Annotated in this window: 60 protein-coding genes (2 of these 60 running past the window's edge); 55 read left to right on the forward strand and 5 right to left on the reverse strand. The window is 28.5% G+C overall.

Features of this window, described 5'->3' with window-relative positions; translation table 11 throughout:
* Both KGF41_RS10045 and KGF41_RS10050 read right to left on the reverse strand, forming a co-directional pair.
* A protein-coding gene (locus KGF41_RS10045; protein ID WP_227434090.1) for a tyrosine-type recombinase/integrase crosses the window boundary here: on the reverse strand, nucleotides 1-309 show its 5' portion. It extends 258 nt beyond the left edge of the window; only the first 309 of its 567 coding nucleotides appear in the window; the start codon lies at nucleotides 307-309; its stop codon lies off the left edge, out of view.
* Between the two features lie 268 nt (nucleotides 310-577).
* A complete protein-coding gene (locus KGF41_RS10050) occupies nucleotides 578-1,837 on the reverse strand; it encodes a nucleoside recognition domain-containing protein (RefSeq protein ID WP_227839900.1) in 1,260 nt (419 codons plus the stop codon).
* A gap of 121 nt (nucleotides 1,838-1,958) precedes the next feature.
* Between KGF41_RS10050 and KGF41_RS10055 the strand changes: the two genes are divergently transcribed.
* The 5 genes from KGF41_RS10055 to KGF41_RS10075 all read left to right on the forward strand — a co-directional run bounded on the left by KGF41_RS10055 (nucleotide 1,959) and on the right by KGF41_RS10075 (nucleotide 7,505).
* Nucleotides 1,959-2,672: a FadR/GntR family transcriptional regulator gene (locus KGF41_RS10055; protein ID WP_227841985.1), complete on the forward strand. Its 714-nt coding sequence runs from the start codon at nucleotides 1,959-1,961 to the stop codon at nucleotides 2,670-2,672.
* 117 nt (nucleotides 2,673-2,789) lie between these two features.
* Entirely contained in the window at nucleotides 2,790-4,064 is a 1,275-nt protein-coding gene (gene larA / locus KGF41_RS10060) for a nickel-dependent lactate racemase (protein WP_227827085.1), read from the forward strand.
* A 16-nt stretch (nucleotides 4,065-4,080) separates the two neighbouring features.
* The gene (locus tag KGF41_RS10065) at nucleotides 4,081-4,869 is read left to right on the forward strand and encodes an electron transfer flavoprotein subunit beta/FixA family protein (RefSeq protein ID WP_227827086.1); all 789 of its coding nucleotides are present in this window, start codon (nucleotides 4,081-4,083) and stop codon (nucleotides 4,867-4,869) included.
* A 13-nt stretch (nucleotides 4,870-4,882) separates the two neighbouring features.
* On the forward strand, nucleotides 4,883-6,103 hold the full coding sequence (locus KGF41_RS10070) for an FAD-binding protein (protein ID WP_227856617.1): 1,221 nt from the start codon (nucleotides 4,883-4,885) through the stop codon (nucleotides 6,101-6,103).
* 10 nt (nucleotides 6,104-6,113) lie between these two features.
* Nucleotides 6,114-7,505, forward strand: a complete 1,392-nt coding sequence (locus tag KGF41_RS10075; protein ID WP_227841984.1) for an FAD-binding oxidoreductase — start codon at nucleotides 6,114-6,116, stop codon at nucleotides 7,503-7,505.
* A gap of 304 nt (nucleotides 7,506-7,809) precedes the next feature.
* Here KGF41_RS10075 and KGF41_RS10080 read toward each other — a convergent pair whose 3' ends face one another.
* Nucleotides 7,810-9,090 carry a nucleotidyltransferase gene (locus KGF41_RS10080; protein WP_227856618.1) on the reverse strand — a complete coding sequence of 427 codons (1,281 nt, stop codon included), beginning with the start codon at nucleotides 9,088-9,090 and terminating at the stop codon, nucleotides 7,810-7,812.
* Between the two features lie 454 nt (nucleotides 9,091-9,544).
* On the opposite strand from KGF41_RS10080, the gene KGF41_RS10085 reads away from it, so the two are divergent.
* The 37 genes from KGF41_RS10085 to KGF41_RS10265 all read left to right on the forward strand — a co-directional run bounded on the left by KGF41_RS10085 (nucleotide 9,545) and on the right by KGF41_RS10265 (nucleotide 44,167).
* Complete coding sequence (locus tag KGF41_RS10085; RefSeq protein WP_227827090.1) at nucleotides 9,545-10,741, forward strand: acetate/propionate family kinase; 1,197 nt, start codon at nucleotides 9,545-9,547, stop codon at nucleotides 10,739-10,741.
* 92 nt (nucleotides 10,742-10,833) lie between these two features.
* Nucleotides 10,834-11,358: a YceD family protein gene (locus tag KGF41_RS10090; RefSeq protein WP_227482193.1), complete on the forward strand. Its 525-nt coding sequence runs from the start codon at nucleotides 10,834-10,836 to the stop codon at nucleotides 11,356-11,358.
* A gap of 24 nt (nucleotides 11,359-11,382) precedes the next feature.
* Nucleotides 11,383-11,559, forward strand: coding sequence for a 50S ribosomal protein L32 (rpmF, locus tag KGF41_RS10095; RefSeq protein WP_003419113.1), 177 nt, complete (start codon nucleotides 11,383-11,385; stop codon nucleotides 11,557-11,559).
* 202 nt (nucleotides 11,560-11,761) lie between these two features.
* Nucleotides 11,762-12,319, forward strand: a complete 558-nt coding sequence (gene fapR / locus KGF41_RS10100) for a transcription factor FapR (RefSeq protein ID WP_227434100.1) — start codon at nucleotides 11,762-11,764, stop codon at nucleotides 12,317-12,319.
* A 10-nt stretch (nucleotides 12,320-12,329) separates the two neighbouring features.
* The gene (plsX, locus tag KGF41_RS10105; RefSeq protein ID WP_227850143.1) at nucleotides 12,330-13,352 is read left to right on the forward strand and encodes a phosphate acyltransferase PlsX; all 1,023 of its coding nucleotides are present in this window, start codon (nucleotides 12,330-12,332) and stop codon (nucleotides 13,350-13,352) included.
* Between the two features lie 25 nt (nucleotides 13,353-13,377).
* Nucleotides 13,378-14,364 (forward strand): beta-ketoacyl-ACP synthase III, encoded by a 987-nt coding sequence (locus KGF41_RS10110; protein ID WP_227827092.1) that lies wholly within the window; start codon nucleotides 13,378-13,380, stop codon nucleotides 14,362-14,364.
* A 108-nt stretch (nucleotides 14,365-14,472) separates the two neighbouring features.
* A complete protein-coding gene (gene fabK, locus KGF41_RS10115; RefSeq protein ID WP_227827093.1) occupies nucleotides 14,473-15,402 on the forward strand; it encodes an enoyl-[acyl-carrier-protein] reductase FabK in 930 nt (309 codons plus the stop codon).
* Nucleotides 15,403-15,417: 15 nt separating this feature from the next.
* Nucleotides 15,418-16,368 (forward strand): ACP S-malonyltransferase, encoded by a 951-nt coding sequence (gene fabD, locus KGF41_RS10120; protein WP_227827094.1) that lies wholly within the window; start codon nucleotides 15,418-15,420, stop codon nucleotides 16,366-16,368.
* Nucleotides 16,368-17,117, forward strand: coding sequence for a 3-oxoacyl-[acyl-carrier-protein] reductase (fabG, locus tag KGF41_RS10125; RefSeq protein ID WP_227827095.1), 750 nt, complete (start codon nucleotides 16,368-16,370; stop codon nucleotides 17,115-17,117). The genes fabD and fabG overlap by 1 nt, the downstream gene beginning before the upstream one ends.
* A 76-nt stretch (nucleotides 17,118-17,193) precedes the next feature.
* Nucleotides 17,194-17,418: an acyl carrier protein gene (gene acpP, locus KGF41_RS10130; protein ID WP_227827096.1), complete on the forward strand. Its 225-nt coding sequence runs from the start codon at nucleotides 17,194-17,196 to the stop codon at nucleotides 17,416-17,418.
* A gap of 28 nt (nucleotides 17,419-17,446) precedes the next feature.
* On the forward strand, nucleotides 17,447-18,685 hold the full coding sequence (gene fabF, locus KGF41_RS10135) for a beta-ketoacyl-ACP synthase II (protein WP_227827097.1): 1,239 nt from the start codon (nucleotides 17,447-17,449) through the stop codon (nucleotides 18,683-18,685).
* 243 nt (nucleotides 18,686-18,928) lie between these two features.
* Complete coding sequence (locus tag KGF41_RS10140) at nucleotides 18,929-20,647, forward strand: diguanylate cyclase (RefSeq protein ID WP_227827098.1); 1,719 nt, start codon at nucleotides 18,929-18,931, stop codon at nucleotides 20,645-20,647.
* A 30-nt stretch (nucleotides 20,648-20,677) separates the two neighbouring features.
* Nucleotides 20,678-22,678 carry a sigma 54-interacting transcriptional regulator gene (locus KGF41_RS10145; RefSeq protein WP_227827099.1) on the forward strand — a complete coding sequence of 667 codons (2,001 nt, stop codon included), beginning with the start codon at nucleotides 20,678-20,680 and terminating at the stop codon, nucleotides 22,676-22,678.
* A 230-nt stretch (nucleotides 22,679-22,908) separates the two neighbouring features.
* On the forward strand, nucleotides 22,909-23,154 hold the full coding sequence (locus KGF41_RS10150) for a TIGR03905 family TSCPD domain-containing protein (protein WP_227827100.1): 246 nt from the start codon (nucleotides 22,909-22,911) through the stop codon (nucleotides 23,152-23,154).
* Between the two features lie 35 nt (nucleotides 23,155-23,189).
* Nucleotides 23,190-23,915 (forward strand): gamma-glutamyl-gamma-aminobutyrate hydrolase family protein, encoded by a 726-nt coding sequence (locus KGF41_RS10155; RefSeq protein ID WP_227827101.1) that lies wholly within the window; start codon nucleotides 23,190-23,192, stop codon nucleotides 23,913-23,915.
* Nucleotides 23,916-23,936: 21 nt separating this feature from the next.
* Nucleotides 23,937-25,250, forward strand: coding sequence for an APC family permease (locus tag KGF41_RS10160; RefSeq protein ID WP_227827102.1), 1,314 nt, complete (start codon nucleotides 23,937-23,939; stop codon nucleotides 25,248-25,250).
* Nucleotides 25,251-25,457: 207 nt separating this feature from the next.
* Nucleotides 25,458-25,997, forward strand: coding sequence for a GNAT family N-acetyltransferase (locus tag KGF41_RS10165; protein WP_227827103.1), 540 nt, complete (start codon nucleotides 25,458-25,460; stop codon nucleotides 25,995-25,997).
* Nucleotides 25,998-26,086: 89 nt separating this feature from the next.
* Nucleotides 26,087-28,072, forward strand: a complete 1,986-nt coding sequence (locus KGF41_RS10170; RefSeq protein ID WP_227827104.1) for a fructose-1,6-bisphosphatase — start codon at nucleotides 26,087-26,089, stop codon at nucleotides 28,070-28,072.
* A 199-nt stretch (nucleotides 28,073-28,271) separates the two neighbouring features.
* Nucleotides 28,272-29,240, forward strand: coding sequence for a stage III sporulation protein AA (gene spoIIIAA, locus KGF41_RS10175; RefSeq protein WP_227827105.1), 969 nt, complete (start codon nucleotides 28,272-28,274; stop codon nucleotides 29,238-29,240).
* A complete protein-coding gene (locus tag KGF41_RS10180; protein WP_227841981.1) occupies nucleotides 29,230-29,751 on the forward strand; it encodes a stage III sporulation protein AB in 522 nt (173 codons plus the stop codon). The genes spoIIIAA and KGF41_RS10180 overlap by 11 nt, the downstream gene beginning before the upstream one ends.
* A 16-nt stretch (nucleotides 29,752-29,767) precedes the next feature.
* Nucleotides 29,768-29,965 carry a stage III sporulation protein AC gene (spoIIIAC, locus tag KGF41_RS10185; RefSeq protein WP_009888937.1) on the forward strand — a complete coding sequence of 66 codons (198 nt, stop codon included), beginning with the start codon at nucleotides 29,768-29,770 and terminating at the stop codon, nucleotides 29,963-29,965.
* Nucleotides 29,966-29,989: 24 nt separating this feature from the next.
* Nucleotides 29,990-30,367 (forward strand): stage III sporulation protein AD, encoded by a 378-nt coding sequence (spoIIIAD, locus tag KGF41_RS10190; protein ID WP_227434329.1) that lies wholly within the window; start codon nucleotides 29,990-29,992, stop codon nucleotides 30,365-30,367.
* A 100-nt stretch (nucleotides 30,368-30,467) separates the two neighbouring features.
* On the forward strand, nucleotides 30,468-31,673 hold the full coding sequence (spoIIIAE, locus tag KGF41_RS10195; RefSeq protein ID WP_227434117.1) for a stage III sporulation protein AE: 1,206 nt from the start codon (nucleotides 30,468-30,470) through the stop codon (nucleotides 31,671-31,673).
* Between the two features lie 59 nt (nucleotides 31,674-31,732).
* Nucleotides 31,733-32,344, forward strand: a complete 612-nt coding sequence (locus KGF41_RS10200; protein ID WP_227827108.1) for a stage III sporulation protein AF — start codon at nucleotides 31,733-31,735, stop codon at nucleotides 32,342-32,344.
* Nucleotides 32,345-32,355: 11 nt separating this feature from the next.
* Nucleotides 32,356-32,910 carry a stage III sporulation protein AG gene (locus tag KGF41_RS10205; RefSeq protein WP_227827109.1) on the forward strand — a complete coding sequence of 185 codons (555 nt, stop codon included), beginning with the start codon at nucleotides 32,356-32,358 and terminating at the stop codon, nucleotides 32,908-32,910.
* 26 nt (nucleotides 32,911-32,936) lie between these two features.
* Nucleotides 32,937-33,626 carry a SpoIIIAH-like family protein gene (locus KGF41_RS10210; protein WP_227827110.1) on the forward strand — a complete coding sequence of 230 codons (690 nt, stop codon included), beginning with the start codon at nucleotides 32,937-32,939 and terminating at the stop codon, nucleotides 33,624-33,626.
* Nucleotides 33,627-33,735: 109 nt separating this feature from the next.
* On the forward strand, nucleotides 33,736-34,098 hold the full coding sequence (locus KGF41_RS10215; protein ID WP_227434121.1) for an Asp23/Gls24 family envelope stress response protein: 363 nt from the start codon (nucleotides 33,736-33,738) through the stop codon (nucleotides 34,096-34,098).
* An 84-nt stretch (nucleotides 34,099-34,182) separates the two neighbouring features.
* Nucleotides 34,183-34,689, forward strand: a complete 507-nt coding sequence (nusB, locus tag KGF41_RS10220; RefSeq protein WP_227827111.1) for a transcription antitermination factor NusB — start codon at nucleotides 34,183-34,185, stop codon at nucleotides 34,687-34,689.
* Nucleotides 34,673-35,785 (forward strand): O-sialoglycoprotein endopeptidase, encoded by a 1,113-nt coding sequence (locus KGF41_RS10225; RefSeq protein ID WP_227827112.1) that lies wholly within the window; start codon nucleotides 34,673-34,675, stop codon nucleotides 35,783-35,785. Before nusB ends, KGF41_RS10225 begins: the two co-directional genes overlap by 17 nt.
* Entirely contained in the window at nucleotides 35,782-36,987 is a 1,206-nt protein-coding gene (xseA, locus tag KGF41_RS10230; protein WP_227854591.1) for an exodeoxyribonuclease VII large subunit, read from the forward strand. The genes KGF41_RS10225 and xseA overlap by 4 nt, the downstream gene beginning before the upstream one ends.
* A 1-nt stretch (nucleotide 36,988) precedes the next feature.
* Nucleotides 36,989-37,204 carry an exodeoxyribonuclease VII small subunit gene (gene xseB, locus KGF41_RS10235; protein WP_227856619.1) on the forward strand — a complete coding sequence of 72 codons (216 nt, stop codon included), beginning with the start codon at nucleotides 36,989-36,991 and terminating at the stop codon, nucleotides 37,202-37,204.
* Between the two features lie 2 nt (nucleotides 37,205-37,206).
* Nucleotides 37,207-38,094 (forward strand): polyprenyl synthetase family protein, encoded by an 888-nt coding sequence (locus tag KGF41_RS10240; RefSeq protein ID WP_227827114.1) that lies wholly within the window; start codon nucleotides 37,207-37,209, stop codon nucleotides 38,092-38,094.
* 29 nt (nucleotides 38,095-38,123) lie between these two features.
* Entirely contained in the window at nucleotides 38,124-38,561 is a 438-nt protein-coding gene (locus KGF41_RS10245; RefSeq protein WP_227827115.1) for a divergent PAP2 family protein, read from the forward strand.
* A gap of 34 nt (nucleotides 38,562-38,595) precedes the next feature.
* Nucleotides 38,596-40,455 carry a 1-deoxy-D-xylulose-5-phosphate synthase gene (dxs, locus tag KGF41_RS10250; protein ID WP_227841979.1) on the forward strand — a complete coding sequence of 620 codons (1,860 nt, stop codon included), beginning with the start codon at nucleotides 38,596-38,598 and terminating at the stop codon, nucleotides 40,453-40,455.
* A gap of 119 nt (nucleotides 40,456-40,574) precedes the next feature.
* Nucleotides 40,575-41,387, forward strand: a complete 813-nt coding sequence (locus KGF41_RS10255) for a TlyA family RNA methyltransferase (protein ID WP_227827117.1) — start codon at nucleotides 40,575-40,577, stop codon at nucleotides 41,385-41,387.
* Between the two features lie 19 nt (nucleotides 41,388-41,406).
* Nucleotides 41,407-43,086, forward strand: coding sequence for a DNA repair protein RecN (gene recN, locus KGF41_RS10260; protein ID WP_227841978.1), 1,680 nt, complete (start codon nucleotides 41,407-41,409; stop codon nucleotides 43,084-43,086).
* A gap of 214 nt (nucleotides 43,087-43,300) precedes the next feature.
* Nucleotides 43,301-44,167, forward strand: coding sequence for a hypothetical protein (locus KGF41_RS10265; protein ID WP_227827119.1), 867 nt, complete (start codon nucleotides 43,301-43,303; stop codon nucleotides 44,165-44,167).
* A 79-nt stretch (nucleotides 44,168-44,246) separates the two neighbouring features.
* On the opposite strand, the gene KGF41_RS10270 is transcribed toward KGF41_RS10265, so the two are convergent.
* Together KGF41_RS10270 and KGF41_RS10275 are read right to left on the reverse strand one after the other, a co-directional pair.
* On the reverse strand, nucleotides 44,247-44,738 hold the full coding sequence (locus KGF41_RS10270) for a GNAT family N-acetyltransferase (RefSeq protein WP_227827120.1): 492 nt from the start codon (nucleotides 44,736-44,738) through the stop codon (nucleotides 44,247-44,249).
* Between the two features lie 60 nt (nucleotides 44,739-44,798).
* Nucleotides 44,799-45,239: a GNAT family N-acetyltransferase gene (locus KGF41_RS10275; RefSeq protein ID WP_227827121.1), complete on the reverse strand. Its 441-nt coding sequence runs from the start codon at nucleotides 45,237-45,239 to the stop codon at nucleotides 44,799-44,801.
* Between the two features lie 160 nt (nucleotides 45,240-45,399).
* Between KGF41_RS10275 and KGF41_RS10280 the strand changes: the two genes are divergently transcribed.
* The 13 genes from KGF41_RS10280 to KGF41_RS10340 form a co-directional block, all read left to right on the forward strand.
* Nucleotides 45,400-46,461, forward strand: coding sequence for a SpoIVB peptidase S55 domain-containing protein (locus KGF41_RS10280; protein WP_227827122.1), 1,062 nt, complete (start codon nucleotides 45,400-45,402; stop codon nucleotides 46,459-46,461).
* 142 nt (nucleotides 46,462-46,603) lie between these two features.
* A complete protein-coding gene (gene spo0A, locus KGF41_RS10285; protein ID WP_227827123.1) occupies nucleotides 46,604-47,428 on the forward strand; it encodes a sporulation transcription factor Spo0A in 825 nt (274 codons plus the stop codon).
* A 408-nt stretch (nucleotides 47,429-47,836) separates the two neighbouring features.
* Nucleotides 47,837-48,958 (forward strand): putative cytokinetic ring protein SteA, encoded by a 1,122-nt coding sequence (gene steA / locus KGF41_RS10290; RefSeq protein ID WP_227827124.1) that lies wholly within the window; start codon nucleotides 47,837-47,839, stop codon nucleotides 48,956-48,958.
* A gap of 17 nt (nucleotides 48,959-48,975) precedes the next feature.
* Nucleotides 48,976-49,851 carry a copper transporter gene (locus tag KGF41_RS10295; protein ID WP_227827125.1) on the forward strand — a complete coding sequence of 292 codons (876 nt, stop codon included), beginning with the start codon at nucleotides 48,976-48,978 and terminating at the stop codon, nucleotides 49,849-49,851.
* A gap of 23 nt (nucleotides 49,852-49,874) precedes the next feature.
* Nucleotides 49,875-50,567: a glycosyltransferase family 2 protein gene (locus KGF41_RS10300; RefSeq protein ID WP_227827126.1), complete on the forward strand. Its 693-nt coding sequence runs from the start codon at nucleotides 49,875-49,877 to the stop codon at nucleotides 50,565-50,567.
* Nucleotides 50,568-50,574: 7 nt separating this feature from the next.
* Complete coding sequence (locus tag KGF41_RS10305) at nucleotides 50,575-51,399, forward strand: glycosyl transferase (protein WP_227827127.1); 825 nt, start codon at nucleotides 50,575-50,577, stop codon at nucleotides 51,397-51,399.
* 4 nt (nucleotides 51,400-51,403) lie between these two features.
* Nucleotides 51,404-52,471, forward strand: a complete 1,068-nt coding sequence (locus KGF41_RS10310; protein WP_227827128.1) for a DUF3866 family protein — start codon at nucleotides 51,404-51,406, stop codon at nucleotides 52,469-52,471.
* A gap of 1 nt (nucleotide 52,472) precedes the next feature.
* Nucleotides 52,473-53,009 (forward strand): NUDIX hydrolase, encoded by a 537-nt coding sequence (locus KGF41_RS10315; RefSeq protein ID WP_227434140.1) that lies wholly within the window; start codon nucleotides 52,473-52,475, stop codon nucleotides 53,007-53,009.
* Between the two features lie 68 nt (nucleotides 53,010-53,077).
* Nucleotides 53,078-53,683, forward strand: coding sequence for a stage II sporulation protein M (locus KGF41_RS10320; RefSeq protein WP_227827129.1), 606 nt, complete (start codon nucleotides 53,078-53,080; stop codon nucleotides 53,681-53,683).
* Between the two features lie 11 nt (nucleotides 53,684-53,694).
* A complete protein-coding gene (locus KGF41_RS10325; protein WP_227827130.1) occupies nucleotides 53,695-54,609 on the forward strand; it encodes a tyrosine-type recombinase/integrase in 915 nt (304 codons plus the stop codon).
* 41 nt (nucleotides 54,610-54,650) lie between these two features.
* The gene (locus KGF41_RS10330; RefSeq protein WP_227827131.1) at nucleotides 54,651-55,823 is read left to right on the forward strand and encodes a phosphopentomutase; all 1,173 of its coding nucleotides are present in this window, start codon (nucleotides 54,651-54,653) and stop codon (nucleotides 55,821-55,823) included.
* Nucleotides 55,824-55,892: 69 nt separating this feature from the next.
* Complete coding sequence (locus KGF41_RS10335; RefSeq protein WP_227827132.1) at nucleotides 55,893-56,705, forward strand: purine-nucleoside phosphorylase; 813 nt, start codon at nucleotides 55,893-55,895, stop codon at nucleotides 56,703-56,705.
* Nucleotides 56,706-56,891: 186 nt separating this feature from the next.
* Nucleotides 56,892-57,671 carry the 5' portion of a pyrimidine-nucleoside phosphorylase gene (locus tag KGF41_RS10340; RefSeq protein ID WP_227856620.1) on the forward strand. 546 nt of this gene lie beyond the right edge of the window, so the window shows 780 of its 1,326 coding nt (coding positions 1-780); it begins with the start codon at nucleotides 56,892-56,894; its stop codon lies off the right edge, out of view.

Here is a 57,671-nt window from a genome sequence, read left to right on the forward strand (position 1 = left end):
TGATTTAAGATTATACTTTCTTGCATGTTCATTTATAGATTCAATTATATTTTTGTTAACAGGTCTATACTGTAGTTTACCCGTTTTTTTTTCGTTTATTTCCAACATATTACCTTTAAAATTACCTATTTTTAATCTTAAAATATCTGATATTCTTAGACCTAAATTAGCTTCTAACATTAGTGCTAATGCAACCTTAGGATTCTTTCTAAATCTTTTTTCAACGCCATTTTCACTATAAATAAAGCCCGTATGTAGTAGTTCCATTATCTTTTTATATTCGTCTATTTCTATAGGTCTTGTTGCCATTTTCAACCACTCCTCTTAGTTTGATTTGATAAGTTTAGGTCGGTATTTATTATATAATATAAATGAAATATTATATATTGGAAAAATATACCAATTAGTTTATATAAGTGTGCTATATGTGATTAAGGAGAATTTTTGAAAAATATTGTTATAAAAAATTATCAAAATTGTGATGAAGTAACTATGATGATAAAGTAATTAAAAAGGTTATTAAGATTATGACAAATATAATTAGAAAATGGAAGCGTTTAGTTAATTTTTATACATTTTATTTTTTTCGAAATAAGTTTTTTATAAAAAAAGTATTTTTATATCTAATCAATTTTCCGCTTGTAGATAAATTTCTCATGTGTTTTTTAGCAACAAATAAAGCTGAAATTAAGTAAATTATTATTATAATTTGAAGAATCGTGTCATAATAGCTAATATAATAGAACCAAATTAGATTATTATATATGATATTATATGTATCAGCAAAGCTAGAAACTAATACAGTAGAGTTTGCAATAGGATAAAGTATAAAAATAAATAAACCTGCTAAAAGTCCATGTGCAAACTTACTTAGTATGTATAATTTTAAGTCTATATCTGTTTTTGATAAAAATGTACAACATTGAGCTAGTATAGATAATCCACTAAATCCTATCAGAAAACTAGCTAAAGATGCTCTGAGGATTTCTGGGGCACTTGTTATACTAGATACCTTATTACAACCAATTGTGATTTCAAATAGACCACTTACAAATGCTTGACAGAGTTCCTTGTTGACACCTAAAAGTGAAAGAGGTAAATATATAACTGATGCTATTAATGAGATTACATTAAATAGTGATAGTATTTTAAACACTACCGAAAAAACAATTACAAATCCACCAACTGTAAGTAATGTATTTACTCCATTAAAGACAGCATTTCCAAATAGAACAAAAAACCCATTACCACTAGAACTTCTAATATTAATTGTGTTTTTTATGTTTGTTTTTAAATCTAATTTTGTCTTTGGAAGATTTTCATTTCCATAATTTCTAAAAAAAAGACCAACCAATATAGTTCCCAAGTAATGACATAAAATCATCAAGTAACCTAAATTTGAATTTTGAAACATACCTGTACCAACTGAGCCTATTATAAATAAAGGTCCTGATGTAGAACAAAAAGATACAAGTCTTTGGGCTTCATACTTAGAAATCTGTTTATTGCTTCTAAATTCAGAAGCTAGACTTGCTCCCACTGGATAACCAGATACTGCTGATATTGCAAAAGCTAAAGCACTTTTTCCTGATACATTAAACACAAGTCTAGTTATGGGATTAATAATAAACCCTATAATATCTACTATTTTTAAATCGACAATTAGGTTTGCACCAATTATAAAAGGGAGTAGTGATGGGACTAGAACATTAGACCATATGGAAAAACCCTCTCTTGCAGATTTTATAGCTTCATTTGGGTATAAGATAATGCCTAAAACTAGAACTCCAACTATGATAGCAGGAGCGAAAAAACCAATAATTTTATTTTTTTTCATAATATCACCTGTAAATTTGAGTTATAAGATATTATATTAAAAGTAACAAAAATATATGAATGTAATGGCTTAAGATATATAATAGATATATATAACAACGACTACTACATGGGAGGAAAAAATGTTTAATAGTATAGCTAGTAAAAAAGTTTATGAACAAGTAATTGAGCAAATTCAACATAAGATATTAAATGGAGAGTTAAAAAAGGGTGATAAACTACTGTCTGAAAGAGAATTGTCTGAACAAATGAATGTAAGTAGAACCTCCATTAGAGAAGCTATCAGAGTTTTAGAAACTATGGGTGTGATAGAAAGCAGACAAGGTGAGGGTAATTTTATATGCACAAATATAGACAAAACTTTAATAGAGCCTCTATCTATGATTTTTAAACTGAATAATGGTACACTTGAAGACATACTAGAGCTTAGAATAATTTTAGAAATTGAGATTGCAAAACTTGCTTCAAAGAGAATAACTTCTTCTGAATCTATAGAATTAAAAAGTATAATAGATGAAATGAGAATAGAAACCAAGAAAAAAGATAATAATCAAATTTTGGTTTTATTAGATCAAAAATTTCACAGCAAATTGGCTACAATAAGTAAAAATTATTTAATTCAAAGTCTTTTTATAACAGCATCAAAATTGTTTGATGGATTTATAGAAGATGCAAGAGAGAAGATAATTGCAGAACCTTTAAATGAAACTATCTTACTTAAGCAACATGAAGCTATATATAATGCAGTTATAGAAAATAATATGGAACTTGCACATGAAAAAGCGAAAGAGCATATGAGATTTATAAGCAAAAACTATAGAAAAAATGAAAATTAAAAGTTTGTTATAAAATAAATTATTCTTGTAAATAGAAGATAATGGTACTATTATATAACTATAAAACTGGTATGACCACATACCAATTTTATAGTTTATTATAATGGGAGATTAAAAATGGTAAAGTTAAAAGTACCTTATTCAAAGCAAGGAATGATTTTAGAAATACCTAACAAACGTTTTCTTGGTGTCTTGGAATCAAAGTTGGATAATTATGTAAAACATAAGGCGCAAGAAGAAATAGTTGAAGAATCCATGAATAATCCAATAGGCTCTTTATTATTGGAAGAGTTAGTTAAAGGAAAAAAGAATGTAGTTATAATTACGAGTGACCATACGAGACCTGTTCCAAGTAAAGTAACTATGCCAATTCTTTTAAGAAGAATCAGGAAAGCTAATCCTAAAATTGATGTGAAGATTATAGTAGCAACTGGTTTTCATAGGCCAAGTACAAGAGAAGAATTAGTTTATAAGATGGGAGAAGAAATTGTAGATAATGAAGAAATAATCATGCATATATCTACTGATGATGAAGCTATGTGCAAGGTGGGTGTATTACCTTCAGGTGGGGATTTATATATAAATAAACTTGCATATGAGGCAGAACTTTTAATCGCGGAAGGTTTTATAGAACCGCATTTTTTTGCAGGTTTCTCAGGAGGAAGAAAAAGTGTACTCCCAGGAATAGCCTCTGCAAAAACTATAATGTATAACCATTGTAGTGATTTTATAGATAGTGACAATTCGAGAACTGGAAAATTAAAAAATAATCCTATTCATGAAGATATGGTATATGCAGCTAAGGTTGCTAAACTAGCATTTATATTGAATGTTGTAATAGATAAAGAGAAAAAAGTAATAGCATCATTTGCTGGTGATGTCGAAAAAGCACATACCAAAGGTTGTGAATTTGTAACAGAGCTTTCAAAAGTAAATTCCATAAAGTCAGATATTGTAGTGAGTACAAATGGTGGATACCCATTAGACCAAAATATTTATCAAGCAGTTAAAGGTATGACAGCAGCAGAGGCTACATGTAAAGAAGGTGGAGTAATAATAATGATTGCAGCATGTAATGATGGTCATGGAGGTCAATCCTTTTATGAAAATGTAGCAAACGCAGATTCTCCAAAACAACTTTTAGAAAAAATTAGGAGTGTTGGCAGATGTGATACAATTCCAGACCAATGGGAATTTCAGATATTAGCAAGAATACTATCTAAGTATACTGTAATAATGGTAACAGATAAGTGTAGTCCTGAAATGATAAAGAAAATGCATATGAAACATGCATTTAATTTTAAGGATGCTTTAGATATGGCTACTAATATAGTCGGTGAAGATAGTAAAGTTACAGTTATACCTGATGGAGTATCAGTGATAGTTAAATAAAAAAGGGGTGTAGTTTATGGAAATTTTGACATGTATTAAACAAGTACCTGGAACAACCGCAGTAGAGGTTGATGAATCCACAGGTGTACTAAAGAGAGATGGAGTAGATTCAAAAATGAATCCTTATGATTTATATGCTTTAGAAACAGCACTTAGAATAAAAAAAGACACAAAAGCGAATCTAAAAGTACTTACTATGGGTCCTCCACAAGCAAAGAAGGTAATAGAAGAGAGTTTTATGATGGGGGCAGATGAAGGAGCTTTAATAAGCGATAGAAGATTTGGAGGAGCAGATGTATTGGCAACTTCTTACACTATATCGCAAGGCATTAGAAAAATGGGTAGAGTAGACTTAATAATTTGTGGAAAACAAACTACTGATGGTGATACAGCACAGGTTGGACCTGAAGTAGCTGAGTTTTTAGATATACCTCATGTAACTAATGTTACAAAATTGATTGAAATCAAAGAGAAAAGCATAGTTGTTGAAATAGATATGCCAAATGATTTACAAGTATGTGAAATTGAGTATCCATGTTTGATAACAGTAGAAAAAGATATTTTTCAACCAAGATTGCCTTCATTTAAGTTAAAGCTAGAGACTAGAGAAAGAAAAATACCTGTGTACAGTCTAGAAGATTTTGAAGACAAGGACGAAAATAATTATGGATTAAATGGTTCTCCTACTCAAGTTGTAAGAATATTTCCTCCTAAGCCAAATACAGATAAAAATATTATGAGGGGAAATGCAGAAGAGTTAAGTACTGCACTTATAAATAAATTAGAGGAATTAAAATTAGTCTAAGGGGGAAGAAGAAATGTCAAAAATAGTTGTAAATCAAGATAAAATAACTGATTTGAAAAGAGTACTAGAAATTTGTCCTTTTGGTGCTATAGAAGAAAAATCAGGTAAGGTAGAAATAAGTGCTGGCTGTAAGATGTGCAAATTGTGTGTCAAAAGTGGACCCAAAGGTGCATTTGAATTTATAGAGAGTGATAAAGCAAAAATAAATAAGGATGAATGGAAAGGAGTGGCAGTATATGTAGAACATCATAATGGGAATATACATCCTGTAACATATGAACTTATAGGGAAAGCTTGTGAAATGGCATCAAAAATAAAGCAACCTGTATATTGTGTATTTGTAGGAAAAGGTATAAAAGATAAATGTAAGAATCTTATCTCTTATGGTATTGATGAAGTATTTGTATATGATGAAGATGAATTTAAAGAGTTTAGGATAGAACCATATGCAAAAGCAATAGAAAATTTTATAAATAAAATAAAACCAACAATAATGTTGGTTGGTGGAACTACATTAGGTAGGTCATTAGCTCCAAGGCTTGCTGCTAGATTTAAAACAGGGCTTACAGCAGATTGTACAATACTTGATGTGCAATCAAACACTGATTTAGACCAAATAAGACCAGCATTTGGTGGAAATATAATGGCTCACATAAATACACCTAATAATAGACCTCAATTTGCCACTGTAAGATATAAAATATTTTCAGCTCCAGAAAAGGTAGAAAATGCAACAGGAAAAATGACTTTATGTGAAATAGAAAAAAAAGAGCTAAAATCTAAGATTAAAGTACTGAGTGTAAAGGAAAAAAATAAAGAAGTTGGTCTTGAAGAAGCAGAAGTAATAGTAGTTGCAAGTAGAGCAATAAAGAAACAGGAAGATATGGATATGATATATAAATTAGCTGACAAGTTAAATGCTCAAGTAGCAGGAACAAGACCGATTATAGAAGCAGGTTGGATAGATGCTAAAAAACAAATAGGTCTTAGTGGTAGAACTGTCAAGCCTAAATTAATAATAACTTGTGGTGTATCTGGAGCTGTTCAATTTGTTGCAGGAATGCAAGGAGCTGATTATATAGTAGCTATAAATAAAGATGATAAGGCACCTATACTTGATGTAGCACACTTAGCTTTAATAGGAGATATTTATGATATTATTCCTAAATTGATTAAAAAAATAGAAAATAAAAAAGATGATAAGCAAATATATGTGGCATCAGCAGCTGAATAGGGGGATAGAAATGTATAAATCAATTGATAAAAAAGATATAAATTTTTTAATAGATATTTGTGGAGATGAAAATGTAGTAGTTGGAAGTGATATAAATGAAGATTTTTCACATGATGAACTTGGAGGAATAGAAAAATACCCTGAAGTTTTAGTAAATGTGCTTGAAACTGAGCAAGTATCTAAAATAATGAAATATGCATATGAAAACAATATACCAGTTACGCCAAGAGGACAAGGAACTGGTCTTGTAGGAGCTGCTGTTGCCATAAATGGTGGAATAATGATTAATCTATGTAAAATGAATAAAATACTTGAGGTTGATTATGAAAATCTAACATTGACAGTAGAACCAGGAGTTTTGCTTATGACAATAGGTCAATATGTTCAAGAGAGAGATTTATTTTATCCACCTGACCCAGGTGAGAAGAGTGCTACAATAGCAGGTAATATAAATACTAATGCAGGTGGAATGAGAGCAGTAAAATATGGTGTTACAAGAGATTATGTTAGAGGTCTTGAAGTAGTATTACCAAATGGAGAAGTTATAAATATAGGGGGAAAAGTAGTTAAAAATAGTTCTGGATATAGCATAAAAGATTTATTAATAGGTTCAGAAGGAACTCTAGGAATAGTTACAAAGGCGATATTAAAATTACTTCCTTTACCAAAGAAAAGTGTAAGTTTACTTATACCTTTTCCAAATTTATCAATGGCAATAGAGACTGTTCCTAAAATAATAAAATCAAAATCAATACCAACAGCCATAGAATTTATGGAAAGAGACGTAATATTGGCTGCGGAAGAATTTTTAGGTAAAAAGTTTCCAGATAATACATCAGATGCTTATCTTTTACTTACGTTTGATGGAAATAGTATTGAAGATATAGAAAAAGAATATGAAAAAGTCGCTAATCTGTGTTTAGAAAATGGAGCATTAGATGTATTTATATCAGATACACAAGAAAGAAATGATTCCATCTGGTCAGCCAGAGGGGCTTTCTTAGAAGCTATAAAGGCATCTACAACAGAAATGGATGAATGCGATGTCGTTGTACCAAGAGACAGGGTAGCAGAGTTTATAAGATATACTCATGAGCTTCAAGATGAGTTAAAAATAAGAATAAAAAGTTTTGGTCATGCAGGTGATGGAAATCTACACATATATATATTAAAAGATGGTATGGATGAACATACTTGGAAATCAAGATTAAAAGAAACTTTTGACTGTATGTATAAAAAATCTAGAGAACTTAATGGTCAAGTCTCAGGTGAACATGGTATAGGATATGCAAAAAAAGAGTATTTACATGAATCAAACTCAGATGCCTATATGATGTTAATTAAAAATATAAAAGTAGCTTTTGACCCTAAAAATATTTTGAATCCAGGAAAGATATATTAAATATATAAATGTTATTTTTTAATATAAAAGTTATAAAAAACAGATTTAAATTTAATAACTTAAATTTACTTTTTAATGTTAATATTACTTGTAAATATTAATATTATTTATAAAGATTTTAGGATGGCAATGTTTACTTAACTTTAGAAATATGAAATGTTATTTAAGTTAAGTTGATGTTACCATCCTAAAAATATGAATGCACATGTGAAGCATATTTTATCCATAAAAAATATTTTTAATTAGAAATACATCTTATTAATTTGATGAGGTTATTTAAAATTGATAAAGCTATTTAAAAAACTTATTTTACATAGATTGGATGAGTGTAAAAGTCCATAGGACCTTTTATTAAATCTTTATTATTTTTGTAATATACTGAGTTGTATATATTTGTAGATTTTATGTCATAACTTATAAGTGTTTTAAAAATCGCATCATCTAATGAAAATGATATATTTGAAAATTTATTTATTATTTCTATGTTAGATTTATTTTTTATCTCTTTTAGAATTTCTCTACCTTTGTCATTGAAAGCAAGTATTCTTATATAAGGAACAGTGTCTATATCTTTTACAAGGTGAATATCGCTTTTTCTTATGCCTAACAATATATTATTTAAAGTTCTCTTGATTTTAGTTAAAGTATATCTCTTAGATTTAATTGATAATTGTAATTCGTATAAAGAGTTAGATGCAAAAATGTCTTTGTAAATTTTATTTTCTATACCTTCATTTACTTCAAAATAATCCTTTAAATTGGATATGTCTCTAAGTACTATTGTTTTTAAAGTATCAAAAAATAATTCATCAAACATAGGAAAAAATTTACTATCTATTTTTTCATTTAATATATTATAAGTTTTTTCTGGAATAACTCTTTTTAATTGAGAGATATTGCAATTTTCTTTAAGTGAAGTTCTTATAGCAGTAGCAGAGCAAATACTATTATCAATTTCTTTAGAGTTGTATTCTGACTGAACTCTGGAAATAGTAACTGGCTTTATATTACTGTTTAAATTGATAAGATTTTTTATATATTCTATACCAAGTATATTATTTGATGAATTTAATATTTTTAATAATTGTTCTTTTGTAGTTTTTTGAGCTAAGTTGTTGTTTTCATATTGGTGTATATAATCAAAAAGTGAATTAGCTCTAGCCGCTGGAAATAACATACCATCATCTAAATATTTTTTTAAAAGCAATTTAAATTCCTTTGGCTCATTTGCTAAAATCTCTGCAATACTGTAAAGAATATCTGTGTTTCCCTCTTCACTACCAAAACATACAGAACTTATACAATTTAGAGAATTTAAAATTGTTATGGCACCATGAGAAAAAATTTCAGCACTTTGGCAAGCAAACATAGTTGGTAATTCTATAACTAAGTCTACACCATTTTCGACAGCAATTTTTGCTCTAGTATATTTATCAAATAAAGCTGGTTCACCTCTTTGAAGAAAGTTTCCACTCATGATTGCCACTGTATGTGTTGCATTTGTTTTTTCTATAGATTTAGATAAATGATAGATATGTCCATTATGAAATGGGTTATATTCAACTATTAATCCAAGTATATTCATAAAATGCTCCTTTTATCTTTGTTTATTTTATATACATTGTAATTTATTATAATATATATAAAATTTAAATTTTTAATTATCTAGCTAAAAAACATAAAAAAATTTGTTAAAATGTAGAAATACTACATAACAAGAAATCAGTTAAGTGTTATTAAAATAACTTTATTAAGCCTTTATATTATATTATTATAGCAAATGGGAAAGAATAATCTACATTAAGTTAATTTGTTAATAAATTGTTATTAGAACACACAATTTACCACAATAGAAATATGATATAATATAAAAAAAAGTATATACTTTTATATTAAAAGGTGATATATTATTTATGAAAATCGTTTAATGTATACAATAATATATCTATGACAAAATAACAAAATATAGGGTTTTAGACACTTATTATGAATCAAAACTGATTACATATTATTTATAAAAATCTAAGGAGGAAATAATAATGAAAATATTAGTATTAAACTGTGGGAGTTCTTCATTAAAATATCAATTAATAGATATGAGTAATGAAGAAGTTTTATGTATAGGATTAGTTGAAAGAATAGGAATAGAAGGTTCTATACTTAAACATGAAAAAGCAGGAAAAGATGATAAATACATTGTTGAACAACCAATGAAAGACCATAAAGATGCAATAGCATTAGTGTTAGAAGCTGTTGCTCATCCAGAATTTGGTGCAGTTAAAGAAATGAAAGAAATAGATGCAGTAGGGCATAGAGTTGTTCATGCTGGAGAAAAATTTGCAACTTCAGTAGTAATAACTCCAGAAGTAGAAGAAGCTTTAAAAGAATGTATAGATTTAGCTCCACTTCATAATCCAGCAAACATAATGGGAATTGATGCTTGTAAAGCTATACTTCCAGATGTACCAATGGTAGGAGTATTTGATACTGCTTTCCATCAAACAATGCCTAAATCTTCATACTTATATGGTTTACCTCATGAATTATATACTAAATATGGAGTAAGAAGATATGGATTCCATGGAACTTCTCATAACTATGTATCTCAAAAAGCAGCAGAGATATTAGGAAAAGATATAAAAGACTTAAAAATAGTAACTTGTCACTTAGGAAATGGTGCTTCTATAGCTGCTGTTGATGGTGGAAGATGTATAGATACATCTATGGGATTCACTCCATTAGAAGGATTAATAATGGGAACTAGATGTGGAGATATAGACCCTGCTATATTACCTTTCTTAATGAGAAAAGAAGGTTTAGATGCTGATGGATTAGATAAATTAATGAACAAAGAATCTGGAGTATATGGAATGACTGGAATTTCTAGTGATTTCAGAGATATAGAAGATGCAGCTAAAAATGGAGATGAAAGAGCTCAAGCAACATTAGAAGCTTATGTTAAAAAAGTACAAAAGTATATAGGTGCTTATGCTGCTGAAATGAATGGATTAGATGTTGTAGTATTTACTGCTGGTGTAGGTGAAAATGGAAAAGCTATAAGAGCAGAGATAGCTTCTAATATGGAATTCTTAGGAATGAAATTAGATAAGGAAGCTAATGATGTTAGAGGAAAAGAAACAGTAATATCTACTGATGACTCTAAAGTAAAAATGCTTTTAATACCAACTAACGAAGAATTAATGATAGCTAGAGATACATTAAGATTAGTAAAATAATTTAATTAAACTTATGCCTATCAAGTAAAAATACTTGACAAACAAATGCTAGATTTGTATAATAAATTTGGTGATATGTTGAGGTGAACTTAATGAAAGTTAGCATAGAAAAAATAAATAGAAAAGAAACTGACAAAATAGACTTGAATTTTTGTGAAAAAATTGATACTATTAGTTATTGTGATGAGATTTACAAATTAGTATCACCTGTAAATTTAAAAGGTAAAGTATCAAAGACTAATAAAGGTTTATATCTAGATATAGATGTCAATTTTACAATTGTTGACAATTGTTCAAGATGTCTTAAAGAAGTAGAAATACCATTAGAGTATTCTATACAAGGTTTTTTAGTAAAAGAAGAAGATTATGATGAAGATGAATTTGAGGAATTTGATCCTTTTATATTCGATGGTGAAGAAATCGACCTTATTGATATAATAGAACAGACATTAGATTTTAATGTGCCTCATAAAGTTCTTTGTAGTGAAAACTGTAAAGGTCTTTGTCAAGGATGCGGAGCAAACTTAAATGAAGGAGAATGTTCTTGCAGTGAAATTACAAACGATGAGGAATACATAGATCCTCGTTTTGCTAAATTAAAAGATTTATTTAATTAAATTTTGACTAAGGAGGTGGCGTAAATGGCAGTACCAAAGCGTAAAACGTCTAAATCAAACACAAAAATGAGAAGAGCAGCTAACTCAAAGATGGAAGCAACAGGATTTGTAAGTTGCCCACAATGTCATGAGCCAAAATTACCACATAGAGTGTGTCCAGACTGTGGATATTATAAAGGTAAAGAAGTTGTATCTAAGTAATAGCTTCTAAAGAACATGTAGAGTATACTCTACATGTTTTTTTTGTACATATAAAAAAAGATGATTTACTAGAGAAATAAATGGATTTTATGCATATTAAAAATTAGAAAAATAATAATATAAGTATTGAAAATTTTTGTGTGTTACTATATACTACTATTAGTAGCTGGTACTAATTACAGCTATAAAATTTGGAGGGAACATGAAAAAGAAGAGTAAAGCCCAAAGACAACAAGAGCTTATAGATATGCTAAAGACTGATCCTTTTTATACTGATGAAGAATTATCAAGTTTGTTTAATGTGAGTATACAGACAATAAGATTAGATAGAATGAGTCTAAACATACCAGAGCTAAGAGAAAGAGTCAAATCAATAGCAGAAACTCAGAGTTCAAAAGTAAAGACTTTAGGAGTAAAGGAAATTACAGGCGAAATCATTGATTTATCTGTAGGGCAATTAGGTATATCTATGTTAGAAGTTACAGAGGACATGATTTACTCTAAAACTAATACTTTGAAAGATACGTATATATTTTCTCTAGCAGATTCATTAGCAATGGCTATAATAGATGCACCTAAAGTTATTATGAGAGTTGCAAATGTAAAATGTTTTAAGTTGATAGAACAACAAGACAGACTTATAGCAAAAGCAGAAGTGTATAGAAATATAGACAAAAAGCATTATGTAAAAGTTGTTATCAATAATAAAGCCCAAGAGCAAATATTTAGAGGGAAGTTTATCTTTGAAGAGTTAGATTAGGAGGAAAATCATGAAAATAGTAATAGATGGAATGGGTGGAGATAATGCACCAAAATCTAATGTAGAAGGCGCAGTAAATGCTATAAAAGAATATCAAGTAGATTTAATAATCACAGGATATAAAGATTTATTAGAAAAGGAATTTTCAAATTATGAATTTGATAGAAATAAACTAGAAATAGTTCATACTACTGAGATTATAGAAAATGAAGATAAACCAGTTAAGGCCATAAGAAGCAAAAAAGATTCATCTATGGTAGTAGCATTAAACCTCGTAAAAGAAGGTAAGGCAGATGCTATAATATCAGCTGGAAACACAGGAGCTTTACTTGCTGGTGGATTATTTGTAGTCGGTAGAATAAAAGGAATTGATAGACCTTGCTTATGCTCAGCAATACCAAATGTAAAGCGAGGAATGACACTTATAGCAGACTGCGGTGCGAATGCAGATTGTAAATCTAAGAATCTAGTTGAATTTGCAGCTATGAGTAATATTTACTCAAGAAAAGTGTTGGGACTTGAAAATCCTAAAGTGGCACTAGCAAATGTTGGACTAGAAGAAGGTAAAGGCAATGATTTAGTTAAAAAATCATATGAAGAAATTAAAAAATTAGATTTAAATTTTATAGGAAATGTAGAAGCTAGAGAGGTTATAAATGCATATACAGATATAATTATTTGTGATGGATTTACGGGTAATATATTACTTAAATCTGCTGAAGGGGTAGCTCTTTCAGTTATGAGTCTTATAAAGGAAACTTTTATGGCTAGTACAAAAAGCAAAATAGGAGCATTACTTATAAAAGATGATTTAAAGAAATTAAAGAGTTTTATAGATTATTCTGAGTATGGTGGAGCTCCACTTTTAGGATTAAATGGAGGAGTTATAAAGGCTCATGGTAGCTCTGATGCTAAAGCTATAAAAAATGCTATAAATCAAGGGATAAAATTTACAAAAGGAAAAGTTGTTGAGGATATCAATCAATTTATAAGTAAATATAATGAAGAAAATAAAAATAACGAAAATGAATAAACTCGTTTTGGAGGTTTAATATATAATGAATACAAAGGCTGGAATATTAGGTGTGGGAAGTTATCTACCTGAGAAATCATATGATAATTTTCACTTCGAAAAAATAATGGATACATCAGATGAGTGGATAAGCACTAGAACTGGTATTAAGGAAAGAAGGTTTGTAGAAGATAATGAGGCAACTTCTGACTTAGCATCTAAGGCTGCTTTAAAAGCTATAGAGTGTGCAAAGTTAAATGTAGAGGACATAGAGTTGATTATTTTGGCAACAATTACTCCTGATATGTCTTTGCCTTCAACTGCATGTATAGTACAAGAAGCAATAGGAGCAGTGAATGCTACTGCATTTGATATATCAGCAGCTTGTTCTGGATTTGTATATGGAGTAACTATTGCAAAGCAATTTGTGGAAACTGGTTGTTATAAAAATGTACTTGTAATAGGAGCAGAAACTTGCTCGAAGTTTCTAAACTACAATGATAGGTCAACAGCAGTACTATTTGGAGATGGTGCTGGAGCAGCTGTTATTGGGCCTGTAAGTGAAGGTGGAATCCTATCTACACATATGGGTTCTGATGGTAGGGGAAAAGACTGTTTAAAGATACCTGCTGGAGGTTCAAGACTTAGAGCAAGTAAAGATACTGTAGAATCTAATCTACATACAATAGAGATGGCAGGTAGCGATGTATTTAAGTTTGCAGTTAGAAAGATGGCAGAAACATCTTTAACAGCTCTTGAAAAAGCAAATTTAAATACAACTGATATAGACTATCTAATACCACATCAAGCTAATATAAGAATAATACAAGCCTCTTCTAAGAGATTAGGGATTGATATGAATAAGGTTTATGTAAATATAAATAAGTATGGAAATATGTCTGCTGCATCTATACCTGTTGCGTTAGATGAAGCATATAAAGAAGGAAAAATCAAAAAAGGCGATAATGTAGTTTTAGTTGGCTTTGGTGGAGGTCTAACTTGGGGAGCTTCAGTCGTTAAGTGGACTTTATAGTATAAAACATCTGAAATTCTTTAATTAACAAAATTAGCTTTATCTAAAAATTAAAGTTAATTTACAATAAAAAGTTTACTTTTATGATTTTAAGTGAAGGAGAATGATATGAATAAAATTTGCAAACTGTTAAATATAAAATACCCAGTTATCCAAGGGGGAATGGCATGGGTAGCTACTGCATCATTAGCAAGTGCTGTATCTAATGCAGGTGGACTTGGAATAATAGCAGCAGGAAATGCACCAAAAGAAGCTATAAAGGAAGAGATTGTTAAATGTAAAGAATTAACAGATAAACCTTTTGGTGTAAATGTAATGCTTATGTCACCATTTGTAGATGATATAATAGATTTAATTATAGAAGAAAAGGTTCAAGTTATTACTACTGGTGCTGGAAATCCTGCAAAGTATATGGACAGATTAAAAGAAGCTGGAACAAAAGTTATACCTGTAGTACCAACAATAGCTTTAGCACAGAGAATGGAAAAGTTAGGAGCTACAGCAGTAATAGCTGAAGGTACAGAAGGTGGAGGACACATAGGAGAACTTACTACTATGGTTTTAGTTCCACAAGTTGCTGATGCTGTTAATATACCTGTAATAGCAGCAGGTGGTATTGTAGATGGTAGAGGTATTGTTGCTTCATTTGCACTAGGTGCTAATGCAGTTCAAGTAGGAACTAGATTTATTTGTAGTGAAGAGTGTGCTGTACATTTAAACTATAAAGAATTAGTATTAAAAGCAAAAGATAGAGATGCAATTGTTACAGGAAGAAGTACAGGTCATCCAGTAAGAACATTAAAAAATAAATTATCGAAAGAATTCTTAAAGATGGAACAAAATGGAGCTACTCCTGAAGAATTAGACAAAAAAGGTACAGGTGCTTTAAGGTTTGCAACAGTAGATGGAGATATAGAAAAAGGTTCATTTATGGCAGGTCAAAGTGCTGCTATGGTAAAAAAAATAACACCTTGTAAAGAAATTATAGAAACTATGGTAAATCAAGCAAAAGAGATTATGCCAGGCATAGAACTGTAAATCAGGAGGAGCATGATGGGAAAAGTTGCACTAGTATTTCCTGGTCAAGGAGCCCAATATGTAGGGATGGCTAAGGATTTATATGAAAATAACGAGGTTGCTAAAAATGTAATAGATGAGGCTTGTAGTGCCTTAAATATAGATTTAAAAAAACTTATGTTTGAGGGTAGTGAAGAAGAACTTTCTAAAACTGAAAATACTCAACCAGCTATGGTTACACATAGTGTAGCTGTACTAAAAGCAATACAATCAAAAATAGATTTAAAGTATGATGCATGTTTAGGTTTATCTTTAGGAGAATATAGCGCACTAGTTGCAGCAGATGCAATTGATTTTAAAGATGCTGTATGCCTAGTTAAAAAAAGAGGTAAATTTATGCAGGAAACAGTGCCAACAGGGGTTGGAGCTATGGCAGCTATTTTAGGTTTAGATAGAGAAATATTAGGCAATGTTGTAAAAGATATACAAGGAGGGATTGTAGAAGTAGCAAATTACAATTCTCCTGGTCAGATAGTTATATCTGGTGAAAATGAAAAGATAGAAGAAGCAATGGTAAAATGTAAAGAAGCAGGAGCAAAAAGAGCTGTTAAATTAAATGTAAGTGGACCTTTCCACTCATCAATGCTAAGAGAAGCTGGATTAAAACTAGCTAGTGAATTAGACAAAGTTAATATAACTAAGCCTAAAGTTGATGTAGTAGCAAATGTAAATGCAGATTACTATGAAAATGAAGGTAAAGACTTGCTTATAAAACAAGTAAGCTCTTCTGTACTTTGGGAAGATTCTATAGAAAGATTATTAAATGATGGTTATGATACTTTTATAGAAATGGGACCAGGAAAAACTTTAAAAGCATTTATTAAAAAGATAGCATCTAATAAAAAAGCAAGTGTGAATATTTACAATATAGATGGTATAGATTCTTTAAATGAATTTGTACAAGATTATGGAAATGGAGAGATATAATGATAAATCTTACAGGACAAGTAGCAATTGTTACTGGTGGCTCTAGAGGTATAGGGAAAGAGATAGCAAAGAAACTAGCATCTCTTGGGGCTGATTTAGTAATCAATTATACTTCTAAAGAGGATGAAGCCCTAAAAACTAAAAGTGAAATAGAAGGTATGGGTGTAAAATGTACTTCTATAAAATGTGATGTATCTAAATCTGATGAAGTAAATCAAATGATGGACTCTGTCATAAAAGAGTTTGGAAAAATTGATATATTGGTTAATAATGCAGGTATAACTAAAGATGCATTACTTATGAGAATGAAAGAAGAAGATTTTGATAGAGTCATAGATATAAATTTAAAAGGTGTATTTAATTGTACAAAAGCAGTTATTAAACCTATGATGAAAAAGAAATATGGTAGAATAATAAATATGACTTCAGTAGTTGGAATCATGGGAAATGCAGGTCAAACTAATTACTGTGCATCAAAAGCTGGTGTTATAGGATTTACAAAATCTTCTGCAAGAGAAGTAGCATCAAGAAATATAAATATAAATGCAGTAGCACCAGGATTCATAGAAACAGATATGACTAAAGTACTAAGTGATGATGTAAAAGAATCAACACTATTAAATATACCAAAAAAATCTTATGGTAAACCAGAAGATGTAGCCAATGCTGTAGCATTTTTAGTTAGTGATATGTCAAGTTATATAACAGGACAAGTGTTAAATGTAGATGGCGGAATGGTAATGCAATAATAAAAAATAATACTTTAAAAAGTAGAGAAATCTATTTAAAATAAAAATTAAAATAAAAAATCTTAGGAGGAACACAATGTTTAATAAAGTTGTAGCAATAATAATAGAACAATTAGGAGTAGAGGATAAAGAAATAACTATGGAAACATCATTAATGAAAGATTTAGAAGCAGATTCATTAGATGCAGTAGAAATAATAATGGCACTTGAAGATGAATTTGGTATAGAAATACCAGATACAGAAGCAGAAAACTTCAAATCTATAGGGGACATAGTTAACTATATAGAAGCTAATAAATAGTCGAGCTTTAAAAAAGTGGAGGTATCAGATGAATAAAAGAGTAGTAATAACAGGACTTGGATGTGTTACACCATTGGGAACAGGAAAAGAAGAGTTCTGGAACAATATAAAATCTGGAGTATCTGGTATAGATAAAATAACTAATTTTGATGCTAGCACATATCAAACTCAAATAGCAGGAGAAGTTAAAAATTTTCATCCAGAGGAATATATAAGCAAAAAAGAATTAAAGAGATTAGATAAATTTGCTCAATTTGCAATAGTTTCTGCAAAATTAGCAGTTGAAGATGCAAATCTTGATTTAGATAAAGTTGATAGAGAACGTGTAGGAGTTATAATAGGTTCTGGTATAGGTGGAGTTGAAGCAATAGAAACTCAGCATAAAATTCTTTTGGAAAAAGGAAATAAAAGGGTAAGTTCACTATTTGTACCTATGATGATAGGAAACATGGCAGCTGGTCAAGTTTCAATATTTTTAGGAGCAAAAGGACCTAATACTAATGTATGTACAGCTTGTGCATCAGGAACTCATTCAATAGGTGATGCCTTTAAGGTTATACAAAGAGGAGATGCAGATATTATGGTAGCAGGAGGCTCTGAAGCTGCTGTAACAGGGCTTGCATTTGCTGGATTCTGTAATATGAAGGCTATGTCAACTAGAAATGATGACCCTAAAACTGCATCACGCCCATTTGATAAGGACAGAGATGGATTTGTAATGGGAGAAGGAGCAGGTATTGTTATATTAGAGGACTTAGAACATGCTTTAGCAAGGGGTGCAAAAATATATGCAGAAGTAGTAGGATATGGTTTAACTGCTGATGCATATCATATGACAACTCCAGCTGAAAATGGAGAAGGAGCAGCTAGGTCCATGAATAGGGCTTTAAAAGATGGAAATGTTCCACTAGAAGAAGTCGATTATATAAATGCTCATGGAACTTCAACTTATTATAATGACCTATATGAAACTATGGCTATAAAAACTGTATTTGGAGAAAATGCATATAATTTATGTGTATCATCAACAAAATCTATGACTGGTCATTTATTAGGAGCATCAGGTGCAATAGAAGCAGTTGTTTGTGCAATGAGTATAGAAGATAATTTTGTACCTCCAACTATAAATATACAAGAAGTTGGCGAAGATTTAGATTTAGATTATGTTCCAAATAAAGGTAAAGAAAAAGATATTAGATATGCACTATCAAATTCTTTAGGTTTTGGTGGACATAATGCTACAATTGTACTAAAAAAATATGTATAAATAAATCACAAATATTGAAAATAGAATTAAAAAACAAGCACTTGTTTTTAACTTTATAAGTTTATATTAACTAAATTAAAAGTTCCCTAAATTAGACATTTATTCTAATTTAGGGAACTTTTTTATTAAAATTTAATTCTAGCACATGTTGTAAATCATTTTGATATATTGTATCATAAATTATTGAGAGGTTATATACATGCAAGTTTTTATTCTACAATACACAGAAGGAGGGCTAAAATTTTGAATTTTAGACTACCAAAAAAAAGGTTACCCAAAAAGATAATTTTTATAGCTATAATACTTATTAGTATTATTTTGTTTATAGGATATGACCAAAATGGACTTAAAGAAAGAGAAATTATAAATAAGGGAAAATATATGTCTGAAAGTCTTGTGTCGGATAAGAAGTATGATGAAGCAAAGAAAGTGGTCAAAACTTCTTTTGAATCTATCCCAGAAAAAAAATACAATAAAGTATATAATGAAGTGTGGGATATGTTAAAGACTATTTCATATGTGCCAGATGGAACGAAGATAGTTATTGATTCGTTAGAAAAGATGAGAACATCAGATGTAAAGTTATCCGATGAATGTAGATTTAGTATAGAAAAAAGACTAGCATCAGTGTACATAATGGATAATAATTATTCTAGAGCAGTAGACTTAACTGTAAAGTCTATAAAATTGGCTGAGAAATTAGGGGATAATTATGAAAAAGCAAGACTAGATGTTGATTTGGCGAGCATACTTTTAAAGGTAGGTGGATATGAAACAGCAGAAAAATTAATAAAGGATTCTTTTAAGATAGATGTTGATGAAGATGAAAAAAATGGAATGGTTAGATTATATGCTCTTATAAATTTAGCAGAAATATATGTAGAGTTGGGAGAATATGATAAAGCTATTGAGACATGTAGCAATGTAAAAGACTATAAGAAGTTTGTAAACATAGATGATTACAATGATTTTGAAATAATGGCTTCTATAATGCAGGCAAATGCATATGTAGGAAAAAATGATATATCAAAGGCAAAGACTCTTTTAGAAAGAGCTAATTATCTTATAAAATATGATAAATCAGTTCACATATTAGATAAAGATATGTATTATTATATGGCAATGGGAAATTTGGAATATAAAAGTAAAAATTATGATTCTGCAATAGATAATTATAAAAAAAGTCTAGAGATATCTACTAAAAGAAAGTTAACTCAAGAGAAAATAAAAACTTTAAATGAAATATTAAATATATATGAGAAACAAGGGAATGTAAACTCTGTAAATAAGTATCAGAAGATATTAATAAATGAGTATAAGGAGAACAAAAGTATAAGAGATTCAGAAATTAGCTTTTATATAATTGACAAGGTATCACGTGAAAGTGAGTTTTTTGAAAAAAATAAAAAAGAAATTAAATCTTATAAAATATTATTTAGTGTAATTTTAATTATTACATTAGGTTCTACTTTTTTATATACTAGACTGAAATACTTTAAAGCACAAAATTTACATGATGGACTTACAAATGTTTATAATAGGAAAAGTTTTGATATTATGTATAATAAATACAAAGAAAAAGATGATAACTTTGCACTTGTAATGATAGATATAGATAATTTTAAACTTATAAATGATAATTATGGACATAAATTTGGAGATGTTGTCATAAAGGGTATAGTAAATACTATTTGTGTTATGCTCGAGCAAGAAGATAAAGTATTTAGATATGGTGGAGAAGAGTTTTCTGTATTAATAAGAGATAAGTCTGGAGAAGAAGTGTTTGATATAATTGACAATATAAGAAATGCAATTGCAAATAAAAAATGGAGTGAAGAGGTAACTGTAACTATAAGTGCAGGTATATCCCATATCTCTGACAGCAAAAATATATTAGAAGAAGCAGATAAAAATCTATATAAAGCAAAACAGCTTGGAAGAAATAAAGTAGTGTACAAATAATTGTATATTATATAGATATGAGGTATAAATATGAAACAATCAATAGCTATAGTAACTGATAAGATAACTAAATTATCATCTTTCTTGGAAGAAAATATACGATTGGTTTTAGGAAACTATCTTGATATAAATCACTATTATTTAGAAAATTTGAAAGATGATGATAAAATACAAGGCGATTTTGTTTTAGTAATGAATGATGATAGATTAAATAGCATGAGAAAGCATTTAGTACAAGATAGTAAAATTATAGTTGTGAGAAGAACTTTTAAAGAAAAAGAAATATATGGATTGTTTTCAATACCATATGGAACAGAAGTGTTAGTTGTAAATGATACAAAAGAAACTACACTAGAGACAATAAGTCTATTTTATAAGATAGGAGTAAAAAATTTAAAGCTTACTCCATATATTGAAGGCCAAACTTATGAAAATATAGATATAGCCATAACGCCTGGAGTAACCCAAAAAGTACCAAATTATATAAATAAGGTAATTGATTTAGGAAATAGGTGCATTGATATATCTACTTTTATAGAAATAATAAATGGTCTTAAAATTGATGTCAAGGAAATAAGGAAAAATCTGATGGCATATTCTGAACGTCTAATAAGTTTAGATAATGGTGTCAAAGACAATTATAGACAATTATTTCTAAAAATAGAAGAACAAGATGTTATATTGAATTTGTCAAAGGATGGAATAATATTTACTTCAATAGATGGTGTTGTAAATACATTTAATAAAGAAGTGTTAAAAATTTTAGGTATAGACAGAAATATACGAGGAAAAAACATAAGAGATATTATCTCTAAAGATTTGCAGATTCTACTTGAAGATAAAGAGATTATCGATGAAGTTGTATTTACAAATAAGAAATATATAAATGTAAATAAAAAAAATATATTTTCTATGGGTAATAAAGCTGGTATATACTACAATTTACAAGAGATAACATATATAAAAAAATTAGAACAAAATCTTACTAATAAATTAAGAGAGCAAGGGCAAATAGCAAAGTACACATTTAAAGATATAAAAACTAAGAATAAAAAGATGACAAAGTGTATAGAGTTAGCTAAAAAAATATCTAAATCAGATCTCTCTGTTTTAATAATAGGAGAAAGTGGAACTGGTAAAGAATTATTATCCCAATCAATTCATAATAATTCTAATAGAAGTAATCAGCCCTTTATAGCAGTTAATTGTGCTGCAGTTCCAGATAGCTTATTAGAAAGCCAGTTATTCGGCTATGAAAAAGGTTCTTTTACAGGAGCATTAAGAGAAGGGAAAAAGGGTTTATTTGAACTTGCAAATAATGGAACTATATTTTTAGATGAGATTGGAGATATGCCTCCATTATTGCAGACAAAGTTACTTAGAGTACTTCAAGAAAAACAAGTTATGCCTATAGGTTCTCATAATGTTATAAATATAGATGTTAGAATTATAGCTGCGACAAATAAAAATTTACCTAAAATGATTAGAGAAGGTAAATTTAGAGAAGATTTGTATTATAGGCTGAATGTACTACCAATAGATATACCATCATTAAGGGATAGAAAAGAAGATATAATAACTCTTATGAACTTCTTTTTGGAAAAGAACATAAAAATTTCTCCTGAAGTTGAGGTTATTCTAGAAAAATACAATTGGCCAGGAAATATAAGAGAGTTACAAAATGTTGCTTCTTATGTAAGTTTAATGTGTGAGAGTATGGTTTTTAAAGATGACCTTCCACCCTATATAAAGACCGAATATATTAGTAGTTTTGATGACGGGGTTAGTTATACAAAAAAAGAATTTGAATATATACTTAGAATACTATATGAAAGAAAAGATTTAACTTCTGGAGTTGGAAGAGGTTTTATAATAGAAAAACTTACAGAGGAAGGTATTGAAATATCTGAAAGTAAAGTAAGAAAAGTATTGTCTTATTTGAGTGAGTGTGGATACATATCATCTAAATCTGGAAGATGTGGAAGTCAAATAACACAAGAAGGTATAAAGTTTTACAACAATATAAATTAAATATAAATAGGTTTAGACAATAGGTTTAGATAGGTAATAGGTTATAAGTAAATAACCCATTACCTATTTTTATTTGCAAAAAAATTTGTATTTATAGCCAGAAATAAAAAAATATTTGATGGAACCATTGTGAATACTTGATAAATAATAAATAAACGTAAAGTATAAATTTTGGCATATATATTGCTAATTATAGAGATAAGACAACAAAATAATTGGGAGGTTTAATTATGAAATACAAAACAACAGGGACTTGTGCTACAGAAATTGAATTTGAGGTAAAAGATGACAAAGTTACAAATGTAAATTTTGTTGGTGGATGTGATGGAAATTTAAAAGGATTAAAAGTATTAGTTGAAGGTATGAATATAGAAAATGTAATTCAAAAACTAAAAGGAATAGAGTGCAAAACAAAACCAACATCTTGTCCAGACCAACTTTCTCTAGCACTAGAGAGTTATATAAATAAAAAATAAGTACATAAAACAATCAACTAGTTAGGAGTTTAATTATGAAACCAATAATAGGTATTTTAGGAAATCTGATAATAATGGAAAATGGAATGTTTCCTGGGCTTGAAAGATCCTATGTAAATAATGATTATATAAATGCAGTATTAAAGGGAGGAGGTAGCCCAGTTATTATTCCAGTAAATACAGATAGAAAAGTTATAAAGAGACAGATTGAGATGGTTGATGGAGTTTTAATATCTGGAGGATGGGATGTTAATCCTCAATTATATGGTGAAGAAACAAGAGAAGAAACAACATTTATATATCCTGAAGTAGATGAATTTGATTTAATTGCTATAAGTATAGCTTTAGAACTTAAAAAGCCAATACTAGGTATATGTAGAGGGCTACAAATATTAAATGTAAGTCTAGGTGGAACTTTATATCAAGATAATAATCTTGTTGAAGGAAGTTACATAAAACATACACAATCTTCTAAAAGACATGTAGCTACTCATAAGGTAGATGTTCAAGAAGGAAGTATTTTAGAAGGTATTTTAGGAAAACAATTACTTACAAATAGTTATCATCATCAAAGTATTAAACAACTTGGTAAAGGATTAAAAGCCATAGCATACTCAAAAGATGGTATAATAGAAGCTATTGAAAAAGAGGATGAAAATTTTGTAGTAGGAATACAGTGGCATCCAGAAATGATGGTAGATTATTGTAATAAAATGGAAAATTTGTTTAAATATTTTGTAAATATTTGTTCAACTTTATAATATACCTTGGAGGGATTAAACATGAACGAAAAAAATAAAATGGGATTAATAAGTATTATACTTTTAGGTATTAATGCAGTTGTAGGAGCGGGAGTTTTCCTATTACCAGGAAACGCAATGAAAGCATTTGGTGTTGCAAGTATATTTGTATATATGTTTGATATGTTATTGGTTTTATCTATGGCGTTTTGTTTTGCTGAAGTGGCAGGTAAATTTAATAAAAATGGTGCTGCATATGTGTATACCAAAGAAGCGTTTGGAGATTTTTTTGGATTTGAAGTAGGTCTTATGAAATGGGTAATAGGATGTATTTCTTGGGGAGCATTGATAGTAGGTTTTCCTACATCTTTATCAGCAGTATGGGCTCCTGCAGGTGACCCACATATACAAAAAATTATAATAGTAGCTATGATAGTTGGGCTTACAATTATAAATTTATTAGGTGTATCTTTATCAAAAATTGTACAAAATGTTATAACAGTAGGTAAACTAATTCCATTGGTATTATTTATAGTGATAGGTGTATTTTTTATAAAAGGAGCTAATTTTACTAATTCAACAATGGTACCACCAGGAGCAGGAGTTACAGAATTTGGAGCAGCAGCACTTTTAATGTTTTATTCATTTACAGGGTTTGAATCTATAGCAGTGGCAGCAGAAGATATGGAGAATCCTCAAAAAAATATACCTATAGCAATTATAAGTGTAATAGTAATTGCATCAATAATATATATATTAAATCAAGTTGTGTGTGTTGGTATATTAGGAGATAAATTATCTAGTACAGCTACCCCTGTTGCAGATGCGGCGAGAATATGTTTTGGAAATATGGGAGCAGGATTAGTTACTTTTGGTACATTAGTTTCTGTTGGTGGAATTTGTATGTGTGGTGCTTTTGTAAATCCAAGAAGCTGTGTAGCCTTAGCTGATGACAAGATGTTACCAAGAATGTTTGCAAGAAAAGATAAAAATGGTACACCATATGTAGCGATAATAGCAACTATGATAATTACTATACCAATAGCTTTGTCTGGAAGTTTTGCTGAATTAGCAGCAATAAGCGCAGTTGCCAGATTTATACAATATATACCTACTTCTTTATCAGTATTAGTATTTAGAAAGAAAAGACCAGAATTAGTAGGAACTTTTAAAACTCCATTTGGAGCAGTAATTCCTTTAATTGCAGTGTGTGTTGGTACATGGTTACTATTCCAAGCGTCTATGCACCAATTAGTTATGGGATTAGGAGCATTAGCAGTTGGAGTACCACTATACTTTATAATGAAGTCTTATAATAGAAAGGTTTATGGAGAAGATTTAAAGAAAGTTATTTAAATTATATTGTAAATATTATTTGACTAACAGAGTAATATTATCAAAAAATTAAATATAAACAAATATATATAAGGTTATATTAAAATATTATTAAATTTTTATTTTAGTATAACCTTATATTGTTATTAATACATGAAAAATATTGTAATAGAGGTAAAATAATAGTATTATGTTTATTAGATAAAAAACTTGTTAGGAGGTAAATTTATGTCAGCAATAACTTTAAAGAATGGTATAGAAGTATCTATTAGAGAAGGTGTAAAAGAAGATGCCCAAGCTATTATAGATTTTTATAATGAAGTAGGCGGGGAAACTCATTTTCTTTCATTTGGGAAAGATGAATATAAAATATCTTTAGAAGACCAAGAAAATTCTATAGAATCAGCAAAAGCATCTGATAACTCAATAAAATTAATCGCATTTATAGATGGAGAGATAGCTGGTATTGCTACAATTGATTCCAACCAAAAAGCAAAAGGAAAGCATGTTGGAGTTTTAGGAATTGTTGTTAAAGAAAAATACTGGGGAGCTGGATTAGGTAAAAGACTTATGTTAGACCTTATAGAATGGTGTAAATCAAATGGAATAACTAAGAAAATAACTCTTGTTACTAATGAAGAAAATCATAATGCTATAGAATTATACAAAAGAGTTGGATTTGAAGTAGAAAGTATATTAAAGAAAGAGTGTTATTATAATGGTGTTTATACTGATTTAATAGGGATGTCACTTTTATTAGGAATATAATTAGTGTACATTTTATCTCGAAAAAATCATATTAAGTATGGTATAATTAAAGAAAGAATATAACTTAATATAATTTTGGAGGACGAATTATGAAAAATCTGTGTAAAATATCAGATGAATATTTAAATAGTAAACTTAAATATTTAAAGTTATTATCAAAACAATATCCGAGCATATCGAAAGCAAGTACTGAAATAATAAATTTAGAGGCTATATTAAATCTTCCAAAGGGAACAGAACATTTTATAACAGATGTACATGGTGAATATGAGCCATTTGTACATGTTTTAAAAAATGGTTCTGGTGTAATAAAGAGAAAAATAGAAGAATTATTTTCAAATACAATAAGAGATAGTGAAAAAAAGATGCTAGCAACGCTTGTATACTATCCTGAGCAAAAACTAGACTTAATAATTAAACAAGAGGAAAATATAGATGATTTTTATAGGATAAATATCTATAGACTTATAGAGCTTTGTAAGTACGCTTCTAGCAAATACACTAGGTCAAAAGTTAGAAAACTTTTACCAGAAAATTTTAAATACATAATAGAAGAACTTTTACATGAACACATTAAAAGTGAACATAAAGAAGAATACTATAAAAGTATAGTTGAGACAATAGTTGATATAGGGATAGCTAAAGAGTTTATAATTGCAATTTCCACAGTTATACAAAAGTTAGTTGTTGACAGACTACATGTTATAGGTGATATTTATGATAGAGGTCCAAGACCAGATATAATTGTAGATAAGCTTATTGAACATCATTGTGTAGATATTCAGTGGGGAAATCATGACATACTATGGATGGGCGCAGCATCAGGTGAAAAAACTTGTATAGCAAATGCACTTAGAATTTCAGCTAGATATGCAAACCTAGATATTGTAGAAGATATATATGGGATAAATTTATTACCTTTAGCTACTTTTGCAATAGAAATGTATAAAGATGACCCATGTAAAGAATTTATTCCTAAGATTAATGACCAAAGTGTTACAACAACAGAAAAGTCTTTAATGGCAAAAATGCACAAGGCAATAAGTATAATTCAATTTAAACTTGAAGGTGAAGTGATAAAAAGAAGACCTGAGTTTGAAATGGAGCATAGGCTTTTGCTTAACATGATAAATTATGAAGAGGGAACAATTACCTTAAAAGGAAAGACATATAAACTAAAAGATACTTATTTGCCTACAATAGATAAAAAAGACCCATATAAATTGAGTATTGAAGAAAAAAATGTTATTGAAAAATTAGTGTCTTCATTTAGAGGTAGCGAAAAATTACAAAAGCATGTTTCATTTTTATTTTCTAAAGGAAGCATATATTTAAAGGCAAACTCAAATTTATTAATTCATGGATGTGTCCCATTGAATGAAGATGGAAGTTTTATGTCTATGAATATAATGGGAAAAGAGTATAAAGGTAAAATCCTTATGGATAAGATGGAATCTCTAGCAAGAGAAGGTTTTTTCTTTAAGGATAAAGCAGAAGAAAAATTATATGGTATGGATATTATGTGGTATTTGTGGACTGGAAAATGTTCATCATTATTTGGAAAAGACGATATGACTACATTTGAGAGATATTTTATAGCAGAAAAAGAAACTCATAAAGAAAATAAGAATCCATATTTTAAGCTTAGAGAAAGTGATGTTGCTTGTGAAAGAATATTTGAAGAATTTGATTTAGAACTTGATGAATCACATATAATAAATGGGCATGTTCCTGTAGAAAGTAAAAATGGAGAGAGCCCAATAAAAGCTAATGGAAAAATTCTTGTTATAGATGGTGGTTTTTCTAGAGCATATCAAAAAACTACTGGTATAGCTGGATACACTTTGATATATAATTCTAGAACTTTACAACTAGTATCACATGAACCATTTAATTCTGCTGAGGAGGCTATTGCAAATGAAAGCGATATCTTATCGACAACTGTTGTAGTAGAGCATAAGGCAAAGAGAAAAATGGTGAGAGATACTGATGAGGGTCTAAAAATACAAGAAGAAATAGAAGACTTAAAATTACTTTTAATGGCCTATAAAAAAGGGCTAATAAAAGAAATGTAAACAATAAAAAACTAAGATGACTCTATACTTGAGAGTGGTCTTAGTTTTTATTTTTATAATAATTTACTTATTAAGTGAATCCTAAACAATAGGGTTCATTTTTTTATAGATAAATATTATTAAAAAAATTATATATGTTTTGGTAATATTCCTTGTCCTTTATAAATAGAATTATATAAACAAAGGAGGAGGACAAGAAATGAATAAACTTTCAGATGAAATAATAAACTCTCTTTCTACAAACATAAGAGAGAAGGTAGAAAAAATCTCAAACAATAATCTAAACATAGAAGAAATTAGATTACGTTCACAAAAACCATTGATACTAAATGCAAACTCTAAAGATTATTTTTATAATCAAAAAACTATGGTACTTGATTTAAATCAGCACGATTCATATATAGTGACAAGGGAAGATATAGAGCAAACTTTTCAAATAATATGTAAATACTCAATACATTCATTTATGGATGATATAAAAAAAGGATTTATAACTTTGAGAGGAGGCCATAGAGTAGGGTTAGTTGGAAAAGTAATAGTAGAAGATGGACAAGTCAAAAATATAAAACACATATCATCTTTAAATATAAGAGTATCAAGAGAAGTCATAGGATGCTCAAATAAGATTTTAAGTCATATCATAAAAGGTAAAAATCAAATTAATAATACTTTGATAATATCACCACCTCAATGTGGAAAGACAACTTTAATTAGAGATATAGTAAGAAATTTAAGTAATGGTAATGAGGAATATGGATTTAAAGGATTGAAGGTAGCACTAGTAGATGAACGTAACGAGATAGCAGGGGCTTACTTAGGGATTCCACAGATGGATGTTGGAATAAGGACTGACATAATAGAGACTTGCCCAAAAGATTTGGGTATTACAATGCTTTTAAGGTCCATGTCGCCAAATGTTATCGTGACAGATGAAATTGGAAGTGAGAAAGAAATAAAGGCATTATATACAGCATTAAATGGAGGTATTGGATTAATAACTACTGTACATGGAGATTCAATGGACGATATACAAAATAGAAAAGAGCTAAACAGACTCTTAGACAAAGAATTGTTTAAAAAAGTTATAATTCTTTCTGCTAAGAAAGGTGCAGGAACAATTGAAAAAATTTATGATTTAGAAGAAAAGAGATGGTACTTTGCAAATTAAGATAATTATTATAGCACTCTTAATAGGAAGTAGTTATTTGATAGGTGAGCATATATACAAAACCTATACACGAAGACACAAACAGCTAAATGATTTAATAAGAGTTTTAGAAATATTAAGGATGGATTTATCTTTTGGGCTTTATACATTAGAAGAAATTTTTAGAAGGATAGGATGCAATAAAGACTTTTGTTTTTGGTATTTTTTCTATCAAATCTCAGAAGAACTTCACAATGAACAAAGCAAAACTTTAGAAGAGATAATATCAGAGAATACTGAAATTTTAGTTAAAGAAACTTATCTTGGAAGTAAAGAAATTGAGGAATTAAAAAATCTAATTCTTACCTTGGGAAAAAGTGATATAGAGTCCCAACAAAGAATGATAGATTTATCTATAGAAAATCTGAAAAAACAAACCTATGAAACAAAAGAAGACATAAGTAAAAAAGGGTTACTATATAAAAAATTAGTAACATTTATAGGCATAGGTATATGTATTATATTGATTTAATATGGGGAGGTTTATTATGGAGATATCATTGATATTAAAGGTTGCAGGTGTAGGTATTCTAATATCAGTATTGAATATGATATTGGAAAAAACAGACAGAAAAGATTGGGCAGGACTTACTACTTTGGCGGGTGTAATAATCGTGTTGGGAATGGTAATAACAGAAATAAGTGATTTATTTAATACTGTAAGAACAATGTTTCAACTTTACTAAAGAGGAGGGAGTAATTTGGAAATAATGCAATTAATAGGAATTGCAATCATTTCAACTACACTCTGTTTAGTAATAAAAAAAGATAGACCAGAGATAGCAAATTTCATAGCAATAATAACTGGAGTAACAATATTATTATCAGTTATGTTTAAGCTAAATTTTATAATAGATAGCATACAAGATTTAGCTAATAAAGCTAATATTCCAACTATGTATATATCTTTAATAATAAAATTAATTGGAATAGCATATTTAATGGAATTTGCAATACAACTTTGTAAAGATTGTGGGGAAGGAAACATTGCTTCAAAACTAGAGTTTGGAGGAAAAATAATAGTTATGTCAATGTCTTTCCCTATACTTTTATCCATTGTAGAAATGGTGGTGAATATAATTCCATAGTTATTTATGTTGAAGTAGATAGCTATAGATATATTAGTTGTTATTTAAAGGATATTTTGTTGTATTGAGGTTTATAGAGTGAAGAGAGGCATGGTTGCTTATGAAAAAAAGATTTTTACCAATGATTATGGGATTTGTATTGACTTTCTTTTTTGTAAATATCTTTGCCATTATAATATTTGCTAATGAGGTTCCAAGTAGCGAAGATAAAGAATATGGTGAAGCTAAGAGTAGCATAGATAAATATATTGATGGTCAGTTAGACAAGCTAGATATAAATGAAATTCAAGATTATATAAATAAAGAAATAGTTATTAATGATGTTAATTTAAAATCGTTTGTAAAAGACTTAATTAGTGGAGAAAAAAATATTTTAGATTTATTTAATAAAGATGGACTGAAGATATTGATGTTTGATGAGTTTAAAGCAAGTTTAAAGGTAGTGGCAGTAATTTTAGTATTAGCTTTATTGTCTTCTATTTTAAAAAGTTTAGAGAATTCTTTTTCATCAGGTGCAGTTAGTCAAATAGCAACGTATATAATATTTATCACAATGGTATCGCTCACTTTAATTGGATTTAAAGATGTACTACAAATTTGCTATGATGCAATAGACCATACTGTAGGTCTTATGCAAGTCATAATGCCAATACTAATAACATTTTTACTTTTAATTGGATTTCCAATAACATCTACCACTTTAAATCCTATTTTTATAGGTGGAGTGACATTTATAAATGTGTTTTTCAAGAAATTTTTATTTGTATCAGTAACTGTTGCATTTGGAATTCTAATAATAAATAATTTATCAAAAAACATAAGGCTGAAAAGATTTTTTTCTTTTGTCAAACAAATAAATTATGTTTCTATTGGGGCTATGTTTACCGTATATTTAGGACTTGTATCTATACAAGGGTTATATGTAACTAGTTTTGATAAATTCAGTGTAAAAACTGCGAAGTTTGCTATAGGTAACTTTATACCAGTTGTTGGTGGATTTGTATCAGATTCTGTGGATATTTTACTATCTTCATCTCAACTTATAAAAAATATATTTGGTGGAATAGGACTTATCTTACTCATTGGGATTTGTTTACTTCCGGTGATAAAAATTTTATCCGTAATAGTGGTATATAAATTGGCAGCAATAATTGTAGAGCCTGTTGGAGAAGATGGAATATCAAATTTTTTAAATGAAGTCGCAAATCTAATGATAATAATGTTAGCATCAGTAATTGCTATAACAATAATGTTCTTTGTGACTGTAGCTATTTTGACCTCGATAAGTGTAGTAAGTCAAGGATAATGTATAGATTAATAAATAGTAATTACTTTTAATCTAAATGTTTTAGAGAGGAGGATGCTATGTTAGAGGGCATAAAGGCATGGATAGTTAGTATTTTAATAGGAGCATTTATAGTAAATATAGTTGATATGATTTTACCTAGTTCCAAGATAAAGCCATATGTGAACTTGGTGTTAAATTTTATATTTGTATTTATTGTAATAACTCCAGTGGTAGGATTTTTTTCAAAAGATATGAGCTTAGAAGATAGAGTTTTAAAATCTATGGGAAATTACAATAAGGAATATGTAGATAGTACAAATGCTTTAGCAGAAGAGACTGGGAATACTGGATTGTCTAAGGGGTATGAAGATGGTTTAAAAGAAGTGCTTAAGCTAAAGCTTGATGAATATGGTTATGATTTAGAAGATATAGAGCTTAATGGTGCAAATATAAATAATATAAAAATAAAAGAAAAAAATGATATGTCAAATAGCAATAGTGATGAAGAAAATAAAAATAATAGTACTAAAGGAGATGAAGATAGCATAAACTCTAATGACAAAGAAAATTCTAAACAAGTTTTTAAAAAAGGTACAGAGTATGGACTGAATCTAAATGAAGACAAACTAAAAAATGACCTAATAAAAGTGCTTGATGTTTCTATAGAAACTATACAAATTGATAAATAGGAGTTGGAAGAATGTTTAAAAACTTAAACGACAAAGATAAGAGAAAGGTATATTCACTAATAACTATAGCTGGAATATGTGTAGTGTCATTAGTACTATTATCTTGTTTTCCAAGTAGCAAAACTGATAAAAAAGTTGGAAAAACAGATGCTGACAAAAAGACTGAAAAACAAGTTGCTAAGGAACATGAAAAAGACGATTTAGAATCAAAATTAACAACAATACTATCTAAAATTGATGGAGCAGGAGATGTTGATGTAATGATTACATTTGAGTCAAGTGAAGAAATACAACCTGCTTTTAATTCAAATCAAACAACAGAAACAACAGAAGAGAAAGATGCACAAGGTGGAGAAAGAACAGTTACAACTTCAAGTGAAAATAAAACAATGATAACTTCAAATTCAAGTGACCCTGTAGTTATAAAAACTACAGAGCCAAAGATAAAAGGAGTGATAGTAGTAGCAAGTGGAGCTAGTAATCCAAATGTCAAAGAAACACTTTATAGTGCAGTTCAAACATCATTACAAGTAGCAGGTCATCAAGTAGAAATATATTCTAAATAAATACATATAACCGGGGGGATAAATGAATGAAGTTTAATTATAAGGGAAGAGGATTTGTAATAATAACTTTAACTGCAATGTTAGTAATAGTAGGAACAGTAAATTATCAACTTAGCAAGAAATCTTTACTAGAAACATCAAAAGAATTTAAAGCATACGAAGAAGCTCAATTACAGAAAAATACTACTGATGATAGTGATAGTAGCAACAAAGAAGATTCAGATGCAACAAATAAACAAGATAGCAAAGAGAGTGCTGACATTGATATAGTTGATAGTAAGGCTAGTAAGGTTAAGGAAAAAGTAACTGAAACAAGTAAGGAAATAAAAGCTCAATTATCATCTGAAAAGAATATGAAAAAAGCATCTTATATTTTAGATATGAAAATGAATAGAGAAAAACAAAGAAATGAATTAGTTCAGGATTTAAATGAAATGATAAATAATCCATCTACAACAGAGGAATCTAGAAAAGAAGCTTCTAATATGAAATTAAATATAGTTAAAACTCAAGAAAAGGAACTTCAAATAGAAAATCTTTTGAGTACAAAAGGATATGAAGAAGCATTAGTTTATATAAGTGATAGCAAAGTCAATGTTGTTGTAAATGAAGCTAAGTTAGATAAGAAAGATGCAGCAAAAATATTTGATTTGGTTGCAGAACAAGCTAATGTAAAGTATGAAAATATTAAACTTACAAATAATAATACTAAGTAAATTATAAACCTCAGAATTAACTGAGGTTATTTTCTTGCAAAGTAGAGTTGTATTTGGTATTATTATACTTATAAAAATAGTTCCTTAAAATCAGGAGGTAAGTTTTAATATGGAAGATAATAAATTTGGACAAGTAAAAATATCTAATGATGTAATAGCTACAATAGCTGGTTTAGCAGCATTAGAAGTTGAGGGCATAGAAACTACAGCAACATTAACAGATAAGTTGTTAAAAAATAATGGAGTAAAAATACAAATAGAGGAAGAGGATGTTAATTTAGACGTAATGGTTATGATAAAATATGGCATGTCAATACCAGATACAGCTTTTAAAGTTCAAGAAAATGTAAAAAATACTGTTGAGACAATGACAGGACTGAAGGTTTCTCAAGTAAATATACACATTCAAGGAATCAGCTTTAAGAAAGATAAAGTTGATAAAGAAGAAGTAAAAGCAACTAAGAAAAATTAATATTAGCCCTCTGAAAAGTCAGAGGGTTTTTTGTTGGCATTTGATTTTATATAGATAATTAAACTTAAAGGAGAATTTTAATTGATGAAAAAAGATAGGGCACAAAAAAGTACAACAAGGGAATATATAATGAAACTTATATACCAAATAAATATTAATAAAGAGGAATTTGAAGGTTTAGACGATAAAGTAGATTCTTTCTTAAAAGATAATTCAGAACATATTATAAATAGATATGAAGAACTTACACTTAAGTACTCAAATAATGCAAAATTAAAATTAGAAGATACTAAACTTGAAGATATAATAGATAGAGAATATATAAATACAGTATGTAAAGCACTAAGAGAGAATCATGATAAGATAGATGAATTAATAAATAAGCATGCTAAAAATTGGACAGTAGATAGAATGCCAAAGGTAGATGTGTCTATACTTAGATTATCAGTGTGTGAAATAGTTTATTTAGACACTCCTAATAAAGTATCAATAAATGAAGCTGTGGAACTTGCAAAGATATATTGTGATGATAAATCACCTAAATTTATAAATGGAATATTAGGAAGTGTTGTTGATGAAATTGGACAATAATATAATAATTGGAATTGATACTAGCTGCTATACTACTTCTATAGCAGCTATCTCTTTAGAGAAGAAAGTTATTTTTAATGAAAAAATAATGCTAGAAGTAAAGGCAAATTCAAAAGGATTGAGGCAGAGTGAAGCTGTGTTTCAACACGTAAATAATTTAGGATTACTTAGTGATAGGATAAAATCATTTGGGGATAAATTTGTCATAGAAGGAGTTTGTTCATCTATTAAGCCTAGACCAGTTGAAAGTTCATACATGCCTGTATTTAATGTTGGGTACAATTTTGGAAAGTTACTGTCAAGTATACATGGATGTAAATTTTATGAAACTACTCATCAGGAAAATCATATTGAGGCTAGTTTATTAAATAGTAAATTGAAAAATAATAACAAATTTATTTCTGTTCATATGTCAGGTGGTACAACAGAGATACTTTTGATAACTAAGCATGATAATAATTATGATACAAATGACAAAGATTTAGATGTAATAACTAAAATAAGTAATAAAATAAATTTAGATGCAATAGCTAAAATAAATACTAAAAAAGATGGTAAAAGTAAGTTATACAATAATTTTGGATATAATATAAATATAATTGGAGGAAGTAAAGATATTAGCTTTGGACAACTTATAGACAGAATAGGTGTCAAGTTAGGATATAAATTCCCTTCAGGAAAATATCTAGATGAAAATGCTTTAAATTGTAATCTAAAAATAGAAAGTGGTCTAAAAACTTCTGTAAGAGATGGATATATGAATTTATCTGGATTAGAAAATCAGGTGAATAAAATTATAGATGACAATAGAGATGATATTAATAAAGATAAAAAAGAATATATATCTAAATTAGTGCTGGATTCAATAGTTAGAAACATGTTTAAATCTTTAATATATTTGTGTGAAGCTTACAATGTAGAAGAAGTAGTTTTTGCAGGTGGAGTTTCTGCAAGTAAGTATATCCTTAAAGAATTAAGTTTAAAACTAAGGGGAAATTGTATAAAAGCTCATTTTACAGAGCCACAATATTCAACTGATAATGCTGTTGGGTGTGCTATAATAGGATTGAATAACTTTTTAGGAGAAAAAATATGAAACTAAGAGCTTTAGATATAAGCGAAGCAAATTCATATATTAAAAGAATTTTAATAAATGACCCAATACTTTCTAATCTTAAAGTCAAGGGAGAAATTTCTAATTTTAAAATACATAGTAGTGGAAATGTTTATTTATCATTAAAGGATGAAACTTCAAAGCTAAACTGTGTAATTTTTAAAAGTAATTTTAATCGTAATCTAAAATTAGACAATGGAGTAAAGGTTGTAGCTAGTGGATATATATCAGTCTATGAAAGAGATGGTGCATATCAATTATATATTAACGAAATTGAAATAGAGGGAATTGGGAATTTACACATAGAATTTAACAAATTAAAAGAAAAACTTAATAAGGAAGGTTTGTTTGATTCTAAATACAAAATACCTATACCTAGAATGCCGAATTCAATTGGAGTTATAACATCTCCAACAGGAGCTGTTATAAGAGATATAATAAATGTAATAAAAAGAAGATATCCAAAAGTCAATATAAAGCTTTATCCAGTAACTGTTCAAGGAGATAAGTCAGCAGAAGAAATATGTGAAGCAATTAGATTTTTTAATCATATGAAGAATGTGGATACAGTTATAGTTGGTAGAGGCGGGGGTTCAATAGAAGAACTTTGGTCTTTTAATGATGAAATGGTAGCAAGAGAAGTTTTTAACTCTCAAATTCCAGTAATATCAGCAGTTGGGCATGAAACTGATTTTACTATTTGTGATTTTGTATCTGACATGAGAGCTCCAACACCATCAGCAGCGGCTGAGATTGCAACTCCATCATTAGAGGATATAAAATATAAACTTGGGAATATAAAAAGCAGACTGAACAAGTCTCTTATAAACCAAGTTGAATTAGACCAATACAAGTTAGAATCAGTGTTTAATAAAATAAATAACTATTTAGATTCTTACACAATAAAAGATAAAGTTATACAATTAGATAAAATATATGATAAAATAATTTTTGGAATAGAAAATAGTTTAAAATTAGAAGATGAAAAATTAATAAAGGTTGGAGCATTACTTCATAACCTAAGTCCATTAGCTACTATGGACAGAGGTTATAGTATAGTTCAAAAAAACGGAAAAGTAATAAATAGTATAAAAAGATTGAAAACTGAAGATAACATAGATATAGTATTAAAAGATGGAAATTTAGAATGTATAATAGATAAAATTGAAAATAAAGAGGTATAATATGAACTTAACCTATGAAGAAGCTTACAAAAGATTGGAGAGCCTTTTAAATGAGCTAGAATCTAAAAATGCTAGCTTAGATGAATCTTTAAGCTTATATGAAGAAGGAATTAGTCTTTATAAACATTGTAATAAGCTTTTGGATGATGCCAAATTAAAAATAAGTAAATTTAATCAATTAGGAATAGAAGAGGATTTTAGAATAGAGGAGGAATAAAAGTGGAATTTAAACAACATTTAAAAGAAAAAGCAAGTTTTATAGAAGATGTACTTAAAGAATATATGCCAAAAGAAGAAGGTTATCAAAAAACTGTTATTGAGGCTATGAACTACAGCTTGAGCGCTGGAGGTAAGAGATTAAGACCAATACTTACATTAGAAGCCTGTAAGGTAGTTGGAGGAAATGAAGAAGAAGCTATACCTTTTGCTATTGCAATTGAAATGATACATACATACTCACTTATACATGACGACTTACCAGCTCTTGACAATGATGATTTAAGAAGAGGAAGACCAACAAATCATAAGGTATATGGAGAAGCAATGGGAATTTTAGCAGGAGATGCTTTACTGAACTATGCTTTTGAAGTTATGCTTGCAGGTTCAATAAATAAAGAAAATCCAGAAAAATATCTAAAAGCTATAAATGAAATTGCTAAAGGTGCTGGAATATATGGAATGATAGGCGGGCAAGTAGTAGATGTAGAAAGTGAAAATAAACAAATTGAAAAAGAAAAATTAGATTATATACATATGAATAAAACTGCGGCAATGATGGTTGGATGTATGAGAGCAGGAGCAACTATAGGTGGAGCAAATTCAGAACAAATGGAAGAAATAACTAAATATGCAAAAAATATCGGATTATCATTCCAGATAGTAGATGATATACTAGATATAGTAGGAGATGAAGCAAAATTAGGGAAAAAAGTTGGAAGTGATATAGAGAATCATAAATCAACATACCCATCTCTTTTAGGATTAGATAAATCTAAAGAAATTGCACATAATTTAATAGATGAGGCAAAGAAGAGTATAGAAAAATTATCTGACAATGTAGATTTTTTAAAGGGATTGGCTGAATATATAGTAGATAGAGAATATTAAAATATACAGCTAAAATCGAGGAGGGAAAAATGGACTTTTTTTCGGAGATTTTTAACAATGGGGCTTTGGGAATAAGTCTTATTGCTTGTTTCTTAGCACAATTCATAAAGATATTTACTGGGAAGGGAAAGAAAATTGAGTTTTCAAGAATACTCATTTCAGGAGGTATGCCTAGTTCTCATAGTTCTTTTGTTACAAGTTTAGCTACAGTGGTAGGTATTGAAAAAGGGTTTAATTCTACTGATTTTGCTATAATTACTGTGCTTGCACTGATTATAATGTATGATGCAGCAGGTGTTAGACGTGCTGTTGGTAAACAAGCTACTATATTGAATCAGATGGTAGCAGACCTTCAACATGGAAAGCATATAGAACAGAAGAAATTAAAAGAATTAATAGGTCACACACCACTAGAGGTTTGGTTTGGAGCTTTACTTGGTATAGTAACAGCTTTAATATTGATGTAAATTTAAAATTTACAAAATAAAAGGTGAGGATAATATGTATAAATATTTAGATAAAGTAGATTCTCCAAAAGATATAAAAAATATGAGCATAGAAGAAATGGATTTACTTGCAAAGGATATAAGAAAATTTTTAGTAAAATCTGTTTCCAAGACAGGAGGACACTTAGCTTCTAACTTAGGTGTAGTTGAGTTAACATTAGCACTTCATAAAGTGTTTGACAGCCCTAAAGATAAAATCGTATGGGATGTAGGACATCAGTCTTATGTTCACAAAATGGTTACTGGAAGAAAAGATTGTTTTGTATCCTTAAGACAATTCAATGGACTAAGTGGTTTTCCAAAGGAGAGTGAAAGTCCTCATGATATTTTCGACACAGGACATAGCAGTACATCTATTTCTGTGGCAACAGGTATTGCCTGTGCTAGAGATATAAAAAAAGAAAACTATAGTGTTATATCTGTAATTGGAGATGGTTCTATAACTGGAGGTATGGCGCTTGAAGCTTTAAATCAATTGGGATATATAAATACTAATATGATAGTAATTCTTAATGATAATGAGATGTCCATAGATAAAAATGTTGGTGGAATGTCTAAATATCTATCAAGTATTATAAGAAATTCAACAGTTGTTAAAATGACAGATGAAGTTGATAAAATTTTAAATGTTACATCGACAGGTGAAATTTTATCTAAGACTGCACATAGATTTAAGGATAAATTAATATATAGTTTTTCTCCTCAAGATTGTTCATTTTTTGATTCATTAGGTATAAAATATTATGGTCCTATAGATGGTCATAATACTAAAGAATTAATAGAAACACTTAGAAAAGCTAAACATAAAAAAGGACCTGTACTTTTACATGTTATTACAAAAAAAGGAAAAGGATATAAATTTGCAGAGGAACAACCTGATAAATATCATGGAGTATCAAAGTTTGATATAAAGACAGGCGTAACATCTTCTAAAGTTAAGTCTATGTCAACCAGTGTTGGTGAAAAATTAGTTGAGATGGCTAGCAAAAACAAAGAAATAGTAGCAATAACAGCTGCAATGCCATCTGGGACAGGATTAAACTTATTTGAAAGTGCTTACCCGAAAAGATATTATGATGTTGGTATAGCTGAACAACATGCAACAGGGTTTGCGGCAGGTCTTGCAAAAAATGGTATGAAGCCTTATTTTGCTGTATATTCGTCATTTTTGCAAAGAGCATATGACCAAGTTATTCATGATGTATGTATAACAAAAAAACCAGTTACTTTTCTTATAGATAGAGCTGGCCTAGTTGGAAATGATGGTGAAACTCATCATGGTATGTTTGATTTAAGTTACTTAAATTCTATTCCAAATATTGTAGTAATGGCTCCAAAAGATACAAGAGAAATGGAACTTATGATGGATTTATCATTAAAATTGGATTCTCCATTGGCAATTAGATATCCAAGAGGAAATAGTTACTATCTAAATAAAGGAGAATACAAAGAAATTAAGTTAGGTAAATATGAGATATTAGATGATGGACAAGATACAGTCATACTTTCTATTGGAAATATGGTGAAACATGCTCTAGAAGCTAAAGAAATATTATTAGAAGAAGGTATAAATCCAACAATAGTTAATGCTAGATTTTTAAAGCCAATGGATGAAGAGCTGTTGCATGCTTTATTTAAGAATCATAAAAATGTAGTTACAGTAGAAGATAATGTTATTACTGGTGGGTTTGGAAGTAGAATAAGTAGATTTATTATAGATAATGGATATAAAGTAAATATACTTAATATAGCAATACCAGAAGAGTTTATAAAACATGGCAATGCAGATGAACTATATAATTTTGTAGGATTATCGCCAAAGTGCATTGCTGATAAAATAAGAAAGTTAGTATAAATAATATTGATTCAATTTAATATAAAATTTAAAATTTGTCACTTAGAATAAATATCGAGTGTGTTACTTTAAGCTACTTTAGTCAATATTAAAGTAGCTTTTAACAGAAAGGTAATTTTATGAAGAAAAGAATAGATTTATTGTTAGTAGAGCAAGGACATTTTGAGAGTAGAGAAAGAGCTAAAAAAGCAATAATGGCTGGGCTAGTTTTTGTTGATAATCAAAGATGTGATAAGGCAGGTACAGAAGTAAAAGAGGAGTGTGCTATAGAAGTAAAAGGAAATCCAATACCATATGTTAGTAGGGGTGGGCTAAAGCTTGAAAAAGCAATGAAAAACTTCGACTTAACTATTGATGGAAAAGTGTGTATGGATATAGGAGCATCTACAGGTGGTTTTACAGACTGTATGCTAAAAAATGGAGCTATAAAAGTATTTTCCATTGATGTTGGTTATGGTCAGCTTGCGTGGAAATTGAGACAAGATGATAGAGTTGTTTGTATGGAAAGAACAAACATAAGGAATGTAACAATAGAAAATACAAAACAATTTGCAGATTTTGCATCAATTGATGTATCTTTTATATCATTGAAACTAGTACTTCCAAAAGCAAAAGAATTAGTTATTCATAATGGAGAAATTGTAGCCTTGATAAAACCTCAATTTGAAGCAGGAAGAGAAAAGGTAGGCAAGAAAGGTGTAGTTAGAGAAAAATCTACACATATAGAAGTTATAAAAATGATTTCTGATTTTTCAGTACAAAATGGATTTGAAATTTTAGGGTTGGATTTTTCTCCAATTAAGGGTCCAGAAGGAAATATAGAATATTTAATTCATTTAAAAAATGGAAATGAAGGATATGAATTTGATAGTGATATGTATGACAAAAAAATAGTAGAAGTTGTTGAGGCTTCTCATAATTTAGAGAAATAGAATAAAAGGGGGCTTAGACTTGATCCTCGAATTATATATGAAAAATTGTGCCTTAGTTGAAGAACTAAGGCTGGGTATTGATAAAAACTTAAATATACTTACAGGTGAAACTGGTTCAGGAAAATCTATAATAATAGATGCACTTGGGCTTTGTCTAGGTGAGAAATATGATAGGTCTTTTCTAAGAAAAGGTACAGATAAGGGACTTGTTGAAGCTATATTTTTCTCAGATAACGTATATCTAAAAAAAGTATTAGATGAAAATGATATAAGTATAGAAGATGATAATTTATTGGTTATAACTAGATTGATATATTCAGATGGGAAAAGTACTGCTAGAGTAAATGGAAGGACTGTTAAAGTATCTTTTCTAAAGGAAATTGCATCTACACTTATAGATATACATGGTCAACATCAAAATCAAGCTTTATTCAATAAGGATACACACTTAAAATTTCTAGACTTATTTGGAGAAAATGAACTAGATAAGTTTAAAGCTGATTATAGAAAAGTGTATTACAAATATAGTGAAGTAAAAAGAGCTTTGAATTCTTTAACAGAAAATAAGGATGATATGCAGATTCAACGAGAAATAGATTTATTAAGATTTCAAATAAATGAAATTGAGGCTGCAAATTTAAATAAAAATGAATATGAAGATTTATTAAAGCAAAGAGATGTGTATAGAAATAGTGAAAAGATATATAATAATTTAAACTTAAGTTATAGTAAATTACATAATGGTGAGTATAATGTCATTGACTTGATAGGTATTGCATCTAAAGAGCTTAATGATATATCTAAATATGACAGTGTTTTAAGTGAATACAGTGAAACTATAGAAAGAATAATGTATGAACTACAAGATATATCTAGTGATATAAGAAATTACAAAGATAATATAGATTTTGAGCCTTATGAATTGGAACAGATTGAACTTAGAATTGATGAGATTAATAACTTAAGAAGAAAATATGGAGATAGTATAGAAGCTATATTTGAATATTATGAAAAGACAAAAGATAGATTGGATGAGATATTAAATAGAGATGAAAGAGTTGAACAACTAAAAAATCAATTAATAAAAATAGAAGAAGAGCTAAAAATAAAAGCCATCAAATTGACTAAAGCAAGAAATAAAGTGGCAATTCAATTAGAGGAAATACTTCTTGATGAATTAAAAAGTTTAAATATGAAAAATGTAATGTTCAAAGTTAATTTTGAAGAAAGTTCATTTACCATAAATGGAATAGATGATATTGAGTTTATGATATCTTTCAATTTAGGGGAAGATATCAAACCTATATATAAAGTTGCATCAGGTGGTGAAATGTCTAGATTTATGTTGGCATTTAAGACTATATTGGCTGATATAGATGATATAGATACTTTAGTGTTTGATGAAATAGATACAGGGATAAGTGGTATAGCTGCACAAATTGTTGGTGAGAAATTGAGTGATATAGCAAAGAAAAAACAAATAATATGTATAACTCATTTACCTCAAATTGCTGCAAATGCAGATACTCATTATTGTATAGAAAAAGATACTTCAAATAATAGAACATTTACAAATGTCAAGAAATTAAATCAATCTCAAAGAAAAAATGAAATTGCAAGACTTATAGCAGGTAATAATATAACAGAAAAAACTATAGAACATGCAAGCGAAATTATTGAAATGGCCAAAAAATGTTAGTGAAAAAGTTTATTTTAAATAGATGTAGAGAATATTTTATCTGAATACTTTACATCTATTTTTTATGATGAAAATATTTTAAAATATTTAATCTGGATATCAAAAATAAATAAAAATTATAATTTAAATAAATCTTGTATAAACTTGTAACTGTAAAAATTTTAAGTTTTTGAGTATAATATTATGTATTAAGGTAGTAGTGGGGGGATATTAAATGAATAAAAAAAATACTATGTACTTAATTTTTATAATCATAGTTATTATAGTATTAGGGTATATTTTATTAGCTATTAATAGTATCAAAAATAATCTTAACACTTCTAATGATAAATTAGATTATTTATCACGAGAAATTATGAATACTAAGTCAGACATTAGCAATACAATTAATGAGGAAATGTCCAAAAGTTATATAACAAAAAGCATTGATTTAAAAGTTAAAAAATTAGAAAAAGACGAATGTGTAATTGATGTGGATACACAGTTGAGTAAACTTGGTAAGGATGGAAAAGTTTTCTTTATGTATAAAGCAGATAGTGATAAATGGAATGAGATTGAGATGACAAAGCATGGAGAATTATCATATATTTGTGAAATAAAAATAACTACAGGTAGTGAATATGATTATAAAGTAGTTACAAGTGGTACAATATCTGAAAGCTCAGATGTTCAAAAATTGACTAAGTCTGATTATATGCCTGAACCACCTGTATTTAATTATGGAATAAGGGACAACAAGGAATACTTTATTGAAATATTGGAAAACAGCAATCTATTTAATCATGAAAGTGAAAAATCAAAAAATAAAGTTTATAATAATATCAAGTTAAAAAATGTAGATATTATTGTAAATGAAGGTAAAGGAGATACTGTATATAAAGCGAAGTCTGATAAAGTATCAAATGATAGTGAAGATGATAATATAGATAGAAAGCAAGTAAATTATGAGGCTACTTTTCCTAAAAAGGATATTGATGATATAATTTATATTAAAGCAAAGCTTACATACAATAATGGCGTAGAATATATAAAAGATATAACTGAAGATATAAGTATTGGTTTGGAAGACTTAGAGAAATAAATATATTCAAAATAATTTAATCAGTAAAATAGAGTATAAATAAAATATATATAATTTTATTTATACTCTATTTTTTTATTTATAATTTTAACTCCATGTATCTAGCCCCTTCAATTGGATTATAAGTGTAAGGGTCTATATCATAAAAACCAATTTTTTCGTATAAACCTTGAGCACTTTTCATGCTTGGAAGAGTATCTAGTCTCATATATGTATATCCAATCTTTTTAGCTTCTTCTACGATTTCTTCTAATAATATTTTTCCTATTTTAAGTCCTCTAAATTTATCTCTTACATATAACCTTTTTAATTCACATACTTTATCTTCAAGTTTTTTTAATGCAACACAACCTGCTAAATTTTCATCAACAAATGCTAGTATTAATGAACCTGAAGGTTTTTCATATTTTCCTGGAAGTGTTTTTAATTCATTATTAAAGTCTTGGAAACACAAATCTATATTCAATGAATTTGAATATTCAGTAAATAAAATCTTTACATTTTCAAGATTTTCTAAATCATTTGCTTCGACAAATTTTAAAATTACATTTTGAGTCATTTTGTTTATCATTATATAAATATATTTATATAATGACTTCACCTCCTTGATAGGTATATATTTTTGTTAATATCAATTAAATTTTAATACCATTACCTTTTCTCCACCATAGTCAAGTTCTCCATTAAACTCAAATCCAAAGCTTTTGTAAAGTCCAATAGCCATTTTGTTGTTATCGAATATACTAAGGTATAACTCATTACAATTATATTCATTTTTAAGATGATTTATAAGGAAATTTAAGGATGCTTTTCCATACCCTTTGCCTTGATACTTTGAGTCAATCATGAATCTATCAAGCCAAACTCTGTCATCTTCTAGGCGACCGTACATAGCAAATCCTATCAGTATATTGTCATCATATATTCCAACAGGTATCCAAGCTGTTATAAACTTAGACTCAGCAATAGAAAGTGCATTGCTTTCTATATAATCTAATTGATTTTTATCTACAGACAAATTGACTAAATAATGCCAATTATTTATGTCTGCAATTCTTACATTTAATTTCAAAATATTACCGCCCTTCAAACTTTTTACTACAATATAATACTACCATATTATAGGCTAAAAAGCACTTAGTAAGATATACAACGAGGTTTTTAAATGAATAAATTTTTACGAAAAAGGAATTATAAATACATAATAATACAGCATAGGAGTAGATGAATATATGAACAAAATAAATAAGAATTTCAAAAATATTTGGATAATATTAGGAGCTGTATCGATTTTTATGATGGTTATAATTTTTCAAAATAAAAATTGTAATACGAATAATGAGACCCCAATAGAAACTTTTACAATTAAGAATCATGATAAAAAATATGTATATCCACTTGGAAATATAATTGGAGTGAAAGCAAATACAGATGGTGTATTGGTTTTAGGATACGAGGAAGAGGATGTAGATTATATTGGAGGCATACAGATTGGCGACAATATAGTAAAAATAGATAATAAAAAAATAAAAGATAGTCAGGATGTATCAAAGATTTTAAATGAAGCTAAAAAAAGTAAAATAGAAGTGACTTTTGAAAGAAAAAATAAATATAAAACAGAGACAATAGAAACTAAAAAAGAAAATGGTAATTATAAACTTGGATTATGGGTAAGAGATAAGATATCTGGAATTGGAACTATGACTTTTTATGACCCTAATATGGAAAAATTTAAAGCAATTGGTCATGCTATAAAAGATTCGGACACTAATGAACTATTAAAGATTAAGCAAGGCTATATATATAAACCAGAAAAACTAAAAATAGTAAAAGCCAGTAATGAAAAAGTAGGTAGAATAAAAGGGGATTTTAATGATGGTAATCTGATGGGAAATTTTTCGAATAACTCAGAATTAGGTATAAGTGGTAATATTACAGAAAAACAAAATAAAGAATTTAATTTAGCAAATAAAGAATTACAATTAATTGAGGTTGGAAGACCTCAAGATGTAAAAATAGGGGATGCAATAATTCTTTTTGAAGACAAAAACAAAAATATAACAAGCTATGATATAAAAATAGAAAGTATAGTATATGATAAAGGAAATTATAGAGATATGGTAATAAAAGTTGTAGATAATAAGTTATTGGAATACACAGGGGGGATTGTACAAGGGATGAGTGGGGCTCCAATAATACAAAATAATAAAATTATTGGTGCAATAACTCATGTTTTTAGAGATAATCCGAAAAAAGGATATGGTATTTTTATAGATGAAATGATAAAATTGTAGGTGAGGCATTAAAAAATTTTATTATTTTATCACTTATCTAGGAGGAATATAATTTTGAAGTGTCGAATATGCTTTAGAGTAGATAATTAGGAAGCAATTTGTGTAAAAAGTTTAGTTTTCTGTAATAAGAAGATGTTTTTTAATGGGGGGATTTTTAGTGGAAAAAATCAAAATAGTTTTAGCAGACGACAATAAGGATTTTTGTCAGGTATTAAAAGAGTATTTGTCTAATGAGGATGATATCGAAATATTAGGCATAGCTAAAGATGGGATTGAAGCATTAGATTTAGTAAAAAAGACACAACCAGATTTATTAATATTAGACGTAATAATGCCGCATCTGGATGGATTAGGTGTAATTGAAAAATTAAATACTATGGATATACCTAAAATGCCAAAAATAATAGTACTATCAGCAGTAGGTCAAGATAAGATAACTCAAAGCGCAATAAATCTAGGAGCAGATTACTACATAGTAAAGCCGTTTGATTTTGTTGTGTTTATAAACAGAATTAGAGAACTAGTTTCTAATAGAGTTACTCAAGTAGAGCCAAAGCCTAGACCAGTTCAAGAAACTCAAATGACAAGAAGTGATTTTGTTAAAAATGTAGGTAACATAGAAACAGAAATCACGAATATAATACATGAAATAGGAGTACCAGCTCATATAAAAGGATATTTATATCTAAGAGAAGCTATAAAAATGGTCATTGAGAATGTTGAACTTTTAGGTGCAGTAACAAAAGAGTTATATCCAAGTATAGCTAAAAAATTCAATACAACACCAAGTAGAGTTGAGAGAGCAATAAGACATGCTATAGAAGTTGCATGGAGTAGAGGAAAAGTTGACACAATAAATCAACTATTTGGATATACGGTACACAATACTAAAGGAAAACCAACTAATTCAGAATTTATAGCAATGATTGCTGATAAATTAAGATTAGAACATAGTATGGTTAAATAAATAGACAGAAAAAGTAAGACCTTTTAATAAAGGTATTGGCAATAAATATGCATTACAAACAGCAAAACGGTATAACCAATAGGGTTATACCGTTTTGCTGTTTTAATATATAATAAAAACTTTATTTTTTCTTTATTATTTGTTTAATATAATTTTATTATACTATGGCCATAGTATGTACCTTTGTCAATTGTAGATTAATACTGACTTGTTTTTTAATATAAAAACATACCTTAACAAGTTGAAACATTAATTTTTAAAGTATATTGTAAAAAATGTTAAATAAAAAAATCATAAAATATAGTGTTATAAGGATTAAAGATGTAGGACAAACTTAAAACATTTATTTTATTGTTAAGTAATGCTATAATATAATGTGATTTTAATAATGATAGTGGAGGTTTAAAAATGAGAGTCGAGGCCCCTATAAAAGTAGATCGAAAAACTAAAAAGCTTGCTAAAAGAGTTGAAAGTGGGGAAATAGCAGTTATAAATCATATAGACATAGATGAAGTTGCTGCAAACTCTTTGGTAGAAGCCAAAATAAAACTTGTCATAAATGCGGCGCCTTCTATAAGTGGTAGATATCCTAATAAAGGTCCAGGAATATTAACTGAGAATAATATCTTAATAATTGATAATATTGGAGAAGAATTATTTGAAGAATTAAAAGAAGGACAGACTATAGAAGTTATAGATGGAAAGATATATAGAGAAGGACAATTTTTAGGTGCAGGTGAAGTTTTAGATAAGTATGAAGTTTCGTATCAAATAAAGGCTGCTTATGAAAACTTAGCCGTAGAATTAGATAGATTTATAGACAATACTATAGATTATGCTAAAAAAGAAAAAGGATTTATACTTGGTGAAGTAGAAATTCCAAAAGTACAAACTAATTATGCAAATAAGCATGTATTAATAGTTGTAAGAGGTCAGGACTATAAAGAAGATTTAAGTACAATGCTTTCATACATAGAAGAGGTAAAACCTGTTCTAGTTGGTGTTGATGGAGGCGCAGATGCTTTAATTGAGTTTGGATATACTCCAGATGTAATTGTAGGAGACATGGATAGTGTAAGCGATGAAGCTTTAAAAAAAGCTAGTGAAATAGTAGTACATGCTTATACAGATGGTAGAGCGCCAGGCCTTAAGAGAGTTCAAGAACTAGGTTTAGATGCAGTTGTATTTCCTGCACCAGGAACTAGTGAAGATATAGCTATGCTTATTGCATATGAGTATAAAGCAGAGTTAATAGTAGCAGTGGGTACACATTCAAATATGATTGATTTCCTTGAAAAAGGAAGAAAGGGAATGGCAAGTACTTTTTTAGTTAGACTAAAGATAGGTTCTAAGCTTATAGATGCTAAAGGAGTTAACTTGTTATATAGAAGTAAGCTAAAGATAAAGTACATATGGGCATTAATAGCAACAGCCTTATTTCCTGTGTTGGTAGTTGCATCATTGTCACCAGGAGTTCAACAATTTATACAGTTAATGCAATTGAAATTTAAAGTATTATTACAGATGTAAATTTTAGGAGGATAAATATGCATATTAATATGAAATATTATATAGTCACTATTGGTGCTATATTTATAGCTTTGGGTATAGGCATGTTAGTAGGATTTAATTTAAATAATAATCAACAATTAAGTGAGCAACAAGCAAATATAATAAATGACTTGGATGATAAATTTAATATTTTAAAAGAAAAAAATGATAAACTTGATGTAGATTTAGCAAAGGTAAATAAAGATTATGAAGAAGCAATTAATTTTATAAATAAAAATGTGGACAAGGTTTTAATTGGTTCATTAAGTGGAAAAAGTATAGGAATAATATCAGCTAATGAAAATGATGATTATACAAAAAATATAGAAGATATAATAAACAAGTCTAATGGTAGTGTTGCATTTAACATAGTGTTAAAAGAAAATATAACAAATCCAGAAAAATTAAAAGAAATCTCAAGTAAATTAGGTGCAGAAATTAAAAATACAAATGATGCAGTTAATTATATAATTGATACTTTGAAAAAGGAAGATGCAAGTGACATTTTAACATATCTTCAAGAACTAGATGTAATAAAATTTAACTCTATTGGTGACACATATCTAAAATATGAATCTGTTGTAATCGCTGGTGGAAATGATGCAAAAGATAAGACAAAACAATTTGACAAAATAGAAAAATTTTTAGTTTCAAAAATAAAATCAGAAAATAAATATTTAGTAGAAGTTCAAAATACAGGAGTTAAAACTTCTTATGTAGAATTATATTCTAAAAATAAAGTTGCAACTATAGATAATATAGATGAAGGTGTAGGAAGTGTATCTCTAGCTATGCTTTTACAACAAGGTAATATAGTTGGTAATTTTGGTAGATTAGATACTGCAACTTCATTGTTGCCATCTATTAAATAGAAATAATTTTAAGGAGAGAAAAAATGGATTCTTATATAAGTATAATAATACCAGCTTATAATGAAGAAAGTAGAATAAACTATACATTAGAAAGTATAGTTGGAATTAAAGAAATAAATGAAATAGTAGTTGTAGATGATGGTTCAACAGATAATACTGCTAAGGTTGTATCTGAATTAAAGAATGAAAAGATTAAATTTTTTAAGTTAGATAAAAACAGAGGTAAAGGATATGCTTTAAACTATGGGCTTAAAGTATCAATGAAAAGTGCAAATATTATAGGATTTTTGGATGGAGATTTAGGCAGTTCTGCTAAAGAAATTGAAAAGTTAATTGTACCAATATTAAATGGTGAAGCTGATGTTACTATAGCAAAGTTTCCTCCTGCAAAGAAAAAAGGAGGTCTGGGATTTGTAAAAGGTTTAGCTAAAAATTCTGTTTTTGAGATGACAGGAGTTGAGCTAGATGCAACTCTGTCAGGTCAAAGAATATTTAAAAGAGAAGTTTTAGAAAAATTTGATGAAATACCTTTTGGATATGGTGTTGAAGTTGGAATGACGATTGATATACTAAAGTATGGTTTTAAAATTAAAGAAGTATTAGTAAACATGACTCATAATGAAACTGGCAGAAATTTAAAAGGATTTGTTCATAGAGGTAAGCAGTATTATCATATAAAAAAGGTTTTAGGACAAAAAAAGAAAGAATGGAGGTAATATCTTAGTGAAAGATTATATACTTTATACCATTTTATTATTAACAGGATTATTTGGAACCTATGCTGCAATACCACTATTTAAAAATTTATTGATAAATGGAAATATACTTAGACCAAACTACAATAAAGATATGATACCAGTAAGTATGGGAATTGTATTTTTACCTATGCTTGTGATTAATGGAATAATACTTGCATTTTTTACTACAGAATATATAGATTTAGCATATATATTTATGTTTATGTTTGGCATGATATCCATGTTTTTTGCAGGAATACTAGATGATGTTATTGGAAATAGAGATGTAAGTGGTCTAAAAGGTCACTTTAAAAGTTTATTCAAGGGAAGTCTTACAACTGGAGGCTTTAAGGCGTTGTTTGGTGGATTTGTAGGACTTATAGTTTCTGTGTCTATATCAAAAGACATAATAGATATAATAGTAAATACATTAATAATAGCTCTATCAACTAATTTAATGAATCTTTTAGATTTAAGACCAGGAAGAGCAATAAAAGCATATTTATTTATAATGGTGATTGTATTTTTAACATTGACAGGATTTATTCAAGTTCTTCCACTACTTATAGTTCCAAATGTGCTTGCATACTTTAATTATGATTTAAAGGCAAGAGCAATGATGGGAGATACTGGTTCAAATGTTCTTGGAATGTCTATTGGAATTTTAATTTCTTTTGGATATCCATTTAATATCAGACTGGGATGGTTAATATTTGTAGTTATTATGCATATATTTACTGAAAAATACTCATTGACTAAAATAATAGAAAAAAATAAATTATTAAATTTTATAGATAAGTTGGGAAGGTAGCATTATGATAAGCAAAAGAGTGGGGATTGTTGAATCAATTGTAAGTCAAACTGAAACGCTGGATGATATAAGAGTAAATATAAATGGAGAAATACAAAGAGCATATAATTATCCAAAACTATCTGGGGTAGTATATATAGGAGACGAAGTAGTTTTAAATACAACAGCAGTAGAGCTAAGTCTAGGAACTGGTGGATACCATTTTGTAATAACTAATTTAAACAATTTAGAATCTAGTTTAATTGAAGGTGGTCATATAATGAAACTTAGATATACACCACTTCAAATAAAGGTAGATTCTGTTGAGGAACAAGAAAGCATTTATCATGATAAATTTGGTGATTTTACAGAGTTAGAAGACCTTCCTGTAGTAGTAGGGACTCTTCATAGCATGTTAACTCCATTTGCAGCTTCATTTAAAAGAAATAACCCTAATAAGAAATTAGTATATATAATGACTGACGGGGCATCTCTTCCAATTTATTTAAGTAAAAATGTAGACACTTTAAAAGGAAAAAAATTAATAGATAGTACAATAACTATAGGAAATGCATTTGGGGGAGACTATGAGTGTATAAATATATACACTGCATTGATTACAGCAAAAGAAATATTAAAAGCCGATGTAGTATTTGTAAGTATGGGGCCAGGAATAGCTGGTACAGGTACTAAATATGGATTTACAGGAATTGAACAAGGTCCAATTCTTGATGCTGTAATAAAGCTTGGAGGAAGAGCAATAGCAATTCCAAGAATTAGTTTTGCTGACAAACGAGAAAGACATCAAGGTATTTCACATCATAGTATGACTGTATTTGAAGAAATTGTAAATGTAAATATAGATATACCAATAACTATATATGATGATGAAAAATTAAAATTTATAAAAGAACAAGTTAAATCTAGTGGTTTGGATAAAAAGCATAATATAATTTATATAGATAATAATAAAACGAAAGAGGATTTAGACTATTTTAATCTAAAAGTAAAAAGTATGGGAAGAAACTATGAGCAAGATGAGGCATTTTTCAAAGCTGCAAGTACAGCAGCATATTACTTAATGGAGGTTTAAGATGGTATTAGAAGAAAAAACTATTAGTAGTGATAGAGTTTATACAGGTAAGGTAATTACTTTAAAGGTCGATACTGTTGAAATTCCAGGACAAGGATATCAAAAAAGGGAATTAGTAGAAGTTGGTGGTGCAGTAGGAATAGTTGCAATTACAGATGATAATAAAGTTGTATTAGTGAAGCAATTTAGAAAACCTATAGAAAAACCAATTTTTGAAATTCCAGCTGGTAAGTTAGAAAAAAATGAAAGTCCCAAAGAATGTGCTGAGAGGGAGTTAAAAGAAGAAACTGGATATAGTGCAAAAAATATTAAACTAATACATAAATTTTTCACTTCAGCAGGTTTTTCTAATGAGATAATGTTTGTATATTTGGCAACAGGTCTTACTCCAGGAGAAAATAATCTAGATGCAGATGAATTTTTAGATGTTTACGAAGTTGAGCTTGAAGAAGCCTATAATATGGTATTAAAAAATGACGTTGAGGATGCAAAAACTTCTATTGGATTATTATTAGTAAAAGATATGTTTAAAAATTAATATTTATAAAAATGAATAACCCCTTGTCCTACAGCATATTATTTTATAAAGGACAAGGGGGAATAAAATTGAGAAAAACATATAGAAAAAATGATTTTAGAGAATTAAATAGACAAATAATTATTATAGGATTGTTGTTTATGATGTCTATTGTTATTGGGTCCTATATAAATAAAATATTACCAGGTTCTAGTGATAATATTTTAAACAATATAAATCCTGCTGTAGAGTATTATAATCTGAATATAAATGTAAAAGATACAGTTCTACAAAATTTAAAATCAGATACAATATTTATGGGCTCGATAGCTCTATTAAGCCTATTTGTAGTAACAATTCCAGCAGTATTAGTAATTTTTGTGTTAAAGGGAATGTCAATTGGATATACAATAAATAGTTTTATATTGGCATTAAAACTTAAGAGTGCAAAAATGATTTTAATAATATTATTTAAAAATTTGGTTATTATTCCATGTGCAATCATATTAACATTAATTAGTTTAAGCTATTTTAAAGAGATGGTTTATGAATTTAAAAAGAAAAATAGAAGAAATATGCAGTTTTTAATTAAGAGGTACATACTAAATATTATAATTATAATAGCACTATCATTGGGGTTGCAATTAATATTAAATACTGTAAGTATTGGTATTATTAAGTTCCTAGTTAAATAAAGGAGTTTATAATGGATATTATAGAGGAATATATAGATTACATAAAAGATAAAAAAAAATTATCAGAAAACACAGTGGCATCATACTTTATGGATATAAAAAAATATATGGAATATATAAATCAAAAAAGCATTAAACTAGTAGATATAGTAGAAAATGATATTATAAGTTATTTAATAAAGTTGGAAAAAGATAATGTATCAATAGCTACAATAGCAAGGATGATATCATCTATAAAATCTTTTCATGATTATTTATTTTTAAATCATGTATGTACAAATAATCCTGCAAAGGATATAAAAAAACCTAAGGTAAAAAAAGAAAATATAAATATACTTACAGAAGAAGAAATTGAAAGATTATTAAATTTTCCTAAGTTAACAACACCTAAATTAATTAGGGACAAGGCTATTTTTGAAGTATTATATGGTACAGGTATAAAAGTATCAGAACTAGTAGATATGAATGTAGACGATGTTGACTTGGATATTGACTATATATATTGTAGTTCATGTTGTAAAAGTCAAAGAGTTATACCACTCTGTGATATTACAAAACTTTATTTAGAGAAATATTTAAAAGAAGCAAGACCTAAAATAGCTGTAGAAGGTGAAAAGTCATTATTTGTAAGTTCATTAGGACAAAGGTTTACACGACAAGGTCTTTGGAAAGTTATAAAAAAATATTCTAATTTAGCTAATATAGATAAAAACATAAATCCTACAATGCTTAGACATTCATTTGCGATTCACCTTTTGAATGAAGGTGCTAACATTGCTGTTGTAAGTAAAATCTTAGGAAATGTTAACTTGTCTAGTTTACAAGTATATTTAAACCACATAGATAAAAACGTGAGAAGAGAAATAAAAGAAAAACATCCTAGAAATGATATTGATATAGAGTTACAAAAAGTAGAAGCTAAATAGACTGTATAGCAAATTTTATAATTTAAAAGGAGCATATTTATATGAGCAGAGTAATTTGGATTGTAATTGATAGTGTTGGAATAGGAGCATTACCTGACGCTGAAAATTTTGGAGACAGTAAGGATGTAAGTACTCTTGGAAATATATTTAAAGAATATCCAGATATACAAATTCCTAATATGATAAAATTAGGTATAGGAAATATAGATGGTGTAGATTTTTTTGAAGATGAAAAAGAGCCAATAGGATGTTTTGGAAAATGTAAGGAAATGTCTCAAGGAAAAGATACTACTACTGGTCACTGGGAAATGACTGGGATAATAGTTGATAAACCCTTTAAAACATTTGAGCATGGATTTTCAAAAGAAATTATAGAAGAGTTTGAGAAAAAAACTGGAAGAAAAGTAGTAGGAAATAAGCCAGCTTCAGGTACTGTGATAATTGATGAATATGGAGAACATCAAATAAAAACTGGAGATGTAATAGTATATACTTCAGCTGATAGTGTATTTCAAATAGCAGCTAATGAAGAAGTGATTCCATTAGAAGAGTTGTACAGTATGTGTAAAATAGCTAGAGAAATAATGATGGGTGATAATGCAGTTGCTAGAGTAATTGCTAGACCATTTATAGGTAAAAAAACAGGTGAATTTGTTAGAACTTCAAATAGAAGAGATTATTCACTAGACCCATTTGAACCAACTGTACTTGATAATATAAAAGAATCAGGTCTTGAAGTTTTAGCTGTTGGAAAAATAGAAGATATTTTTAATGGTAAAGGAATTACAGAAGCTATTCATACTAAAAGTAATATGGATGGAGTAGATGAAACTTTAAAATATATGAAACAAGACAATAAAGGCTTGATATATTCAAACCTTGTTGATTTTGATTCAAAATACGGTCATAGAAGAGACCCAGAAGGATATAAGAAAGCACTTGAAGAGTTTGATAATAGACTTCCTGAGATAATGAGCAGTATGAGAGAAGACGATATTCTTATAATTAATGCAGACCATGGAAATGACCCGACATATAAAGGTACAGACCATACAAGAGAATATATTCCAGTAATGATTTATGGTAGTAAGGTTAAAAAAGGATTTAATTTAGGAATAAAAGATACTTTTGCTGATATTGGAGCAACTGTTGCAGATATACTGGATGTAAAATTGCCTAAACATGGAGTGAGTTTTAAAACAGATTTATTTTAAATATTAAATAGAAAATAACTATATTAAAGTAATAAAAATTAGCTTAATAGAATGAATGGAGGGATTGGAATGTTTGAAAAGATAGAACAAAGTAGTAAATTTATAAATTCTAAAATTAATATAAAACCTAAGATTGGTCTGATATTAGGTTCTGGACTTGGTGATTTAGCAAATGATATAGAAGATTCTGTCATAATTAAATATAGCGAAATTCCAAATTTCCCTGTTTCAACAGTAGAAGGACATGCTGGGCAACTTGTTATTGGAAAGCTTGCAGGAAAAGAAGTAATTGCTATGCAGGGAAGATTTCATTATTATGAAGGTTATTCTCAAAAAGAAGCTACTTTTCCAGTTAGAGTTATGAAAGCTCTTGGAGTCGAAATTCTTGTAGTAACTAATGCTGCTGGTGGCGTAAATAAACAATTTAAACCAGGGGATTTGATGATTATAAGAGACCATATAAATTTTAGTGGGAGTAATCCATTAGTAGGAAAAAATGATGATAGACTTGGAGATAGATTTCCAGATATGTCAGATGCCTATTCATGTAAATATGTAGATATAGTTAAAGAGTGTGCTAAAGAATACAATATAGATGTAAAAGAAGGTGTATATATGTTCTTTAGTGGACCTAATTATGAAACACCAGCAGAAGTAAGAATGGCTCAAATATTGGGGGCTGATGCAGTTGGAATGTCAACAGTTCCAGAAGTTATAGTAGCAGCACATTCTAATATTGATGTTATTGGTATATCTTGTATAACTAATATGGCTGCTGGTATTTTAAATCAACCATTAAGTCATGAAGAAGTTATACAAACTACTCAAAAAGTTAAATCAGAATTTTTGAACTTAGTTAAGAGCACAGTTAAGAATTTATAGAGGATTTAAGTAAATTTATTATAAAATAGACAATGTACAATTTGAAAATAATTAATAATGAGCTGTCTTGATATAGAAAAGTATTTCTAATAAGAGACAGTTTTTTATAATATTATAATATATAAATATATTTATAAATTTAAAAATCTATTTACATTATTACAGATTAGAATGGAGATTTCAAGTATGAGAATGTATGATATTATAAAAAAAAAGAGAGATAATTTAGAACTTAGTAAAGAAGAGATAAATTACTTTATAGAAAACTATTCTAAAGGAGATATACCTGACTATCAGGCTTCTGCACTATTAATGTCTGTTTATTTAAATAAGATGAATAAACAAGAGACTGTATATCTTACAGAAGCAATGATGCACTCTGGTGATATGATAGAGCTATCAGATATCGAGGGTATAAAAGTAGATAAACACAGTACGGGTGGTGTCGGAGATAAGACTACAATAGCTCTTATACCTTTAGTTGCTTCATGTGGAGCACCTGTTGCAAAAATGTCTGGCAGAGGTCTTGGACATACTGGAGGAACTATTGATAAATTGGAAGCTATATCAGGTTTTTCTACAGAAATGGATATAAACAAATTTATCGATTCTGTAAATAAGCATAAAATAGCAGTTTGTGGTCAAAGTGCAAAGGTAGCAATTGCAGATAAAAAAATATATGCTCTTAGGGATGTTACAGCAACTGTAGATAATATATCATTGATAGCATCTAGTGTAATGTCTAAAAAGCTAGCTTCAGGAGCTGATGCAATCGTATTAGATGTGAAAACTGGAAGTGGAGCATTCATGAAGACTTTAGAGGAGTCTTTTGAATTGGCAAAGGCTATGGTTGATATAGGTGTTGGTATGAATAAAGATACCATAGGAATTGTGACAGATATGGATGAACCTTTAGGATTTGCTGTTGGTAACTCTTTAGAGGTTATAGAAGCAATTGAAACTTTA

The organism is Clostridioides sp. ZZV14-6150, from assembly GCF_020657875.1.
Lineage (GTDB): Bacteria > Bacillota > Clostridia > Peptostreptococcales > Peptostreptococcaceae > Clostridioides.

Bases quoted from the DNA above. Each gene is read 5' to 3' on its own strand.
- KGF41_RS10050 (WP_227839900.1), bottom strand. From the start codon at position 1,837: ATGAAAAAAAATAAAATTATTGGTTTTTTCGCTCCTGCTATCATAGTT.
- KGF41_RS10055 (WP_227841985.1), top strand. From the start codon at position 1,959: ATGTTTAATAGTATAGCTAGTAAAAAAGTTTATGAACAAGTAATTGAG.
- larA (WP_227827085.1), top strand. From the start codon at position 2,790: ATGGTAAAGTTAAAAGTACCTTATTCAAAGCAAGGAATGATTTTAGAA.
- KGF41_RS10065 (WP_227827086.1), top strand. From the start codon at position 4,081: ATGGAAATTTTGACATGTATTAAACAAGTACCTGGAACAACCGCAGTA.
- KGF41_RS10070 (WP_227856617.1), top strand. From the start codon at position 4,883: ATGTCAAAAATAGTTGTAAATCAAGATAAAATAACTGATTTGAAAAGA.
- KGF41_RS10075 (WP_227841984.1), top strand. From the start codon at position 6,114: ATGTATAAATCAATTGATAAAAAAGATATAAATTTTTTAATAGATATT.
- KGF41_RS10080 (WP_227856618.1), bottom strand. From the start codon at position 9,090: ATGAATATACTTGGATTAATAGTTGAATATAACCCATTTCATAATGGA.
- KGF41_RS10085 (WP_227827090.1), top strand. From the start codon at position 9,545: ATGAAAATATTAGTATTAAACTGTGGGAGTTCTTCATTAAAATATCAA.
- KGF41_RS10090 (WP_227482193.1), top strand. From the start codon at position 10,834: ATGAAAGTTAGCATAGAAAAAATAAATAGAAAAGAAACTGACAAAATA.
- rpmF (WP_003419113.1), top strand. From the start codon at position 11,383: ATGGCAGTACCAAAGCGTAAAACGTCTAAATCAAACACAAAAATGAGA.
- fapR (WP_227434100.1), top strand. From the start codon at position 11,762: ATGAAAAAGAAGAGTAAAGCCCAAAGACAACAAGAGCTTATAGATATG.
- plsX (WP_227850143.1), top strand. From the start codon at position 12,330: ATGAAAATAGTAATAGATGGAATGGGTGGAGATAATGCACCAAAATCT.
- KGF41_RS10110 (WP_227827092.1), top strand. From the start codon at position 13,378: ATGAATACAAAGGCTGGAATATTAGGTGTGGGAAGTTATCTACCTGAG.
- fabK (WP_227827093.1), top strand. From the start codon at position 14,473: ATGAATAAAATTTGCAAACTGTTAAATATAAAATACCCAGTTATCCAA.
- fabD (WP_227827094.1), top strand. From the start codon at position 15,418: ATGGGAAAAGTTGCACTAGTATTTCCTGGTCAAGGAGCCCAATATGTA.
- fabG (WP_227827095.1), top strand. From the start codon at position 16,368: ATGATAAATCTTACAGGACAAGTAGCAATTGTTACTGGTGGCTCTAGA.
- acpP (WP_227827096.1), top strand. From the start codon at position 17,194: ATGTTTAATAAAGTTGTAGCAATAATAATAGAACAATTAGGAGTAGAG.
- fabF (WP_227827097.1), top strand. From the start codon at position 17,447: ATGAATAAAAGAGTAGTAATAACAGGACTTGGATGTGTTACACCATTG.
- KGF41_RS10145 (WP_227827099.1), top strand. From the start codon at position 20,678: ATGAAACAATCAATAGCTATAGTAACTGATAAGATAACTAAATTATCA.
- KGF41_RS10150 (WP_227827100.1), top strand. From the start codon at position 22,909: ATGAAATACAAAACAACAGGGACTTGTGCTACAGAAATTGAATTTGAG.
- KGF41_RS10155 (WP_227827101.1), top strand. From the start codon at position 23,190: ATGAAACCAATAATAGGTATTTTAGGAAATCTGATAATAATGGAAAAT.
- KGF41_RS10160 (WP_227827102.1), top strand. From the start codon at position 23,937: ATGAACGAAAAAAATAAAATGGGATTAATAAGTATTATACTTTTAGGT.
- KGF41_RS10165 (WP_227827103.1), top strand. From the start codon at position 25,458: ATGTCAGCAATAACTTTAAAGAATGGTATAGAAGTATCTATTAGAGAA.
- KGF41_RS10170 (WP_227827104.1), top strand. From the start codon at position 26,087: ATGAAAAATCTGTGTAAAATATCAGATGAATATTTAAATAGTAAACTT.
- spoIIIAA (WP_227827105.1), top strand. From the start codon at position 28,272: ATGAATAAACTTTCAGATGAAATAATAAACTCTCTTTCTACAAACATA.
- spoIIIAC (WP_009888937.1), top strand. From the start codon at position 29,768: ATGGAGATATCATTGATATTAAAGGTTGCAGGTGTAGGTATTCTAATA.
- spoIIIAD (WP_227434329.1), top strand. From the start codon at position 29,990: ATGCAATTAATAGGAATTGCAATCATTTCAACTACACTCTGTTTAGTA.
- spoIIIAE (WP_227434117.1), top strand. From the start codon at position 30,468: ATGAAAAAAAGATTTTTACCAATGATTATGGGATTTGTATTGACTTTC.
- KGF41_RS10200 (WP_227827108.1), top strand. From the start codon at position 31,733: ATGTTAGAGGGCATAAAGGCATGGATAGTTAGTATTTTAATAGGAGCA.
- KGF41_RS10205 (WP_227827109.1), top strand. From the start codon at position 32,356: ATGTTTAAAAACTTAAACGACAAAGATAAGAGAAAGGTATATTCACTA.
- KGF41_RS10210 (WP_227827110.1), top strand. From the start codon at position 32,937: ATGAAGTTTAATTATAAGGGAAGAGGATTTGTAATAATAACTTTAACT.
- KGF41_RS10215 (WP_227434121.1), top strand. From the start codon at position 33,736: ATGGAAGATAATAAATTTGGACAAGTAAAAATATCTAATGATGTAATA.
- nusB (WP_227827111.1), top strand. From the start codon at position 34,183: ATGAAAAAAGATAGGGCACAAAAAAGTACAACAAGGGAATATATAATG.
- KGF41_RS10225 (WP_227827112.1), top strand. From the start codon at position 34,673: ATGAAATTGGACAATAATATAATAATTGGAATTGATACTAGCTGCTAT.
- xseA (WP_227854591.1), top strand. From the start codon at position 35,782: ATGAAACTAAGAGCTTTAGATATAAGCGAAGCAAATTCATATATTAAA.
- xseB (WP_227856619.1), top strand. From the start codon at position 36,989: ATGAACTTAACCTATGAAGAAGCTTACAAAAGATTGGAGAGCCTTTTA.
- KGF41_RS10245 (WP_227827115.1), top strand. From the start codon at position 38,124: ATGGACTTTTTTTCGGAGATTTTTAACAATGGGGCTTTGGGAATAAGT.
- dxs (WP_227841979.1), top strand. From the start codon at position 38,596: ATGTATAAATATTTAGATAAAGTAGATTCTCCAAAAGATATAAAAAAT.
- KGF41_RS10255 (WP_227827117.1), top strand. From the start codon at position 40,575: ATGAAGAAAAGAATAGATTTATTGTTAGTAGAGCAAGGACATTTTGAG.
- KGF41_RS10265 (WP_227827119.1), top strand. From the start codon at position 43,301: ATGAATAAAAAAAATACTATGTACTTAATTTTTATAATCATAGTTATT.
- KGF41_RS10270 (WP_227827120.1), bottom strand. From the start codon at position 44,738: ATGATAAACAAAATGACTCAAAATGTAATTTTAAAATTTGTCGAAGCA.
- KGF41_RS10280 (WP_227827122.1), top strand. From the start codon at position 45,400: ATGAACAAAATAAATAAGAATTTCAAAAATATTTGGATAATATTAGGA.
- spo0A (WP_227827123.1), top strand. From the start codon at position 46,604: ATGGGGGGATTTTTAGTGGAAAAAATCAAAATAGTTTTAGCAGACGAC.
- steA (WP_227827124.1), top strand. From the start codon at position 47,837: ATGAGAGTCGAGGCCCCTATAAAAGTAGATCGAAAAACTAAAAAGCTT.
- KGF41_RS10295 (WP_227827125.1), top strand. From the start codon at position 48,976: ATGCATATTAATATGAAATATTATATAGTCACTATTGGTGCTATATTT.
- KGF41_RS10300 (WP_227827126.1), top strand. From the start codon at position 49,875: ATGGATTCTTATATAAGTATAATAATACCAGCTTATAATGAAGAAAGT.
- KGF41_RS10310 (WP_227827128.1), top strand. From the start codon at position 51,404: ATGATAAGCAAAAGAGTGGGGATTGTTGAATCAATTGTAAGTCAAACT.
- KGF41_RS10315 (WP_227434140.1), top strand. From the start codon at position 52,473: ATGGTATTAGAAGAAAAAACTATTAGTAGTGATAGAGTTTATACAGGT.
- KGF41_RS10325 (WP_227827130.1), top strand. From the start codon at position 53,695: ATGGATATTATAGAGGAATATATAGATTACATAAAAGATAAAAAAAAA.
- KGF41_RS10330 (WP_227827131.1), top strand. From the start codon at position 54,651: ATGAGCAGAGTAATTTGGATTGTAATTGATAGTGTTGGAATAGGAGCA.
- KGF41_RS10335 (WP_227827132.1), top strand. From the start codon at position 55,893: ATGTTTGAAAAGATAGAACAAAGTAGTAAATTTATAAATTCTAAAATT.